Genomic DNA, 57,671 nt, shown 5'->3' on the forward strand with positions numbered 1-57,671 from the left:
CCTTTCTTGTTTTGTGGGGTTTTTGTTTTGTTCTCCTCTTCTGTTTTTTTTTCCAAGGGCGGGGGGGTGGGTTGGTCCCCCAGTCTGGGCGTGGTGGGGCAACCCCCCCACCCCCATGCTCATGCCCCTTCCGTCTGCCGGGCCTCTTCCGTCTGCTGGGCCGCCTTGTCGATGGCCGCGAGCGACTTCCGCACCTGGTTACGATCCGTCGTGTACCAGAAGTCGGGCAGTGACGCCTTCAGGTAGCTGCCGTAGCGGGCGGTGGCCAGCCGCTGGTCCAGTACGGCCACCACACCGCGGTCCCCCGAGGCGCGTACGAGACGGCCGGCGCCCTGGGCCATGAGCAGGGCCGCGTGGGTGGCGGCGACGGCCATGAAGCCATTGCCTCCCGCGTCCTCCACGGCCTTCTGGCGGGCACTCATCAGGGGATCGTCCGGCCGTGGGAAGGGAATCTTGTCCATGACGACGAGCTGGCAGCTGGGGCCGGGTACATCGACGCCCTGCCAGAGGGACAGGGTGCCGAAGAGGCACGTCCTGGGGTCGGCCGCGAAGTTCTTGATCAGTTCGCCGAGCGTCTCCTCGCCCTGCAGCAGGATCGGGAACTCGGGGATACGGACGCGCAGTTCCTCCGCCGCCAGCTGGGCCGCCCGCATCGACGAGAACAGGCCCAGCGTCCGCCCGCCCGCGGCCTGGATCAGCTCGGTCAGCTCGTCCAGCATGTCGGCGCGGTCACCGTCGCGCGCCGGGCGTGCCAGGTGCTTGGCGACGTACAGGATGCCCTGCTTGGGGTAGTCGAACGGCGACCCGACGTCGACACCCTTCCACTGCGGCAGATCCTCGCCCTCCACGCCCTCGGGCCCCAGACCCAGCGAGGCCCCCACGCCGTTGAAGTCGCCGCCGAGCTTCAGGGTCGCCGAGGTGAGGACCACCGACCGGTCCGTGAAGAGCTTCTCCCTGAGCAGGCCCGAGACGGACATGGGGGCCACACGCAGGGAGGCTCCGAAGCGGTCGTGGCGCTCGTACCAGACGACATCCCACTCGGAGCCGTTGCTGATCCGCTCGGCCACGTCGTGCACGCTCTCCACGGAGGCGAGCGCCTGCTTGCGGACCGCGTCCTCGTCCTGCACGGACTTGTCGCGTGTGCTGCCGAGGGCCGAGATCACTGTACGGGCGGCGTCGCGCAGCGCCATCAAGACGTATCCGAGGTCCTCCGGGATCTCCTCCAGGCGGCCGGGCAGGGCCAGCTCCATCAGCCGTTCGAAGCCCTCGGCCGCGGTCTGGAGCTGGTCGGCGGCCTTTTCGTTGACGAGCTTCGCGGCGCGGCGCACGGCCCGGTTGACCTGCCCCGGAGTGAGCTCGCCGGTGGCCACACCCGTCACCCGGGAGACCAGCTCGTGCGCCTCGTCGACGATCAGCACCTCGTGCTGCGGCAGCACCGGCGCTCCCTCGATGGCGTCGATCGCGAGCAGCGCGTGGTTGGTGACGACGACTTCGGACAGCTTGGCCCGTTCGCGCGCCATCTCGGCGAAGCACTCGGCTCCGTACGCGCACTTGGACGCACCGAGACACTCACGGGAGGACACCGAGACCTGGGACCAGGCGCGGTCGGAGACGCCCGGAGTGAGGTCGTCGCGGTCGCCGGTCTCGGTCTCCTGCGACCAGTCCCGCAGCCGGAGCAGGTCCTGCCCCAGCTTGCTGGTGGGCGCGGCCGCCTCGAACTGGTCGAACAGGCCCTCCTCCTCGTCCTGGGGCGCACCCTCGTGCAGACGGTGCAGGCACAGGTAGTTCGACCGGCCCTTGAGCATCGCGAACTCGGGGCGGCGGCGCAGCAGGGGGTGCAGCGCCTCGACGGTGCGCGGCAGGTCCCGCTCGACGAGCTGGCGCTGCAGCGCCAGGGTGGCCGTCGCCACGACGACCCGGTCCCCGTGCGCGAGCGCGGGCACCAGATAGCCCAGCGACTTTCCGGTGCCGGTGCCGGCCTGCACCAGCAGGTGTGAGCCGTCGTCGATGGCCTCCTCGACGGCTTGGGCCATGGTCACCTGGCCGGGGCGCTCCGTACCGCCGACGGCGGTGACGGCAGCATGCAGGAGTTCGGGGAGTGAGGGCTTCGTCATAGCGCGACCACCCTACGGCCCCACACTGACACGTGGGCCGCCATGGCAGGGATGAGGGGTGTGATCAGGACGGTCTTCTGGTGCATGGGAGGCCTACAGAAGGTCGCGCAGGGAACGGTCACGGACCATGAGGGCGGCTCGTTTGTCGGGCAGGTCGACCTCGGCGGAGAACCGGAATCCGGCACTCAGGAACGCGGCGACGGAGGGGATGTTGCGGAGGTCGGGTTCCGCGATGACACGGGCGCAGGAGGGCCGCTTGTCCAGGACCAGGTCGGCCAGGGCTCGGAGCAGGGCGGTTCCCAGGCCGCGCCCACGGTCGGCGACCCCACCGATGACGAGATGGACACCCGTGTCGTGCGGGCGGGCGGGGTAGTGGCGGGCCAGGGGGTCGAGATCGGCGCGGTAGACCTCCCAGTAGCTCATCGGTGTGCCGTCCAGCAGACCGAGACACGGAACGCTGCGTCCGTCCCCGTCCAGCTGGCGGCGCAGATGCCGCTCTGTCACGGACGGTGGTCCGGCGAGTCGCCAGAAGGCGGCCACGGCGGGGTCGTTCATCCAGCGGCTGATCAGCGGGAGATCCCGCTCGACGCGAACGGGGACGAGGTGCAGGACGCCCACCGGGGTGGCGGTCGGCCCCCAGTCGGCGAGGCGGTCGAGCAGGTCGCGGGCCGTGGGGTCACCGGCCGTGGCGGCGTCGGCCGCGAACTCTCCGGCCGCGCGTGTCTCCGCGCGGCCCTCTCCCCCCTGCCCCCCGTCTTCGACCAGTCCCCCACCGTGCTTCCCGGCCTCCTCCGCCAGGAACGCGACGAACTCGTCGGGCAGGCGCAGGTCCAGAGTGTCCTCGGTGTCGTCTGGGGTCGCGGTTGCGGCGGTCTGAGACCGGTCTGCGGTGTCGGCGTCGGCGCTCGCGTCGGTGGGAGGCACGGCGACGCTCCTCTCAGGAGGGGGGTGGGTCATGGTCCTCAGGTGCGAAGGGGATTGGCGATGGTGACGTAGACGGACTGGGTGTCGACCGGGCCGACGAGTTCGTCGAGGCCGTGCAGCCGGGTCAGCAGGTTGGCCTTGCAGCGCAGGACCGGTGAGTCGAGGAGCAGGGCGGGCAGGGAGGTGCGCAGCCGGGCGGGCCCGGTGGCGGCACGGATCAGGAAGCGGCGGAAGGCGGCGAGCAGCAGCCGTTCGTCCGCGAGGCGCTGGGAGCCGAAGGCGCCGATGAGCCCGAACACGTTGTTGACGGCGAGGTAGTACGCGAAGCGTTCGTCGGTGACCTCGTCGGAGACGAACGTGTCGCTGAGCTCACCGATGCCGGGCAACCGGGCGTCGAGTTCGGCTCGGCGGGACGCGCGGAAGTAGTAGCCCTGGTTGTCGCGGTAGCGGCCGCCCCTGGGCCAGCCCTCGGCGTCCAGCAGGAGCAGGGTGTTCTGCTGGTGGGCCTCCAGGGCGATACCGGCCTCGCTGTCGAGCCACAGCACAGGGCGCACGACCTGTTCCAGGTAGCGCAGGAACCACTCGGCGGCGACGGCCTGGCGGGGGCGGCCGGTGCGGCCGGCGAGACGGATGATGACGTCGCCGAGCCTGGAGCACGGGCGTGGGCCGGCCGGAGACCGGCGACCGGGGGCCGGAGACGGACGGGGGCCGGCCGGGGACGGGCGTGGGGCGACGAGGCCGGCGACGCAGGACACGTCGTCCGCCGGGTCGAACGGGTTGTGCCGGATCACCACGTCCAGGCCGGGCACGGACCGGCCGTCCGGTCCGGTGACCGCGAGCCAGGCCGGGTCGCGGACGATGTCGAAGCCGGGGTGGGCCTGTCGCCACTGCCTGGCCAGGCCGGTGCGCAGGAGGCGGTGGACCTCGACTCCGCGGTGGAGTTCCTTGCGGAGGTTCTCACGACGGGAGTTGGTGATGCGCAGGCCCAGCGACAGCTTGAGCATCGCGGGGGCGCCGGAACGGTAGACGGTGCGCACGGAGGACGTGGGGTGCCAGGGAGGGCCGAGCGGGCCGAGGTGCTGGAGGAGCCCCGCGTCCAGCAGCGCCTCGGTGTCCGGGCGGTGCTGGATCTCGCGCAGCTGCCAGGGGTGCACCGGCAGGGCGGCGTGCCCCTCGGGCAGGGGCAGCCCGGGGCCGGCCAGCCGTGCGGTCAGCTGCTCGGCGGGAACGAGGCGGCCGCGCTCCGTCCATGCCGAGTCGGCCGCCAGGGCGGACGGGGCGACCGCGATCCAGTGCAGCGGGAAGGACCCACGCGACTCCGGCGAGTAGAGCCGCGCCTCCCCTTCGGAGAGCCCTTCACGGCTCTTGGGGGTGGGGTGCAGGGGGTGGCCGAGCACGAGTGCCTGTTCGGCGGTGAGGAAGAGGTCGCGTGTGCCGGTGGCAACGTCGGGGTTGTCGGGACCATCGGGATCGTCGCGCCGGTCGCTGATGAACACAGCGGTGCGCCGGAGCGAGTCGGTGACCCGGCCGACGAGGTCGGCCCCTTCCCGGTGGCCGGGAGCGGCCTCCCTGGCCAGCAGGGCTGCCAAAGTCGCCGCGTCGACCGGGGGCGCGGTGTCGGGGGCACCGGCCAGGCGGGGAGGACCGAAGCGGTGCCAGCCCGTGGGGGACCAGTAGGAGACGGGAGCGAGAAGGGCCGTGCCGGTGGCGGGAAAGGGGATGCGGAGGGTGGCGTCGTCGGGGGCCGGGGCATCGTGTTCCCGTGCCCAGCAGCGCAGCAGGTTCTCGACGGCGGCGGCCTGGGCCGCGGTGTGGGGGTCGGGGTGGTCGAGCGGATCGTCGGTGGCGGCGCGCGGCCGTTCGTCTTCCTGTCCGCCGCCCTTCTGCGGGGGGACCTGGGGGGCGGCTTCGGCGCCTCGCGCGTGGGGGCGGGTGCGGGCGTCGGGCAGGGGGTTCGCGTTCACGGGCTCCTCGTGAGGTTGTCGCGGATGGCTGCGCGAGGGGGTCATGCCGGTGCGTCGTGCGTCACCGTGCTCCGCCTCCATCCCGCTCGCCTTCTCCGCGGGCCACCGCCCGCACGGCGTCCGTGAGGCGGTCGAGTACGGCGTCGGCCTGTTCGTCCGTGAGGGTCAGCGGTGGGAGGAGGCGTACGACGCTGGCGTGCCGACCGCCCAGTTCCACGATCAGCCCTCGTCGCAGGCACTCCCGCTGGACCGCGGAGGCCAGTTCCGGTGCGGGTGTGCGGTCCGTCGTGCCCTCCGGGTCCACCAGTTCGACGCCGATCATCAGGCCCCGGCCGCGGACGTCTCCGACGCAAGCGAACTCGTCGGTCAGGGAGCCGAGTTGGGTGAGCATGCGGGTGCCCAGGGTCTCCGCGTGCTCGGCGAGGCGGTTCTCGCGGACGTGGGCGAGGGTGGCCGTGCCGGCGGCCATCGCGAGCTGGTTGCCGCGGAAGGTGCCCGCGTGGTCGCCGGGGCGCCAGACGTCGAGGTCGTCGCGGTAGACGACGACGGCCAGCGGGAGGCTGCCCCCGATGGCCTTGGACAGGACCATGACGTCCGGCACGACGCCGCTGTGCTCCACCGCCCAGAAGCGGCCGGTGCGGCCCACCCCCGTCTGGACCTCGTCCGCGATCAGCGGGATGGAGCGGGCGGCCGTGATCTCCCGCATGCGGCGCATCCAGCTGTCCGGTGCGGGGATCACGCCGCCCTCGCCCTGGACCGGTTCGAGGATCATCCCGGCGGGCCGCGGCACGCCGGACCCGGTGTCGTCGAGGAGGGACTCGGTCCAGCGGGCCGCGAGTTCGGCGCCCCGCTCGCCGCCGACACCGAACGGGCAGCGGTAGTCCTGGGGGTAGGGCAGGCGCGCGACCCGTACGTCGGCGGCTCCCCCGGATGCTTCGAGCGCGCCCTTGGTCATTCCGTGGTAGGCGCCGGTGAAGGCCAGCATTCCGGTACGGCCGGTCGCGGTGTGCACCAGTTTGAAGGCCGCCTCGACCGCGTCCGTGCCGGCCGGACCGCAGAACTGCACCCGCGCGCGGTCGGCGAGCCCGGACGGCAGGGTGCGGAACAGCTCGGTGGTGAAGGCGTCCTTGACGGGGGTGGCCAGATCGAGGACGTGCAGCGGGGCGCCCGAGTCGAGCACCCTGCGGATCGCCTCCAGCACGACCGGGTGGTTGTGGCCGAGGGCGAGGGCGCCCGCGCCGGAGAGGCAGTCGAGGTAGCGGCGCCCGTCGGCACCCTCGATCGTCAGTCCGCGGGCCCGTACGGGAACGATCGGCAGGGCGCGCGCATAGGTGCGCGCCGCGGACTCACGCGCCGACTGCCGCCGCAGGATCCCCTCGTGCGTCGCGCGCGCCCCCTCGGCAGCACACCCCACGGACTCGGTCACAGCCACGACGGTTCCTCCGCTCCCCAGAGGCGAGTTGGCGAGGGCCGGCGACACCGGCAGGCCCCCTCACGTACCAACGACGCGGGCCGCGAGGGGAAGCGGGTAAGCCGAAGATCCACTCCGTGATGGAACCGTTGCCGTTCCCCCGGATGTCCCCCACAGCGACCGCATAGTGTGTGGTGCCGTTCAGCGGCGCCGCGCCGATCGCGGCCGGCCGGCGCCGGCGGGTCCGTGCCGGGAGAGAGCACATCGGCGGATCCGCACCAAGCCGGCGGGCGGTGGCGTACGAAGACAAGGACGTACGCGACCGTACGCGGCCGCTCCGGCGGCACAGAGTTGTCACACGCCCAGGGGGAGTTCAGACCATGCGACCCATACGCCCGTTCCTCGCCGCTCGTCGAGTCAGGGACGGGCGCCGCAGAGGCTTCCCCGCGCTCGCCGCCGCCGGTCTCGCCACGGCTCTCGCGCTGACCGCCACCGCCTGCGGCCCGGAGGACGACGGGGCGAACGCGCAGGCGTCCGCGTCCCAGGGCTCCTCCGACGGCGACGGCAGGATCCGGATCCCGGACGACATCAGGGACAAGCTCAAAGAGCACGGGATCGACATCGACAAGTGGAAGAACGGCGCCTGGAAGAACTGGGACAAGGACGACTGGCTGCGCGAGGCCGAGGACTTCGTCAACCCGATCATCAAGGACCTGTGGGACCCGGACCGGATGCGGGAGGCCCGGGAGCCGGAGAAGGAGGTCGACGAGAACGACCTCTCCGGTGACCAGGGCGTCACCGACCCGACGCCGGAGGCCGTGAAGGCGCGGGCCGTGCCGGCCGGCTACCACGACAACGTGCCCGAGGCGGGCAAGGTGTTCTTCGACGGGCCCCAGGGCACGATGGTCTGCTCGGCGACGGTCGTCGAGGACCCGGCCAACCCCGGCAAGTCGAACCTCGTGTGGACCGCGGGCCACTGTGTGCACGCCGGCAAGTCGGGCGGCTGGTACCGCAACATCGCCTTCGTGCCGTCGTACAACGACAGCGCGAAGAAGGCGGCCGAGCTGGCGACCGCCACCAAGGAGGAGGTCGCTCCCTACGGCGTCTGGTGGGGCGACGGGGCGCGGACCTCGGACCAGTGGATCGCGCAGGGCGGGAAGACGGGCGGCGACGGCGCGCCGTACGACTTCGCGGTCATCCATGTGACGCCGGAGGACGGTGGCGACGGCAAGTCGCTGGAGGAGACGGTCGGTTCGGCACTTCCGGTGGACTTCGACGCGCCCGCGGTTCCGCAGGTGAGGAGCATCACGGCGACGGGGTACCCGGCGGCGGCGCCGTTCGACGGCGAGACGATGTACCAGTGCACGGACAAGCCGGGGCGGCTGTCGCTGCTGAAGTCCGACCCGACGATGTACCGCATCGGCTGCACCATGACCGGCGGGTCGTCGGGGGGCGGCTGGGTGGCGGCCGGCTCGGACGGCAGGCCCGCGCTCGTCTCCAACACCTCGATCGGTCCGGTGAGCGGCGGGTGGCTGGCGGGGCCGCGGTTGGGTGAGGAGGCCCAGAGCGTGTACGAGAGCGTGAGCCGGGAGTTCGCCGGGCAGTGACGGCTCGGTGAGCGGTGCCGTCGGCTGACGTGGCGTTGGTTTCGCCGCCCGCCGCCCCTGCCCGTCCCATCCTGTCCCTGGGGGCTGCGCCCCCAGACCCCGCTTATCGGCCTTCGGCCTCGTCCTCAAACGCCGGACGGACTGAAAGACCAAGCCCCGGCCGGGGGAAAATCAGCCCCTTGGGGGCACCTCATCCCAGCGGTAGCTGGGGGAGTTTGAGGAGCGGGGTCCGGGGCGGAACCCCGGGGATGGGACGGGTAGGGGCGGCGAGGGAGAGAAAAGCCAGGTGGGCGGCAGTCAGGCGGAGGGTGGGAAGAAGGCCCGCCCCTTACCCAGGGGCGGGCCTTCACCGTTGTGCGGTACCGCGCGTCAGGCCAGCGACGCCGGAGCGTACGGTGCCAGCTCCGCCGCCAGTTCCTCGTGGACCCGGGCCTTGAGCAGGGTGCCCTCCGGGGTGTGCTCCTCGGAGATCACCTCGCCCTCGGTGTGGGCGCGGGCGATCAGCTTGCCCAGCGTGTACGGCACGAGCGCCTCGATCTCGACCGAGGGACGGGGCAGCTCGTGGTCGATGAGCGCGAGCAGCTCGTCGATGCCCTTGCCCGTGCGGGCCGAGACAGCGATGGCCCGCTTCTCGATCCGCAGCAGCCGCTGGAGCGTCAGCGGGTCGGCCGCGTCCGCCTTGTTGATCACGACGATCTCCGGCACGTCGGTGGCTCCGACGTCCCTGATCACCTCGCGCACGGCGGCGAGCTGCTCCTCCGGCATCGGGTGCGATCCGTCGACCACGTGCAGGATCAGGTCGGAGTCGCCGACCTCCTCCATCGTGGAGCGGAACGCCTCGACCAGGTGGTGCGGCAGGTGGCGTACGAAGCCGACGGTGTCCGCCAGCGTGTAGTGCCGCCCGCCCGGGGTCTCGGCCCGGCGCACGGTCGGGTCGAGGGTCGCGAACAGCGCGTTCTCGACCAGGACGCCCGCGCCCGTGAGGCGGTTGAGCAGGGAGGACTTGCCCGCGTTGGTGTAGCCGGCGATGGCGACCGAGGGCATCTTGTGGCGCTTGCGCACCTGGCGCTGGATGTCGCGGCCGGTCTTCATCTCCGCGATCTCCCGGCGCATCTTCGCCATCTTCTCGCGGATGCGGCGCCGGTCCGTCTCGATCTTGGTCTCACCGGGACCACGGGTGGCGAGCCCGCCGCCCTTGCCGCCGCCCATCTGCCGGGACAGCGACTGACCCCAGCCTCGCAGCCTCGGCAGCATGTACTGCATCTGCGCGAGCGCGACCTGCGCCTTGCCCTCGCGGGACTTGGCGTGCTGGGCGAAGATGTCGAGGATCAGGGCCGTACGGTCGATGACCTTGACCTTGACGACGTCTTCGAGGTGGATGAGCTGGCCGGGGCTGAGCTCACCGTCGCAGATGACGGTGTCGGCGCCGGTCTCCAGGACGATGTCCCGCAGCTCCTCGGCCTTGCCGGAGCCGATGTACGTGGCCGCGTCCGGCTTGTCGCGGCGCTGGATCACGCCGTCGAGCACCAGGGCGCCCGCGGTCTCGGCCAGGGCGGCCAGCTCGGCCAGCGAGTTCTCCGCGTCCTGCACCGTTCCCGATGTCCAGACGCCGACGAGGACGACGCGCTCCAGGCGGAGCTGGCGGTACTCGACCTCGGTGACGTCCTCGAGCTCGGTGGAGAGGCCCACGACGCGGCGCAGGGCCGCGCGGTCGGAGCGGTCGAACTGGTCGCCGTCCCTTTCTCCGTCGATCTCGTGGCTCCAGGCGACGTCCTCTTCCATCAGGGCATCGGCCCGAAGACCTTCGGTGTAGTTCTGCGCGAGGGCGCGCTGCGCGGCCTGGGAAGGGGAAGAAGAGGAGGTCATTGGATCCTTACGTTGATGGGATGCGGATGCGGCGACGGGCTGTGCTTCCTCCGCCGCTTCCGACGGGCCTGTTCCGTCATGGGGAACAACGTCCGGGTACCCCCGGAGATTCCCGTGGACCGCCCCGAGGAGCCGGGCCGCGCCGCTGACGGAGAAGATGGTCGCACGACACGGCTCGTCTCGTCACTTGGGTTATTCCCGGCTCGTCGCCCCGGTTACTCCCGGCTCGTCACCCGGCTTGTTCCCAAGTTCGCCGCCCGGCACCATCCGGGCTCCTCACCTGGTCATTTGTCCGCGGGTTCCGGCTTCCAGCCCGGGTGGCCCGGCATCGGCGGGGTCTTCTTGCCGTAGAGCCAGGCGCGGAAGAACCCGCTCAGGTCGCGTCCGGCGGTGCGGGAGGCGAGTTCCTGGAAGTCGTCCGTGCCGGCGACCCCGTCGCGGTGGACGGTCACCCAGGTGCGCTCCAGGCGGTCGAAGGCCGGGCGGCCGATCTCCTGTCGCAGGGCGTAGAGGAAGAGTGCTGCTCCGTCGTAGACGACGGGGCGGAAGATGCCGGTCTTCTGGCCGGGACCGGGTGCCTTGGGTTCCGCCGGCGGGCCCCCGGCGGACCGCCAGCGGTCGGAGGCGCCGTAGGCGGCCTTCATACGGGTCTGCAGGGACCGGCCGGCCTTCTCCTCGGCGTACAGGGCCTCGTACCAGGTGGCGTGTCCTTCGTTGAGCCACAGGTCGGACCAGGTGCGCGGGCTGACGCTGTTGCCGAACCACTGGTGGGCCAGCTCGTGCACCATGATCGACTCGACGTACCACTTGGGGTACTCCGGACGGGTGAAAAGCTCTCTCTCGAACAGGGAGAGGGTCTGTGTCTCCAGCTCGAAGCCGGTCCGGGCGTCGGCGATCAGCATGCCGTACGTCTCGAAGGGGTACGCGCCGACCTTCCGTTCCATCCAGCGGATCTGGGCGGGGGTCTTCCTTAGCCAGGGGCCCAGCGTGCCCCGGTCCTTCGCGGGGACGACGTCGCGCAGGGGCAGGCCGTGCGGTCCGGTGCGGCGCAGGACGGTGGAGCGGCCGATGGACACCTGGGTGAGTTCGGTCGCCATGGGGTGCGCGGTGCGGTACGTCCAGGTGGTGGCCCCGGGGGCGCGGCGCACGCTCACCGGCAGGCCGTTGGCCACGGCCGTGTGGCCCCGGGGCGCGGTGACCCGGATGGTGAACAGGGCCTTGTCCGAGGGGTGGTCGTTGCAGGGGAACACCAGGTGGGCGGCGTCGGCCTGGTTGGCCATCGCGAGGCCGTCCGCTGTGCGCACCCAGCCGCCCTCCTTGCCCTCGGCGTACGTGGGGTCACTGGTGTGGCGCACGGTGATCCGCAGGGGGCGGTTCACGGGGAGCGGCGTCCTTGGGGTGAGGACGAGGTCCTCGCCGGCGCCGGTGAAGGCCGCGGGCGCGCCGTTGACCTCCACGGACCGGACCGTTCCGTGCGCGAAGTCGAGGTTGACGTGCTCCAGGGGCGCGGTCGTCCGGGCGTCGATGGTGGTGACGGCCGTGAGCGGTTGGCGGTTGGTTCCGGGGTAGGTGAAGGCGAGGTCGTACGACCGGACGTCGTACCCGGGGTTGCCGAGGTGGGGGAAGAGGCGGTCGCCCACGCCGAGGGGCACGGCCGGCGAGGGGACGCCCGCGGCGATCAGGCAGACGGAGACGGCGGGGGTGAGCAGCGCGGCCTTGGCACGACGGGCTCTGACACGGGCGGTGAGCGGCATGAACCACCGCTACCAGCGCTCCTGCCGCCCTACGGCGACGGCGCGCGGCGGGCCCACTCGAACGGCGGTCCGCTCGAACGGCGGGCCTCTCCCCGCCGCCGCTACTGCGTGGCCGAAGCCTGGTGCTGGGTGCGGCCCACGTCGTAGACGCCCGCCACGTTCCGCATCGCGCGCATCAGCGCGGGGAGGTGGGCGGCGTCCGGGAGCTGGAGGGTGTACGTGTGGCGGACGCGCTGCTGGGCCGGGGGTTCGACGGTGGCGGAGATGATCCCGACGCCCTCCAGGGCGATGGCCTCGGTGAGGTCGGCCAGGAGGTGGGGCCGCTGGAAGGATTCGGCGACCAGCGTGACCCGGCACTCGGTGGTGTCGCCCCAGCGCACACCGACCTCCGCGCGCCCCGCGCTCTTCATCCGCTCCACTCCGGCGCACTCCACGCGGTGGACGGTGACCACTCCCCCGCGTACGGCGAAGCCGGTGACCTCGTCGGGCGGTACGGGCGTACAGCAGCCGGCGAGCCGTACGCTCGCGCCGGGCTGGTCCACGGCGACGCTGGAGGAGGCCGAGCGGGCGGCGGGCGTGTCGGGGGCCGGCCGGGCGGAGGGGGCGTCACCGGCGGGACGGCCCTCGGCGGCGTTGCTCTCACCGCCCGCCTCGTCGGCGGACGACGGGTGGGTGGCGAGCCAGCGCTGGATGGCGATGCGCGCGGCGGGCGTGTGGGCGTGCTCCAGCCACTCCCGGGAGGGCTCGGAGGCCGGGTCCTGGCCCATGAGCAGCTGGACGGTGTCGCCGTCCTTCAGGACCGTACTCAGTGTCGCCAGGCGTCCGTTGACGCGGGCCCCGATGCAGGCGTGGGCGTCCTCGCCGTACTGGGCGTACGCGGCGTCCACGCAGCTCGCGCCCTCCGGGAGACCCAGCGTGCCCCCGTCGGGCCGGAAGACGGTGATCTCGCGGTCCTGGGCGAGGTCCTCGCGCAGCGTGGACCAGAAGATGTCGGTGTCCGGGGCGGCCTCCTGCCAGTCGAGGAGCCGGGACAGCCAGCCGGGTCGGGTCGGGTCGACGCGCTCGCCGTCGCTGTCGGACTGCTCCTCCGCGGGAGAGGCATAGGGATTGCCCAGCGCGATGACCCCGGCCTCGGCGACCTTGTGCATCTGGTGCGTGCGGATGAGGACTTCGGCGACCTCGCCGTCCGCGCGCGCGACCGCCGTGTGCAGCGACTGGTAGAGGTTGAACTTCGGTACGGCGATGAAGTCCTTGAACTCCGAGACGACCGGCGTGAGGCAGGTGTGCAGTTCGCCGAGGACCGCGTAGCAGTCGGCGTCCTCGTTGACGAGGACGAGGAGACGCCCGAAGTCGGCGCCGCGCAGGGGACCGCGCTTGCGCGAGACGCGGTGCACGGAGAGGAAGTGCCGTGGGCGGATGACGACTTCGGCCTGGATGCCGGCCTCGCGCAGCACTCCGCGCACCTCTTCGGCGATCTCGGCGAGCGGGTCGCCCCCGTGTGCCGCGTTGTCGGCGATCAGCTCGCGGGTGTGCTCGTACTCCTCGGGGTGGAGGATCGAGAAGACCAGGTCCTCGAGTTCGGTCTTGAGCGCCTGGACGCCGAGCCGTTCGGCGAGCGGGATCAGCACGTCCCTGGTCACCTTGGCGATGCGCTCCTGTTTCTCGGGGCGCATCACGCCCAGGGTGCGCATGTTGTGGAGCCGGTCGGCCAGTTTGATCGACATCACGCGGACGTCGTTGCCGGTGGCGACGAGCATCTTGCGGAAGGTCTCGGGTTCGGCGGCGGCCCCGTAGTCGACCTTCTCCAGCTTGGTGACGCCGTCGACGAGGTAGCGGACCTCCTCGCCGAACTCCGTGCCGACCTGATCAAGCGTCACATCGGTGTCCTCGACGGTGTCGTGGAGGAGGGAGGCCGTCAAGGTCGTGGTCTCCGCGCCGAGTTCGGCGAGGATCAGCGTCACGGCGAGCGGGTGCGTGATGTAGGGCTCACCGCTCTTGCGCATCTGGCCGCGGTGCGAGGACTCGGCCAACACGTAGGCACGGCGCAGGGGTTCGAGGTCGGCGTCCGGGTGATGGGCGCGGTGGGCCTCGACCACATGGCTGATGGCGTCGGGGAGCCGGTCCCGGGTCGCGGGGCCGAGCAGCGCGGCGCGGCCGAGTCGGCGCAGGTCGATGCGGGGGCGGCCCTTCCTGCGGTGGGCCGGTGGCCCCGCCTGCTCGTGCGTGCTCCCCCGCTCGCGCGCACCCGGGTGTGGGGAAGGGGGCGTCACAGGGGCGGGCGTGAGAGGGTTCGTGGCCTCCGCACTCATGGGCACCTCCGGCAGCGTCGACCGGCGGACGGACACCCCTTGGCGTACGGCGGCTCGGGGTGCGGCGTGGTTTCCCCGTCCGTGCCGGTGCTTGATGCTATCGAGCCCACCACGTGCGACTGACCGCCTCCCGCCGAGCGTGAAACGGATCACCCATTCGAGCGACGATTCGGAGGTTTACGATTTCGAGCCACAGGTAGGGCAGTTGCCGTGGAATCGAACCTGTGCGCACCGCCGAGGGTGCGGCATCGCAGCCCCAGAGGCACCCAGCACTGCGATCCCCAGCCTGACCGCACCTCAACTCGCGTCTGTTTCCAGCCAGTCGGCGTCGATCTCGCCTTCGGCGACGATCACCGCGGGGCCTGTCATCTCGATCTCGCCGTCGGGGCGCTCGGTGATGACGAGCGTTCCGCCGGGGACGTCGACGGTGTACGTGGCCGGGGTGCCCGTGACGGCCGGGTCGGCGCCGTCGCGGCGGGCGGCCGCCACGGCGACGGCGCACGCGCCCGTGCCGCACGAGCGGGTCTCGCCGGAGCCTCGTTCGTGGACGCGCATCGCGACGTGGGCCGGGCCGCGGTCGACCACGAACTCGACGTTGACCCCGTCGGGGTAGGCGGAGGCCGGGCGATACGGCGGCGCGCTGTACAGGTCGCCGGCGTCCGCGAGGTCGTCGACGAAGGCCACGGCGTGCGGGTTGCCCATGTTCACGTTGCGCGCGGGCCAGCTGCGCTCGCCGACGCTCACGGTGACGTCCCCTTCGGGGAGTCGCGCCCTGCCCATGCCGACGGTGACGTCACCGTCCTTGGCGATGTGCACGGTCTTCACGCCCGCGCGCGTGGCGATCGCGAGGTCTCCCTCGGTCACGTGTCCGGCGCGCTGGAGGTAGCGCGCGAAGACCCGTACCCCGTTGCCGCACATCTCCGCGACCGAGCCGTCGCCGTTGCGGTAGTCCATGAACCACTCCGCCTCGGCCGCCATCGCCTTCGCCTCGGGGTGGGCGGCGGACCGCACGACGTGCAGCAGGCCGTCCCCGCCCAGCCCCGCGCGCCGGTCGCACAGGGCGGCCACGGATGCCGGGGGCAGGTCGATGGCGTTGTCCGGGTCCGGGATGATCACGAAGTCGTTCTCGGTCCCGTGGCCCTTGAGGAAGGCGATCCGCGTGCTCATTCCTCGATCGTACGGGAGCGCTCCGCTGGGGAGGCCGATGGGAGAGTGCGGGGCCGTGGTTCTGCAGGGCCGTGGCTCAGTGCGGGGCCGTTGGTGCTGGTCGCGCGGTTCCCCGCGCCCCTTAACGGGGCGCGGTCAGCGGAGGCGGGCGACTCGCCAGACGGCCAGGGCCACCACCGCGAGCACGATCACCGCGTAGCCGAGGACCACCCGCCAGTCGGGGCGGCGTCCGGATCCGCGCTGCGGCAGTCCGGGAAAGGTGGAGCCGACGCGGCGGGCGGCCATCATGCCCCAGCCGGCGGCGCACGAGCAGATCAGCAGACCGAGCATGGCGACCACGGCGCCGCCGTCGCCGAACTCGAAGGCGAGCGGGAAGGCGAACATCAGCGAGCCCAGCGCGGCCAGGGCGACGATGGGGGCGAGCTGCCAGATCCGCAGCCGGCGCTGGGGCCGGAGCTCGACCTCGACCTCGGGGCCGGCGGACATCTCCTCCGGTTCCGGTCCGTCGTCGGTCACGCCGCCCGGAGCCTGCTCGTCCGGGCCGTCCGAGCTGAGGGAATCCCCGTCCGGGCTCAAGCGGTACGCCTCCAGGGCCTGCTGTTCCCCGTTCTCCGCGGTCTCGTACTCCGCGCCTTGCGCGGTGTTGCGAGGGCCGGCCTCCATCGCCACGCGCCCTCCCAACTAGGACTCCACTTGGTCGATCGAAGCTCGATGATGGCACGCTCCCGGAGGCCCGGATGGCGGCCGGTGCGTCCCGATGCCAGGACGTGATCAGGCTGTAACCGGTCGTTCGACGAACGAGAGGGCGAGCTCCGGAAGTTCCGCGCGATCGGCGACTCCTCCCTTGAGCCAATGCACCCTGGGGTCCCGCCTGAACCATGAATCCTGGCGGCGCGCGAAGCGTTTGGTGGCACGCACGGTCTCGGCGCGCGCTTCGTCCTCGGTGCACTCGCCGGACAGGGCGGCGAGTACCTGCTGGTAGCCGAGCGCGCGTGACGCCGTACGCCCCTCGCGCAACCCCTGCGCCTCCAGTGCACGCACCTCGTCGACGAGCCCGGCGTCCCACATGCGGTCGACCCGGCGTGCGATGCGCTCGTCGAGTTCGGGGCGGCAGACGTCGACACCGATCTGGATCGTGTCGTAGACCGAGTCGTGGCCCGGGAGGTTGGCGGTGAAGGGCTTGCCCGTGATCTCGATGACCTCCAGGGCCCGGACGATACGGCGGCCGTTGCTGGGCAGGATCGCGTGGGCCGCCTCGGGATCGGCGGCGGCCAGGCGGGCGTGCAGGGCGCCGGAGCCGCGCAGGGTGAGCTCCTCCTCCAGGCGGGCGCGGACCTCGGGGTCGGTGCCGGGGAACTCCAGGTTGTCGACGGCCCCGCGGACGTACAGCCCGGAGCCGCCCACCAGGATGGGCCAGCGGCCCTCGGCGAGCAGGGCGTCGATGCGCGCGCGGGCGAGCCGCTGGTACTCGGCGACGCTGGCCGTGACCGTCACGTCCCAGATGTCCAGGAGGTGATGGGGGATGCCGCCGCGCTCCTCGGGCGTCAGCTTGGCGGTGCCGATGTCCATCCCCCGGTACAGCTGCATCGAGTCGGCGTTGACGATCTCTCCGCCCAGGCGCTGGGCGAGGAAGACGCCGAGATCGGACTTTCCCGCGGCGGTGGGTCCGACGACGGCGATGACACGGGGGACGGGGGATGCGCTACTCACCGCCCCAGTCTCGCAAACGTCGGGGCCCGCCCTCGAACGAGTTACGTGACGCCACGAGGAGGGGGTCGTTGCCTGTTGCGAGGTTCGGACCGCCGGTCGCGAGTACCGGTGACCCGGGCGACGCAATCGGACGCACCGGGCGACGCGGGATTTCGCCCGCACGAGTAACGTTGGAGTGGATATGGGCGTTTTTGCACGATTTTTGCGGAGGTCGAAGGCTGCGGAGGAGGCGTCAACCGCCGACACACGGGTCGACACGACGGCGGGGACCCAGGCCGCTGGCGCGGAGGGGGCCGACGAGGCGAAGGGGTCGAACGAGACCACGGCGCCCGAGGCCAAGACCGAGGCGGGCGCGGCCAAGGCGGGCGAGGCCGAGGCGGAGGTGTCCGCGTCGGAGGAGTCCGGCGCGGGTGACGACGTGGAGATCCCGCAGCAGCAGACCGTCGAGAAGGCCGCGGACAACGAGGCCGGCGAGGGCGCCCGCACGTAACGGCCCACTGCGGGAAGGCGAACCATGGGTCTCCTGGATAACGTGAAGTCCAGACTCGCCCCGGCCAAGGACAAGGTCTCGAACTTCGCGCACAAGCACGAGGGAAGGATCGACCAGTTCGAACGCGGCCTCGACAAGGCCGCGAACGCGGTCGACAAGAGGACCAAGGGCAAGTACAGCGACCGGATCCACTCGGGCACGGACAGGGCGAAGGGCGCCATGGACCGACTCGCGCAGAAGGGAAGCGGCGACGCCACACCCAAGCCGGACATGCCACCACCGCCTCCGGCCTCCTGAGCGACACGACACGGTGGACGGCCGCGGAACCCTGTGGTTCCCGGCCGTCCACCGTGTCGCTACGACCAGGTCGCCACGAGATATCCCACCCCGTACGGTGCCGCGTCGTAGAGGAGTGAGCCTTCCAGGTCCGTGTGCTCGGCCGCGCCGGCGAGGATCTGCCAGGGGGCGCGGCCGGAGGCCTTGAGTTCGCGGGCCAGGGTGGTGTCCAGGGCCTTGAGGGCCGGCACGTCAGCCGAGCCGAGCGCGCGGGCGACCTCGGCGTCGAACCCGGCGGCCCGCTCGTCGAGGTAGCCGGGGGCCTTGAGGGTGCGGCACGCGCTGGCGTCGCCCATGACCAGCAGGGCGATCCGCTGGTCCGGCGCCGCGATCTCCCGTCCCACCTGGACGCACCGCTCGGGCTCCAGTGGTTCGCCCACGCCGAGGCCCTCGACGGGTACGTCCGCCCAGTCGGCGCGCGCCAGCAGCCAGGCGCCCACGGCCAGGGAGGGCGGCAGCTCACGTTCCGGGACCGGTGGGTGCCGCTCGCTGCGGCCCAGCCGCACGTCGACCTCCACACCGAAGCCGCGGAACGAGCCCGGTGTCCCCTGAGGGTGCGGTCCTCGTCCCGTCCCGCCGGCCGGGCCGACCACCACCAGCCGGTCGGGGCGTGCCGCGGCGAGCACCGCGAGCGCGTCGGCGCACGCGGCCCGCGCGGCGTCCATCTCGGGCGCGGCCCCCGCGGCGACCTCGGGCACGAGCAGCGGCGGACAGGGGCAGACGGCGGCGGCGACAAGCATGATCGGCAGGGTAACGCCGCCGACGGACCGGACGTCACTCCTGTCACCGCCGACGGACCGGACGTCACTCCTGTCACCGCCGACAGACCGGACGTCACCCTGTCACCGCCGACGGGACGCGGTGGGGCGGGACCTCAGTCGCAGCCGCAGCCGCCCGTCGCCACAGGCAGCGGCTCGGGCGCACCGATCTTCGGCAGGCCGAGCATCACGCCCGCCGGCTTGGCGGTCTCGGCCGTGTTGCGCTTCTCCCAGGCGTCGCCCGCACGGGTGCGGCGTACGCCGAGAACGGCGCCCTCGGCGAGGAGGTGGTGCGGGGCCGCGTACGTGACCCGGACCGTGACCACGTCGCCGGGGCGGACCTCCTGGTCGGGCTTGGTGAAGTGGACCAGCCGGTTGTCGGGGGCGCGGCCGGAGAGGCGGTGGGTGGTGCCGTCCTTGCGGCCCTCGCCCTCGGCGACCATCAGCTCCAGGGTGCGGCCGACCTGCTTCTTGTTCTCCTCCCAGGAGATCTCCTCCTGGAGGGCGACGAGGCGCTCGTAGCGGGCCTGGACGACCTCCTTGGGGATCTGGTTCTCCATGGTGGCGGCGGGGGTGCCGGGCCGCTTGGAGTACTGGAAGGTGAACGCCTGGGCGAACCGCGCCTCGCGCACCACGTGCAGCGTCTGCTCGAAGTCCTCCTCGGTCTCGCCGGGGAAGCCCACGATGATGTCGGTCGTGATCGCGGCGTGCGGGATGGCGGCGCGGACCTTCTCGATGATCCCCAGGTAGCGCTCCTGGCGGTAGGAGCGGCGCATCGCCTTGAGGACGGGGTCCGAGCCGGACTGGAGCGGCATGTGCAGCTGCGGCATCACGTTCGGCGTCTCGGCCATGGCGGCGATCACGTCGTCGGTGAAGTCGCGGGGGTGCGGTGAGGTGAAGCGGACTCGCTCCAGGCCCTCGATCCGGCCGCAGGCCCGCAGCAGCTTGCTGAAGGCCTCGCGATCGCCGATGTCGGAGCCGTACGCGTTGACGTTCTGCCCGAGGAGCGTGATCTCGGAGACGCCCTCGCCGACCAGGGCCTCGATCTCGGCGAGGATGTCGCCGGTCCGGCGGTCCTTCTCCTTGCCGCGCAGGGCCGGCACGATGCAGAAGGTGCAGGTGTTGTTGCAGCCGACGGAGATGGAGACCCAGGCCGCGTAGGCGCTCTCACGGCGGGTCGGCAGCGTCGAGGGGAAGGCCTCCAGCGACTCGGCGATCTCGACCTGCGCCTCCTCCTGGACGCGGGCGCGCTCCAGCAGGACGGGCAGCTTGCCGATGTTGTGCGTGCCGAAGACGACGTCCACCCAGGGCGCCCTCTTCACGATGGTGTCGCGGTCCTTCTGCGCCAGGCAGCCGCCGACCGCGATCTGCATGCCGGGCCGCCTGGCCTTCTTCGGGGCGAGGTGGCCGAGGTTGCCGTACAGCTTGTTGTCGGCGTTCTCGCGGACGGCGCAGGTGTTGAAGACGACGACGTCCGCGTCACCGTCCGATCCCTCGGGTGCGCGCACGTAGCCGGCGTCCTCCAGGAGGCCGGACAAACGCTCGGAGTCGTGGACGTTCATCTGACACCCGTAGGTGCGTACTTCATACGTCTTGGATGATCGAACGTCCACTGCCGGGCTCCGGTCGCTGCTGCTGGTCATGGGTCAAGGGTAGGCGGTCCGAACAGGGGCCTGTCCCCGCCCGAAAGCCCGGTCGCGGGCGCGGGCGCCGGTCCACGGCGCGGCGAGCGACCATCCAACCGCGCCGGCCAGGCGCACCTCCTGGCACTACACCAGGCAGCCCACCAGGCAACCCCCGAGTCCGCCGCCCCCGCGCATCGCCGCCGAGGCATACCGAACCTGCATAGACATGACAGGACCGGACGGGGACCGAGACCCCGTCAAGAACGCCCTCAGCTGGCCACGCGCCGGATGCGCCCGCTGTACCGCTTCTCCAGCTCCAGGTTGCCCTCGAAGCCGCCGGGCACGTTGGCCGAGACGTACACCGGCGGGCGTTCACCGGTGGCGAGCAGCTGTGCGGCGGCCTCGGCGACGGCCATCTGGACCAGCATCACGCCGGTCAGGGTGGACAGCGCGCAGACGGCGCCGCCGCCGGGGAGTTCGAGGAGCGCGTCGCCGCGCGGGGCGGCGTTGTCCAGGACCACGTCGGCGATGTCGGCGAGCTTGCGGCCGCTGGGGTGGGAGGCCGGGACGGCGCGCGTGTGGGTCAGCGAGGTGACGGCCAGGACGCGGTGCCCCTGGTCCTTGGCGTGCAGGGCCATCTCGACGATCACGTTGTTGACGCCGGAGTTGGACACGATGACGAACAGGTCCTCGGCGTGGGGCGCGGCGAGGTCGTAGAGCCGGGTGGCCACTCCGGACCTGCGCTCCAGCAGGGGGTCGTCCAGAGCGCTCGGGTCGTCCCCGCCGTAGAGGACGAGGTCGGCCATGGACAGCCGGTTGGTCGGCACGAGGCCGCCGGCGCGGCCCGCGACCTCCAGCACGATGGCCTGGGAGTGGCCCGTGCCGAAGGCCTGGACGACCCCACCCGAGCGCACGCAGCCGGCGATCAGCTCCGCGGCCCGGCGCACCTCGTCGCGGGCGGACTCGGTGATGCGGTCGAGAACGGCCAGACTCGCGCGCGCGAAGCCCTCGGCGCTGACGGAGTCCACAGAGTCCACGGTCACGCGACACTCCCCACCGGTGGATTGAACCACCTCAACTACAACTCTCGGTGAATCAATAAATCACACGCGTCACGCCGAGAGCAACGGAGCGAAGCCTCCGGCCGTTCTCCGGTACTGAATTTCAATCTGCCGCCTTGATGGTGGCTGGTACATTCTTGACTGTCAGCACCGTGCACGACGCACCACTCAGCGCCAAGGAGACCGGGTACCGCATGCCCCCGACGGACGTCACCACCCTGATCCGTACCGAGCTGCCCCGCCTGGCCGGTTCCCTGCGGAAGGTGGGCGAACTGATCCTGGAGGATCCGGCCGCCGTCACCCATGTCTCGGCCGCCGAACTGGGCCGCCGCACCGGCACCTCGCAGGCCACGGTCACCCGGTTCTGCCGCGCCATAGGGCTCGACTCCTACCAGCATCTGCTGATCGAGCTGGCCCAGGAGCGCGGCCGCGGCGAGGTCTCCGAGTGGGGCACCGCCGAGATCGGCCCCGACATCCACCCCGACGACGATCTCGAACGGGTCGTCCAGGTCGTCGGCAGCGCGGACCTGCGCGCGGTGCAGCAGACGATCGACCGGATCGACCTCGACGCCCTGGAGCGCGCGGCACAGGCCATGGCCCGCGCCCGCCGCATCGACGTGTACGGCGTGGGGGGCAGTGGCGCGGTGGCGCAGGAGACCGAGACGCGGCTCTTCCGCATCGGCTGCGCGGTGCGCGGCTGGACCGAGGTGCACGCCGCGGCCACCTCCGCCGCGCTGCTCACCCCGGCCGACGTCGCCATCGGCATCTCGCAGTCGGGCGCCACGCGGGAGACGATCGAGCCGTTCGAGCTGGCCAAGGAGCGGGGCGCGACGACCGTCGCCCTCACGGCCGACTCCCGCTCGCCGCTCGCCCGGGTCGCCGACATCCGCCTCATCTCGTCCTCGTCCCAGACCAGCTTCCCCGCGAGCATCGTCGGCGCCCGGCACTCGGTGCTGGTGCTCATCGACTGCCTGTACGTACGGGTCGCACAGCTGTCGTACCAGCGCGCGAGCGCCTCGCTGGCCCTGACCGACCACATCGCCGGACAGCACGCGGTGAAGTCCCGCCGCAGCCGCCCCTGACGAGTGCTCCGCCGCAGCCGCCCCGCCCGCGCGGGGCGGCTTTTCCCTGCCCGGAACTGCATGGATGAACCACCAATTTGGCGAGCGGATGGTTGTTTGAACCACCTTTCGGTGCCAGGATGAGGCTCCGCCGAGCCTTCGTAGGAGACCCATGCGCGTCACCTCAGTCGAGTCGACCGAGTTGTTCGTCGGCACCCCCGAGCAGCCGCACCAGGTGCTGGTGGCCGAGGTGGCCCACGAGCCGGGACGCACGGTCCGCCTCACCGCGAGCGGCCCCGGCAGCGTGCGCGGGGCACAGGAGACGACGGCCACCGTGGGCGACGACGGCACCGTGCGCGCCGAGATACCCATGGCCGGCGACCTCGTCCCCGGCGAGCGGCACCACGTCACCGTCACCGCCGAGGACACCGGCGATCCGGAGCGGCGGGCCCGGGGCAGCGGGGAGTTCGTGGTCGCCGAACCCGGCTGGACCATGTTCATGGTCAGCCACTTCCACTACGACCCCGTCTGGTGGAACACCCAGGGCGCGTACACGGAGACCTGGGACGTCGCGGACGACCCGGCCACCAGCGGTCTCCCGGCCCGCACCTTCGACTCGCGCGGCCAGTCCGGCATGAGCCTGGTCCGCGCCCACTGCGACCTCGCGCGACGCGACCCGGCGTACACCTTCGTGCTCGCGGAGGTCGACTACCTCAAGCCCTACTGGGACGCCTTCCCCGAGGAGCGGGCCTTCCTGCGCCAGCTGCTGCGCACCGGCCGCGTCGAGATCATGGGCGGCACCTACAACGAGCCCAACACCAACCTGACCGGCGCCGAGGCGACCATCCGCAACGCCGTGTACGGGGACGGCTTCCAGCGGGCGATCCTCGGGGCCTCGCCGGAAACCGCCTGGCAGCTGGACGCGTTCGGGCACGACCCGCAGTTCCCGGGGCTCATGGCGGACGCGGGGCTGACCTCCAGTTCGTGGGCGCGCGGGCCGTTCCACCAGTGGGGGCCCACCCTCTCCGTGTTCGGGGAGAAGCCGCGGGACCCGAACAGGATGCAGTTCCCCGCCGAGTTCAGCTGGATCGCCCCCTCCGGGCGCGGCCTGCTGACCGCCTACATGGTCAACCACTACGGTGCCGGCTGGGCCATCGACAACGCCCCCACCCTGCCGGAGGCCGAGGCCGCCGCGTACCGGCTGTTCCAGGGCCTCAAGCAGGTCGCCCTCACCCGCAACGTGCTGCTGCCGGTCGGCGGGGACTACGCGCCGCCGTGCCGCTGGGTGATGGACATCCACCGGGACTGGAACGCCCGCTACGTCTGGCCGCGCTTCATCAGCGCCGTACCGCGCGACTTCTTCGCCGCCGTACGGGCCGAGCTCGACGCCGAGGGGCGCAAGGCCTCGCCGCAGACGCGGGACATGAACCCGGTCTACACGGGCAAGGACGTCTCGTACATCGACACCAAGCAGGCCCAGCGGCACGGCGAGGCACTGCTCGCCGACGCGGAGGCCTGGGCGACGCTCGCCTCGCTCGTCACGGGACACCCCTATCCGGACGCCGCGCTCGACAAGGCGTGGCGGCAGCTGATCTACGGCGCCCACCACGACGCCATCACCGGCTCCGAGTCCGACCAGGTCTACATCGACCTGCTCACCGGCTGGCGGGAGTTGTACGACCTCGCCGAGACCGTGCACGCCGATGCCGCGCAGGCCCTCGCCGACCGCGTCACCCCGTTGCCCGGCGGCACGCCCGACCTCGTCGTCCTCAACTCCGCGACCTGGTCGCGCCGCGACGTCGTGACCGTCGAGGACCGCGGCTTGGTCCCCCTCGACGACTCCACCGGCCTGCCCCTGCCCGCCGTGCGCGACGACGACGGCCACCTCCACGTCGTCGCCCCGGACGTGCCCGGCGTCGGCCTCAAGGCGCTCCCCCTGGCGGAGGGTTCGGTGTCCGGGTGGACGGCGGGCGACGGTACGACGATCCGCAACGCGTTCTACGAGGTGACCGTCGACCCGGAGCGCGGCGGCACCGTCAGCAGCCTGCGCTCGCTGAAGGACGGCGGGCGGGAGCTGCTGCGCCCCGGCGACGTCGGCAACGAGCTCGTCGTCCAGGAGGAGTACCCGCGGCATCCGCGCTTCGGCGAGGGGCCGTGGCATCTGACCCCGACCGGCACCACCGTGGCGCGCAGCCGCGAGGCGACAGCTTCCGTGCGGGTGTCGCACTCTCCGGCCGGGTCCCGCATCACCGTCACCGGCGACCTCGGCGTGTTCCGGTACACCCAGCGGCTGTGCCTGTGGGAGGGCGTCGACCGCCTCGACGTGACGACGACCATCGACGGGTACGACGGTGCCGACCGGCTGATCCGGGTGCGGTGGCCGTCCTCCGTGCAGGGCGGGCTGCCGGTGCACGAGGTGGCCGACGCGGTCATCGGGCGCGGGTTCGGGTTCGTGGAGGTGGACAGCGAGCGGTTCCCGTGGACGCTCGACAACCCGGCCAACACGTGGTTCGGGCTCGGGTCCACCGCGCGGGTCGCCGTCCACGACGACTCCGGGACGCTCCTCGGGCACCGCTCCATCGGGGTCGCCGAGCTGGTGTACGCGAACTGGGACGAGGCCGGAGAGCTCGGCACCCCGCTCGCGGCGGCCCTCGTGCGCGCCGGGGTCACGGCGACCTCGACCATCGCCGGGGGCCAGCGCTACGGCGACCTGGAGGTCGACTCCAACCTCCCCGACATCCGTATCGCCGTCGGCGCGCCCGAGCGCAACTCCCTGGTCGCCGAGGCCCTCGGCTGGGACCCGGCGGCCGGGCGCGAGCTCAGGCGGCAGCTGGCCGAACGGGGCGTGGCGGCCGTGTGGGTCGCCCCGCGTGCCTCGCTGCGCGAGGAGTGGGTGCCCGGCGCCGACCTGCGCGACCTGGAGCGGCTGCCGCTACTGGTGGTGGCGGGCGCCAGGCCCGAGGACGACGCCAAGGCGGTCGACGCGCTGATCGCCGACCTCGACGACGCGACGGTCACGGCCACGGCGGCGGGCGGCGGCGAGGCGCTGCCGCCGGGCGACGCCTGGGACGGGCGGAGCCTCGCCGTCCTCAACCGGGGCACGCCCGGCTGCGTGGTCACGGCCTCCGGCGACCTCTACATGTCCCTGATGCGCTCCTGCACCGGCTGGCCGTCGGGCATCTGGGTCGACCCGCCGCGCCGCACGGCACCGGACGGCTCGGGGTTCCAGCTCCAGCGCTGGTCGCACACCTTCGAGTACGCCGTCGTCGCGGGCGAGGGCGACTGGCGGGAGCTGGGGCTGCCCGCGCGCGGACACGAGTTCAACCACCGGCTCACCGCACGACTGCGCACCGGCGGCGAGGACGCGCTGCTGCCTCGGACGGCCACCCTGCTGGGTCTCGAGCCCGCCGGTGAGGTCGTCCTCGACGCCCTGAAGCCCGTTGGCTCGCCGCTCGCCCGGGGCGGTGCGACGCCCGCCGATCCGGCGAACGGTGTCGTCGTACGGATGCACGAGGTGAACGGACGCCCGGTACGGGCGCGCATCGACGGACCGCGCGTCCGCGGACCACGAGCATGGACGGCGGCCACCCGCGCCGACGTCCTGGAGACGCCCGGGGAACCCCTCCCCCTGTCCCCGGGCCCGGGTGGCGGCCTCGAAACCGACCTGACCGGCTTCGAGGTCGCCACCGTCCTGGCCACACCGGACCGCGCGCGGCGCTCCGACGGCCCCGGTGTCGCCGCCCACGAACCCGCCCAGCCCGTCCACACCCGCTACTGGCTGCACAACTCCGGCCCCGCCCCGCGCGGCAACCTGCCCGTGGCGGTGTACCTTTCGCCGACGGCGCTCACCGTGGCCGACGGCCTGCCGGTCACCGCGACGGTCCGCGTGAGCTCGGAGCTCACGGACGCACCGGTGTCCGGGACGGTGGGGTTCTCGGCGCCCCCCGGCTGGTCGGCGGAGCCCTCCGAACTGCCCTACTCCCTGGCCCCCGGCGGGTTCACCCTCGCCGAGGTGACCGTCACGCCCCCGCCCGGTGCCGCGCCCGGCCGGCACTGGCTCGCCGCACGTCTCGCGTACGGCGGCCAGAGGTACGAGGACGTGGTCGCGCTCGACGTGCCCGGTGCCGTACCGGAGGGCGAGCCGGACGGGCGTACCGGGCCCACCCTCGTGACCGGGCTCGGCGCCGAGCGCGTCACCGTGCGCGGAGGCGAACGCGTCAGGGTCCCGGTCACCGTACGGAACACCACGCGGGGGCCGGTCAACGGAACAGTGTGGGCGGTGTCGTCTTGGGGCACGTGGCCGGGTGTGGCCCCGGGCTGCCAGGGGTTCACCGTGGCCGCCGGGGAGCGGGCCGAGTGCGTGATCGAGGTGGACGGCGCGGGGGTGCCGCCGGGGTCCTACTGGCTGATGGCGAAGGTGGCGTGGCACGGCAACGTCGCCTACACCGAGACCGTCGTGCTGGAGGTGACCCCGTGACCGGCCCCGCGTCGCCGCACGCCCACACGCGTCCGCGCACGGTCCCTCCCGAGGACACCGCCGCCCTCGTCCACGGAGAACCCATCCCGCGGTCCCGGGTGGACGCCTTCCTGAGGATCGTCCCTCCACGCGACCGCGAGACCCGTCCCGACGCCTTCGCGAGGGCCGAGCGGCAGCGGCGGCGGTGGGCGACGCAGGTGGTGGTCGCGGACGAGCTGGCCCGCCGCGCCTGCCTGGCCCGCGGGCTGCGGCCACCGGAGGAGGTGTCGCCGCCCCGGGTGCTGTGCGTGGCGGAGACGGACGTCGCCGACCTCGGCAGCATCGTCGCCGCGGTGCTCGCCCACTCGCCCGCCGCGCGCGCCCTGCTGAACCTGTTCGAGGAGGAGCAGAAGATCCCTGAAACAGCCGTCCAGGACTACTACGACCGCAACCGCGACCGTTTCCTCACCCCGGAGGCCCTGCGACGAGGCATCGATCCCTTCGCCGACCCCACACCGGCCGACGTCCTCCCGTACGACCGTGCCCGCGAACACATCGAACGGGAGCTACGCCGCTCGGCGGCCCACCGAGCCTTCTTCTCCTGGCTCGACCAGGCCCGCACCCACGTCACCTACACCCCCGGCCACGAACACCCCGCCGACCCCTCCCACCCGGACCACGAACACCGCCACTGACCCTGACGTGTCCGTCGTTCGAGGGGCGGCGGGCCGTGCGCGGCCGCCCTGGACGTACGGCGCCCCCCAGGGGCGAAGCAAACTCCAGGCGTACGGCAGCCCGGGACGGAACCCCAGGTGGGGTGGCCTGTCCTGGGACAGAGCCCCCGCGTACGGCGACCAGAGGGGAGGCCAGGAGTGCGGCAGTCCAGGGACAGAACTCCGGCACACGGCACCCCGAGGCCCAGGACCCGGCCGCCCAGGGGGAAGCCCCGGCGTGTGGCGAACCTGGGCCACCTCCAGAGGGCGGCGGGACGAGACAGGCGCCCCGGAACGGCCGGGGCCCGGGACGTCCCAGGTTGCGGCAGGGCGAGGCAGGCGCACCCGGAGCGGCCGGCGCGAAGCCCCAGGGGCTGCGGCCCCTCGCGGAGCCCAGGGTGCATCAGCAGGAGGCAGGGTCCCGGGGACGGTCCGCGGCCGGGGCGAAGCCCCAGAGCGCTGCGGCCCACGCGGAGTCCAGGGATCGGGGCCCCGGGGGGCGGAGCCCCCTGGGCCGGGGTCGAAGGGGCGGAGCCCCTGGGGATGGGACGGGTAGGGGCGGCGGGGGCGCAAAACCCCACCCCGCGCCGCTCACCGCACGGCCGGAACCGAAACGCAACACGGAACCCCATTGACCTCCGATGAATTCTGGTCCACCTTTTCATCAATCGGAGTCGAAGTTGGTGAATTGAACCAGCAGCGAGCGCAGCAACCTGGCCGCAGGAGGGCAACAACCATGCGTGCAAGAAGACTCACCGGATCCCTGACCTGTCTCGTCGTCCTGTCACTGACAGCCGTCGGCTGCGGCCTGTCGGGCGGCGGCGGCTCCGGAGACGGAGAAGCCACCGTCGGCAACTGCAAGGTCGACAAGGACAACGTCGGCTCCGGCAAGCTCTCCGGCGACATCAAGGGCAAGATCACCTTCCAGACCACCAACCTGAAGAAAGACTTCGGCGGTTTCTTCAACGGCGTGATCAAGGACTTCGAGAAGGCGCACCCCGGCACCTCGGTCAAGTGGATCGACGACCCGGGCGACAACACGTTCACCCAGCGCAACGTCGCCGACGCCCAGGCCTGCACCCTCCCGGACGTCATCAACCTCAACGCCCCGACCGCGATACCCCTCACCAAGTCCGGGTTCCTGCTCAACCTCAGTGCCAAGGACCCCTCCGCCGCCAAGCCCTTCGTCAAGACGTTCTGGGACGCCAGCGCCATGAAGGACGCCAAGGGCGCCTCGGTGCACACCGTCCTCCCCTGGTACACCGGTGGCGTCCTGCTGACGTACAACACCGACATGCTGAAGAAGGCCGGCATCGACCCGGCGAAGCCGCCGACGACCCTCTTCGGGCTGTTCGCCGACTACGAGAAGGTCGCCAAGGCGGGCAAGGGCAAGTTCTACGCGACGATGGCCAACCCGGTATGGCGGATTCCGGCCGACTGGGACCAGATGGACATCAAGACCCTGTCCGAGGACGGCAAGACCGCCACCTTCGCCGACGACCCGAGGACCACCGAGTGGGTCGCCTGGATGGCGAAGCTGTACAAGGGAGGGGCCATGCCGAAGGACTCGCTGTCCTCGAACAACGACCCCTCCACTCCGTACAGCGAGGGCAAGGTCGCCTACGGTTCGACGAACCCGAGCTTCGTGCGGTTCGTGAAGCAGAACAGTCCCTCGGTCTACGCGAAGACCGGTGTCGGACAACAGCCCTACGACGCGCTCGGCCACGCGAGCACCGGCGCCCCGCAGTACATCGGGGTCGCCTCGACCAGCAAGAACGCCGCCACGGCCCTCGCGTTCGCCAAGTTCCTCACCAACGCCGAGAACCAGACGGCCTGGTGCAAGGACCCGAACGTCGTGATCTTCCCGACCACCTCGGCCTCGCTGAACGACCCGTTCTTCCAGAACGCCTCCGGGAACGACCCCTTCTCCCAGGCCCGTAAGCTCGTCGCCGATCAGCTCAAGACCGCCGACCCCAACCAGACCAGCCTCTCCCCGGCGGTGCAGAACGCCATCGTCTCCCAGGTGCAGCTGGCCATGCAGGGCAAGAAGAGCCCCGAGCAGGCGGTGAAGGACGCCCAGGCCAAGGCGAACGAGCTGCTGAAGCAGGGCGGCTGACTGTGGTGACCGATACCGCGAAGCCGGTGTCCGTGCCCGGCGCGGGGCGCACAGCCCCCGCGCCGGGCACGGCCCCGTCCCGCATACGCCGACTGGGCCGTGCCCTGCGCCCCGGCCCCGCCCCCGGCGCCAACGGCGCCGCGCTGTACCGCCGCTGGTGGCTGCCATGGCTGTGGACCGCGCCCGCCGTCATCTGCGCCGCGGTCTTCGGCGTGTTCCCCTTCCTCAACACGCTGCTGCTGTCCTTCACCGACGCCAAGCCGCTCGGCGGCGCCGCGAGCTTCGTCGGGTGGTCCAACTACACGCGGATGCTGGACGACCCCGACTTCTGGCTGGCGACCCGCAACAGCCTGCTGTACGCGGTGATCGTGGTGCCGCTGATGGTGCTGCTGCCGCTGATGCTCGCCGTCCTGGTGGAGAAGAAGCTGCCCGGCATCGGGTTCTTCCGGTCGGCCTTCTACACCCCGGTGCTCGCCTCCAGCGTGGTCGTGGGTCTGAGCTGGCAGTGGCTGCTGGCGGACGAGGGCCTGATCAACACATGGCTGGAGAAGGCCCATCTGATCAAGGACGCCATCCCGTTCCTGTCCGACTCGTGGCTGATCCTGTTCTCCGCGATGGGCCTGACCCTGTGGAAGGGCCTCGGCTGGTACATGATCTTCTACCTGGCCGCTCTCGGGAACGTCCCCCGGGAGCTGCACGAGGCGGCGGCCATGGACGGGGCCGGCGCGGTCCGGCGCTTCTGGCACATCACGGTGCCGGGCGTGCGGCAGGCCATGATGCTCGTCGGCACCCTCACCGGCATCGGCTCCCTGCGGGTGTTCACCGAGATCTACATGCTCGGCAGCTACACCGGGGGCCCCGGCGGCGCCGACCGCACCCTGCCCTTCTACATCCGCGACGTCGGCCTGGACCCGATGACCGGCAACGCCGGTTACGGCTCGGCGGTCAGCGTGGCCCTGTTCCTGCTGACGCTGGGGCTGACCCTGCTGGCGCAGCGCCTGACGAAGGAGGACGAGTCGTGACGACGTTTGCCGTGACGCAGGAGGACGAGTCATGACGGCCGTCGCCGTGACGAAGCGCCGGCGCCTGATGCCCCGCTGGCGGGACTACGGCCGCCCCCGGGAGCTGGTCGTCCGCTACCTGCTGCTGCTCTTCGTGCTCGCCATCACCGTCGGACCGCTGGTCTGGCAGTTCCTGGCGTCGCTGAAGGGCACCAGCGAGGACGTCTTCGGGGCGAACGCCTCGCTCCTGCCGCACGACCCGACCCTGCGGGCCTACCGGGCGGTCTTCGACCAGGTGCCGGTGGCCACGTACATCCGGAACAGCGTGATCGTGGTGATCCTGTCGGTCACCAGTCAGCTGCTGTTCTCCACCACGGCCGGCTACATGCTCTCCAAGCCCGCCTGGAAGGGCCGCAGGACGGTCTGGGTGCTGCTGGCCGCCTCCATGATGTTCCCCTTCGAGTCGATCATGGTGTCGCTGTTCCTGAGCATCCGTGACCTCGGCCTGGTCGACAACCTGGTGGGCGTGTGGCTGCCCGGGTTCGTCGGCGCCATCAACGTCCTGCTGATGCGCGGCGCGTTCCTGGCGGTGCCACGCGAGGTCGAGGACTCGGCGATGATCGACGGCGCGAACGAGTGGCAGCGCTTCCGGCATCTGTACCTGCCGTCCGCGTGGGGCGCGATCATGGTGGTCGTCATCAACACCTTCATCAGCGCCTGGGACGACTTCCTCTGGCCGCTGATCGTGCTGCGCTCGGAACAGAACATGACGCTGACGCTGGGCCTCGCACGGCTGCAGAGCTCGTCGTTCGGCTACGACCAGCGGATCGTCATGGCCGGGTCGGTGATCTCCGTGGTGCCGGTGCTGGTGCTGTTCATCATCACGCAACGGTGGTTCTACAAGGGTGTCGCCGCGGGTGCCGTGAAGTTCTGACCGTCCGGTCCGCCGTCCCCGCCGGTCCGCAGCACGACGGGTACGGCCGTCCGGGCGGCCCGCGACGACTCGGCGACCCGGATCTCCAGGGTGCCGGGCAGCACGGCCGTCTCCAGATCGGCGCCGACCTGCGCGAGCTGGTCGGCGCCGAGGGGGAGGGCGACCGTACGGCGCTCCCCCGGCGCCAGCTCGACGCCGAGGAAGGCCCGCAGTTCGAGGACGCGCGGCCACACCGGCGTCAGCAGACGGCGGATGTAGAGCTGGGCGACGGTACGGCCCCGGCGCCGCCCCGTGTTGGTGATGTCGACCTCCACGGTGTGCCCGGCGAGGCGCGGCGGGCCGTACGCGAAGGTCGTGTACGTCAGCCCGTGCCCGAAGGAGTAGAGCGGCTCGGCGCTCTCGTCGACGTACGCCCGGTACCCGGTGTCCTTGTGGTTGTAGTGGACCGGCAGCTGGCTCACCGAACGCGGCACGGAGACCGGGAGCCGTCCGCCGGGTTCCGCGTGCCCGAACAGCACCTCGGCGATCGCGTCGCCGCCCCACGGGCCGGGGTACCAGGCGGTGAGCAGGGCCGCCGCACGGTCCGCCGCCTCGGGGACGGCGTGCGGGCGCCCCTGGACCAGGACGACCACGGTGGGTGTGCCGGTGGCGGTGACGGCGTCCAGGAGCGTGTGCTGGGCGCCGCCGAGCCGTAGTCCGGCGAGGTCCACGCCCTCTCCGCAGGTCATCTCGGAGACCGCCGAGCGCGCGGCTCCGTTCGCGGCGAAGTCCGTGTCCGGCGTACGGGCGCTGCTGCCGCCCAGCACCAGCACGGCCAGGTCGGCGGCGCTCGCCGCGGCGACGGCCTCGGGGACGCCCGAGAGGTCGTCGCCGGTGAGGGCGCAGCCGCGGGCGTGCCGGATCACGAGTCCCGGCGGGGCGAGGCGGCGCAGTCCGTCGAGGACGCTGCTGCCCGTGCCGGGGCGCTGCGGGGCGGTGTAGTCCCCGAGCTGGTGGACGGTCGTGTCGGCGTGCGGGCCGAGGACGGCGATGCGCGTGACCGCGGGCCGGACCGGCAGCACCTCGCCGTCGTCGTGCAGAAGAGTGACGGCACCCCGGGCGAGGGCGGTGCTCAGGGCGCGGCCACGGTCGGCGGCGGGCGCGGGCGCCGCCCGGTCGGCGCTGTACGGCCGGTCGAAGAGCCCGAGGCGGAACTTCAGGCTCAGCACACGGGCGACGGCGGCGTCCAGGACGTCCTCGCCCACCAGGCCTCGCTCGACCGCCTCCTGAAGGTGCGTGAAGCCCTCGTCCCACAGGCTCAGGTCCACACCCGCGCTCAGCGCGAGGGCGCCCGCGGACAACGCGTCGCCGGTGATCCGGGCCAGCATGTCCACAGCGAGCCCGTCGGCCATGACGAGGCCCTCGAATCCCCAGCGTTCGCGCAGCAGTCCGCGCAGCAGGGCGCGATTGCCGGAGCAGGGCAGGCCGTCGACCTCGTTGTACGCGGCCATCACGGCGGCGGCGCCGGCCCGGACTCCGGCGCGGGCGGCCGGGAGGTGGATCTCGTGCAGTTCCCGGAGCCCGAGTTCCGACTCGGCGGAGTTGCGGCCGCCGACCGTGGCGCCCTGCCCGGCGAAGTGCTTGAGCACGACGGCGGCCTTGTCGTCGGCGAAGAGGCCGTCCCGTCTGTCCCCGGCCTCCCCCTGCATGCCCCGCACCAGCGCCTCCGTCAGCCGGGCGGCCAGGTACGGGTCCTCGGCGAAACACTCCTCGGTACGGCCCCAGCGGGGGTCGCGGGCGATGTCCAGCGCGGAGACGAGGGCCACGTGGCCGCCACGGGCGCGCAGTTCGGCCGCGGCGTGGGCGGCGGCGCGCTCGTACAGCCCGGGGTCCCAGGTGGCGCCGACGGCCAGGTTGACGGGGAGGACGGTGCCGTCGAGGGCCATGTGACCGTGCGGGACCTCCTCGACGAAGAGGGCCGGGATGCCCAGCCGGCTGGATGCCACGACGTGACGCTGCACCAGGTCGGCGAGGGCCGCGCCGTGTGCCGCACCCGCTCCGGTGGCGTGGTCGACTCCGGACCAGGCGTCGGCGCGGAACAGCCCGTACAGGGCGCCGAGCCCCGCGAAGCGCTCGGTCTCCGCGTACAGGGCCTCGGTGAGCTCGAACTCGCCGTCGGGCGTGCGGCGGTAGGCGTCCCAGCCGTACATGCGCTGGTTGAGCTGGCCGGCCTTCTCGCGCAGGGTCATGCGGGAGAGGAGGTCGCGGACGCGGATGCCGACGGGAGCCGCGGGGTCGCGGTAGGGCAGGCGGGCTTCCTGCCGGGTGTCGCTCATCGGCCGCGGCCACCGTGGGCGAGCCGGGCGAGGGCCACGGCACCACCGCAGCCGTCCGCCACCCGGTCGAGCGTCAGGCCGAGAGCCTGGAGTCTGCCGGTCAGCGGTGCTGTCAGGGGGCCGTCGGGGCCGAGCAGGCCGCCGGTGGCGACGATCCGTTCGCCGGGCCGGGGGTCCAGCGCGCGGACGGTTTCCGTCAGCAGTTCCGCCGCCCGGTCGAGGATCTCCGCGGCGACGGCGTCCTCGCGCCGGGCCGCTTCGGCCACCAGGGGCGCGAGCCGGGCGAGCCGGATCGGCGGCTGCGCCATCACGCTGGGCAGCAGGTGCATGCGGAAGGCCTCGCGCCGCTCCCGGGACCACTCGTGCGCGGCGGCGTCCTCCTTGTCGTGGGGCGTCTTCTGCGGCTCGCACGGCAGGACCTCCTCGGGCAGCCCCAGCGCGCGCCCGACCGCGGCGGCCAGCAGCGTGGGCCGGCCGCGTCCGTCGGCCATGCGCAGGGCGGCCCGCGCCGCGCCGCGGCCGATCCAGAAGCCGCTGCCGTCGTCGCCGAGGAGCCAGCCGTCGCCGTCGACGGTGGCGGCGCATTGACGGCCGGAGATCCGGGCGGCGACCGCGCCGGTGCCCGCCACCAGGGCGAGGCCGTCGGCCGGGGCGCCGGGCGCGGAGGCGAACGCGGCCTCGATGTCGCTGCAGAGGGTGACCGGCTCGGTGGCGATGCCCAGGCCGCTCAGCGCGGCGGTCAGGGCGGCCAGCGCGTTGAGCTGCCCGGGTTCGTCCGGGGAGGCCCCGGTGGCGCCCGCGAAACCGCCGGCCACGGCCACGATCCTGCCGCGCGCCTCCTTCGGTACCGCCCGGCCGACGGCCTCGGCAAGGTGCTCGGTGAGCTGCGGCACGGGGACGGTCAGGGCGTTGCCGGGGCCCGCGACGCCCTCGCCCAGCTGGCGCCCGTCCCCGGCGGTCGCCAGGACGGCGCGGACGCGTGTGCCGCCCGCGTCCAGACCGACCACGAGATCCTGGTTCAATTCATTGTTCATCGGCGACCATGGTGGTTGATACATTCGTGGAGGACAAGACCCAACCCCCGGTCGGCGCACGCCGCGCGAACGCTTCGAGGAGGACCCCATCAGTACTCCGCCCGCGCCCGCACCACTCCGGTTCGGCGTCAACTACACCCCGCGTCGCGGCTGGTTCCACTCCTGGCACGACTTCGACGAGGCGCACGCCCGCGAGGACCTGGCGCAGATAGCCGGTCTGGGCCTGGACCACGTCCGGGTGTTCCACCTCTGGCCGCTCCTGCAGCCCAACCGCACGCTGATCCGCGCCGCGGCCGTCGACCAGCTGGTCCGGCTCGTCGACCTGGCCGCCGAGGCGGGCCTCGACGTCATGGTGGACGGCGTGCAGGGCCACCTGTCGAGCTTCGACTTCTACCCGGAGTGGACGCGCAGCTGGCACCACCGCAACGTGTTCGCCGATCCCGACGCCGTCGAGGCCCAGGCGCAGCTGCTGAAGGTTCTCGGCCGCGCCCTCGCCGGCCGCCCGAACCTCATCGGCCTCCAACTCGGCAACGAGCTCAACAACCTGGTCGAGCACAACCCGGTGACGTCCGAGCAGGTGGACCAGTACCTCGACACCCTCCTGGCCGCCGCCCGGGACGGCCTCTCGGGCGGCGCGCCCGGCCGTCTGGTCACGCACTCCGCGTACGACGCGGCCTGGTACGGCGACGACCACCCGTTCACCCCGGAGGCCTCCGCCCGCAAGGGCGACCTGACCACGGTCCACCCCTGGGTCTTCTCCGCGAACTGCGCCGGCCGCTACGGACCCCGCTCCCCGCAGGTGCGGCATCTCGCCGAGTACGGCGTGGAGCTCGCCAAGGCGTACGCCGTGGACGTGGACCGGCCGGTCTGGGTCCAGGAGACGGGCGCGCCCGAGCCGCACATCCCCGCGGCCGACGCCCCCGACTTCGCCCGCGCGACCGTGCTGAACGCGGCCGGGTGCACCGGACTGTGGGGCGTGACGTGGTGGTGCTCCCACGACGTGGACCGCTCCCTGGCCGACTACCCGGAACTGGAGTACACCCTCGGCCTGTTCGACTCCTCCGGCCAGGCCAAGCCGATCGCCAAGGCCCTCGCCGACACGGTCGCCGAACTGCGCGCCGCGCCGTCCGCCCCCGAGCCCCGCGCGACCGCCCTGGTCCTGGACTGCGCCCCGGGCACACGCTCCGCCTCCGGTCCGGGCGGCGCGTACTTCGAGACGTGGATGCGCCTGCGCGTCGAAGGCACCCGCCCGGCCGTGGTCCTCGCCGAGCGCGCGGAGGACACCGGGTACCTGGCGGCCAGAGGGATCACGGAGCTCGTGCGGGCCGAAGGAGAGTGAACGGACGGTGGCGGGGGCAAGCCGGGCGTTCTCACGCGCCCGCGAGCGCCTCCGCCACCGCCCCGCGACTTCACGAGCCCGTGACCGTGAGCGCTTCCGCTACCGCCCGCGAGCTCACGCCCGTGACCGTGAGCGCCTCCGCCTCCACCCCGCGAGCTCACGCGCCCGTGACCGTGAGCGCCTCCGCATCCACCCCGCGAGCTCACGCGCCCGTGACCGTGAGCGCCTCCGCATCCACCCCGCGAGCTCACGCGCCCGTGACCGTGAGCGCCTCCGCATCCACCCCGCGAGCTCACGCCCCCGTGAGCGCCTCCGCCACCGCGCGGAGGTTCACGCGCCCCCGCCCGTAGGAGCAGACGCCTTCCTCGTCCCCCGGCTCCGGCAGTCCCGTCGCCACCCGCACCGCGTCCGGCCGCCCGGCCAGCAGCGCGTCACGGAGCCGGACCTGCCAGGGGTACAGGCCGGCGTCGTACGTGGCGACCACCAGCGGCGCTCCCTCGGCGCTCCGCAGCACCTCGGCCACGAGCCCGGCCGGATCGGCGGGATCGTCGGTGACCGCCGTTCCCGTGGCCGTGGGGTCGAGGTCTCGCACCTCGGTCAGCAGGTCCTCACCGCCCCAGTTGAGCGCGGGGTGCGGTGGCGGGAACAGGTCGACGACATGCGCGCCCCGTACGGGCCCCGGCAGAGCCCGGCCGCGTACCGCCCGGCGCGCCGCCTCCAGCCCCGCGCCGGCGTCCCACGCACCGGTCACCGCACCCGTGGTGTACCGCTCGGCCAGCCGCCGGACCCGCGCCGCGGCCTCCAGTACCCGCTCCGCCGGCAACTCGCCCTCCCCCAACGCCTGCAGCACCGCGTCCCGGCAGGCGAGGGACACGTCCAGATCGGCCACCGCGACGATGACCTGGTCGGCCCCGGCGGCGAGCGCGAGCCGCGCCCCGGCCGCCTCGCCGTACCGGTCCGAGATCGCCTTCATCTCCAGGGCGTCGCTGACGAGGACGCCGTCGAACCCGAGGTCGCCGCGGAGCAGTTCGCCGAGGATGCGCGGGCTGAGGGTGGCGGGCCGCTCGGGGTCCAGCGCCGGGTAGACCACGTGGGCGCTCATGAGCATCGGTACGCCCGCGGCGACGGCCGCCCGGAACGGCTCGATGTCGTGGGCGAGTTCGTCGTACGGGCGGGGGTCGACGGCCATGTCGTGGTGGCTGTCGGTCTCGGTCCCGCCGTGCCCGGGGAAGTGCTTGGCACACGAGGCGACGCCGCGCGCCTCGGTGGCGCTGATCCAGGCGCGCAGCTGCCGGGCGACCAGCGCGGGGTCGGCTCCGAAGGAGCGGGTGCGCACGATCGGGTTGCGCGACTGGTGCTGGAGGTCGGCGACGGGGGCGTACGAGGCGGTGATGCCGAGGGAGACCAGGTGCCCGGCGAGCGCGTCGGCGCAGCGCGCGGTCAGCTCGGTGTCGTCGACCACGCCGAGCGCGAAGTTGCCGGGGACCTCGGGTGCGCCCGCGTCCACCAGGTGCCCGATGCCGCCGCCCTCGTTGTCGATGGCCACGAGCAGATCGGGGCGCAGTCGCCGCAACTGCTCGGTGAGGCTCCGGAGCTGGTCGGCGTCGCGCACGTTGCGGGTGAAGAGGATGACTCCGCCGAGTCCGCGGTCGATGAGCCGCTTCAGGGGGTCGGGGACGGTCGTTGAGCCCCCGAACCCGGCGACGAGGCAGCGGTGGGCGGCCTCTTCCAGGTCGGCCGGCAGGTCCGGACGGTCGGGCACGTGCTCGGGGTGGGCCACGTCGGGATCCTCTGCTTGCTATGGCGCGGAACTCGGATGATATGAGCCACCAACTCGACACTACAAGGTGAATCATTCAACCGAAAAGTGCCGCTGCCCGCGCTCCGCCTCTACCCTTTCCACCCTTGCCCCCGCAGCACCCCGGACACGTCCGGCGCCCGATAGTGCTCCCCCTTGAGGACCTTGCCGTCCTCCCGGCGGGCGACAGTGCCGTCCGGGCCCAGCTTGGTCATGTTGGAGCGGTGGATCTCGGCGATCACCGCGTCGAGGTCGATCCCGTGCACGAGGGCGGTGCCGTACGCCACGTACACGACGTCCGCGAGTTCGTGCGCCAGCCGGTCGAGCGGGCCCGCCACGGCCACCTCCGCGGCCTCGGCGGCCTCCTCGGCGAGCAACCGGCCCCGGTGGGCGGCGAGTTCCGGTGACACCTCCGTCGGCTCGGTGCGGGTGTCGAGCCCGAAGGCGCGGTGGAACTCACGGACGAGACCGGCGGGAGAGGGGTGCATCCGGCGACTTTACCGGTGCTCGGCCGACTCCTGGTTCTGCGCGGATCTCCCAACTCGCCGGTAGCAGGGGGCCGGTGTGTGGCAGGGTGATCCGACCCCATACCCTCGCTTGAGTCTTCAAGCTCGGCCGGCGCACATCTCGGCCCGCTCCGCCCTGCCTCCGCGGCCGGGCGAACGCCCGCGCCCGCCCGTCGTCCCCACGACCAGGACAAGCACGACCAGAAACGTTGAGGACCCCACCGTGACCACTCCCCCCACCCCTCCGTCGCACCGGGCGAAGTCCAAGGTGACCCGGCGCACCATGATCGGCGCCGCGGGCGCGATCACGGCCGCGGCCGTGATCACACCGACCGTGATGGCGACGACGAACGACTCCGACGACGCCTCCGTCGACACCGCCGACACCAAGGCCGGCACGACCTCGGAGACGTTCCCCGCGACCCGCGCCAAGTCGGCCACCGGCGAGGCCCCCGTCGAGGCGTCGTTCCCCATCGGCTACGTCGGTGTGCGCGTCGAAGGCACGTCCGACATGTCCGGCGGCGGCATCCGGCTCACCGACGCGGACGGCGGCCAGGGCGCCTGGCAGAAGTTCAGCACCAGCGGCTGCTCGGAGACCAACGGCGGCGCCCTGCTGATCTCCACCGACAAGGCGTCCGGCTACGAGCTGAAGGCGCCCGACGGGGCGACCGAACTGCGCTCGGTGGCCCTCGACACCCAGGAAGGACCGGGACGCAAGGTAGCCGTCCCCTCCGACCGGACCCGCGTGCGGGGTGTCGCCTACCTGTCGCGGCCGGCGTGGGGCGCGGACGAGAAGCTGCGCTTCAAGCCGGACGGCACGGAGAACACGCCGACCGCGTACTACCCGTTCCAGACCATCACGGTCCACCACACCGCCACGGTCAACGACGACCCGGACCCGGCGGCCACCGTGCGCGCGATCTACCAGATGCACGCCATCACCAACGACTGGGGCGACATCGGCTACCACTTCCTCATCGACGAGGCGGGCAACATCTACGAGGGCCGCTACTCCGGTGACGACGGCATCCCCGCGCACGACAAGGACGGCAACCTGGTCACCGGCTTCCACGCCGTCGGCTACAACATCGGCAACCTCGGCATCGCCCTGCTCGGCACCCTGACGGACCGGCCCCCGACGGACGCCGCCCGCGAGTCGCTGACCCGCCTGATCCGCGTGCTGACGCGCTTCCACGGCGTCGACCCGAAGGCCACCGTCACGTACAGGAACCCGGTCAACGGCAACGTGAAGGAGGTCCCGGAGATCACCGGTCACCGGGACTGGTTCGACACGGAGTGCCCGGGTCAGACGATGTACGACGAACTCGACCGACTCCGCGACGCGGCGGCCGGCAGCTGATCCGAGCCAGCGTTCCCCGCGCCCCTCAGGGGCGCGGGGCTGTATCGATATGCGGCTCCGCCGCGATGGGGGTCGCCCCGCTCATGGAGGTCCCCCCGCTCATGGGGTCCCCCCGCTCGAGCGAAGCCGAGAGTGGGGGAGAAGCCGAGAGTGGGGGAGCGACCAGCCACAACGCGCCCGCAGCTTCGGCACCGAACCTCGGTGAACCTCGGCACCCGGGCGGAGCCCAACCCTTGGCCGCAACGCGGCGACCTGGCAGGATCGCGCGCATGTTTCCGGCACTCCACCGCATCGGCGCCCACCGCGTGCTGCTGGCCTCGACGGCCGGGCTCGTGGTCCTCGGGCTGCTGGCGTGGTGGCTGTGGCCGCGCGAGGAGCCGCCCACCGGCACGATCACGATCAGCACCGGGTCGGCCAGCGGCGTCTACCAGGACTACGGCGAGCGGCTGCGCAACGCCGTCTCCAAGGACATGCCCGGCCTGAAGGTCGAGCTGAAGACGAGCGACGGCTCCCAGCAGAACGTCACCCGCGTGGCCACCGGACAGGCCGACTTCGCCATCGCCGCGGCCGACGCGGTGGAGACGTACCGGTCGGCCGACCCGAAGCGTTTCGAGCGACTGCGGGGACTGGCCCGGCTGTACGACGACTACGTCCAGATCGTCGTCCCGCACTCGTCGACCATCGAGAAGATCCAGGACCTCGAGGGCAAACGCGTGGGCGTCGGCCCGGACGACTCCGGCGTGCGGCTGATCGCCCAGCGGGTGCTCCACGCCGCCGGCCTGGACCTCGAGAAGGACATCGAGCCGGAGAGCGACACGATAGGGACGGCCCCGAAGCGGCTGCGGGAGGGGAAGATCGACGCCTTCTTCTGGTCGGGCGGCCTGCCGACCCAGGGGCTGGTCGACCTCGCCGAGGTGTACGACTTCCGGTTCATCCCGATCAGCAGCCGTACCGTCTCCGACCTGCACGCCCAGGGGGAGGCCTACCGCTACTACCGGTCCTCGGTGATGCCGGCCGACGCCTACCCGTCCGTCCAGAACGGCCAGCCGGTGCAGACGCTGACCGTGGCGAACCTCCTCATCACGCGCGACGACCTGGACCCCCGCCTCACCGAGTGGCTCACCCGCACGGTCATCAACAGCCGCGACCGGATCGGCTCGCACGTCCACGCGGCCCAGCTCGTCGACCTGCGCACGGCCATCTACACCAACCCCCTGCCCCTCCACGACGGCGCCCGCCGCTACTACGGCTCGGTCAAGCCGTAGGGGGCGTCCGTCGAGCGTTCAGCTGGTCGGGCCCGTCCTCGGGACCGTGACGGTCACCTTCAGGCCGTGGGGCTCGTGGTGGGCGTACTCGATGGAGCCGCCGCCCGCCGCGAGGAGGGCGCGGGTGATGGACAGGCCCAGTCCGGAGCCCTTGATGTTCTGGTGGCCCGGGCTGCGCCAGAAGCGGTCGCCGATGCGGGCCAGCTCCTCGTCGCCGAGGCCGGGTCCACCGTCGGCGACGACGACCGAGGAGACCGCGCCGTTGGAGGCGACCTCCACCTCCACGCTCTCCCCCTCGGGTGTGAACTTCAGCGCGTTGTCGATCACCGCGTCCAGCGCGCTGGACAGGGCGACGGGGTCCGCCCAGGCGGTGGTGGGCGGGCAGGTACCGGTCAGCCGCACGCCCTTGCTCTCGGCGACCGGCTCCCACGCCGCCACCCGCTCGGCGGTCAGCTCGCCGATGTCGGTGAGCCCGAGGTCCGCCTCGGCGTGCTCGGCCAGCGCCAGGTCCAGCAGGTCGTCGAGGACCTGGGCGAGGCGTTTGCCCTCGGTGCGGACGGAGGCGATCTCCTCGTTGCCCTCGGGGAGTTCGAGCGCGAGCAGGTCGATGCGCAGCAGCAGCGCGGCGAGGGGGTTGCGCAACTGGTGCGAGGCGTCGGCGACGAAGGCGCGCTGCTGCTCCAGGACGTCCTCGACGTTGTCGGCCATCTCGTTGAACGAGCGGGCCAGTCGCCTGAGCTCCGGCGGTCCGCCGGCGACGGCGACCCGCGACTTCAGGCGCCCGGAAGCGATGGCGTGGGTGGTGGTGTCCAGGACGCTCACGGGCTTGAGGACCCAGCCCGACAGACGCAGCGCGGCCCCGACGGCGAGGAGCATCGCGGCGAGAAGGCCCGCGGCGATGACCAGCCAGCCGCGCAGGATCTCGGACCGCATCTTCCCGGTGGGCGAGTCGGTGACGACCACGGCGACGACGTCCCCGTCCCGGATGACCGGGGACGCCACGACGAGCCGGTGCCGCTGCCAGGGCCACACCTGCTCCGGGTCGTGGCTGCGGCGGCCCAGCCTGGCCTCGTCGAAAGCGTCGCGGCCCTCACCCCGGTTGGGCACGTACCAGTTCCGCGGCGCGTTGACCGTGGGCTCCGCGTAGCGGTCGAAGACGCCCGCCCGGATGCCGTACACCTCCTCGTAGCGGTCGATCTCCTTCTGCAGGGTCTCGTAGCGCTCGTCGGCGACGTCGATCCGCGAGCCCGAGGGGCGTTCGGTGACCCACTGTGCGAGCGCCGCGAACCGCGCGGTGTCGTCGATGCGGTCGACGACCACCTTCTGCTGCTCCGCGGCCGCCAGGCTCACCCCCAGCGGGATGCCGAGCGCGAGCAGCACGGCGGCCATGAGGACGATGAGCAGCGGGAGAAGACGAGTGCGCACGCGGGCACGCTATGACGCGGGGGCGACGAGCCGGTACCCGACTCCGCGCACTGTCTCGATCAGAGCGGGCATGCGCAGTTTGGACCGCAGGGACGCCACGTGCACCTCCAGGGTGCGCCCGGTCCCCTCCCAACTGGTGCGCCACACCTCGCTGATGATCTGCTCCCGGCGGAAGACCACCCCGGGGCGCTGGGCGAGCAGCGCGAGCAGGTCGAACTCCTTGCGCGTCAACTGCACGACGGAGCCGTCCACGCTGACCTGACGGGTCGGCAACTCGATGCGCACGGAGCCGAGATGGAGCGCGCCGTCGCCCGCTCCCGACGCGTCGTCAGGAACACGGCGCCGGCTCACGGCGTGGATGCGGGCGAGCAACTCCCCGGTGTCGTACGGCTTGACGACGTAGTCGTCGGCCCCGAGGTTCAGTCCGTGGATCCGGGACCGTACGTCGGAGCGGGCGGTGACCATGATCACCGGGATGCCCGTGCGCTTGCGGATCTTGCCGCAGACCTCGTAGCCGTCCTGGTCGGGCAGGCCGAGGTCGAGCAGCACGACACCGAACCCGGCCCCCTCGGGGACCAGGGCCTGGAGCGCCTCCTCACCGCTGCGGGCGTGCGTGACGGCGAAGCCGTGCCGCGCCAGCACCGCGGACAGGGCGGCCGCGACGTGGTTGTCGTCCTCGACGAGGAGCAGTCTCATTCCGGCCCCCTCCTGTGCGTTCTCCTGTGCTTCGGCCGTGCGTGCTCCATGGCAGTCACGCCGATGACGAAGGACCGCGTCAAGTGCGGCGCCCATGGCGTTACGCAGCCGGTACGCTGCCGGGGCAGGCCGCTACAGGGAGTACCGGTCTGCTATCGGATCGTTATGCTCAATTCTCGCTCAGATGTAATGACGCTGGTCGGGGCGTGTCACTACTGTCCTCCGCAACCGAGGAGGACGGAGCCATAGAGCGATGACCGAAGTACCGGTGGCCAAGGACGCCGTGGCCGGGACGAACGACCTGGTAGTCCTGAAGAGCGTCAACAAGCACTTCGGCGCGTTGCACGTGCTCCAGGACATCGATCTGACCATCGCCCGGGGCGAGGTCGTCGTGGTGATCGGGCCCTCCGGGTCCGGCAAGTCCACCCTGTGCCGCACCATCAACCGCCTGGAGAGCATCGACGACGGCTCGATCCTGATAGACGGCAAGCCGCTGCCCGCGGAGGGCAGGGAACTCGCCCGGCTGCGTGCCGACGTCGGCATGGTGTTCCAGTCCTTCAACCTCTTCGCGCACAAGACGGTGCTCGAGAACGTGACGCTGGGACAGCTCAAGGTCCGCAAGACCGACAAGAAGAAGGCCGAGGAGAAGGCGCGCGCCCTGCTCGACCGGGTCGGCGTGGGCACGCAGGCGGACAAGTACCCGGCGCAGCTCTCGGGCGGACAGCAGCAGCGCGTCGCGATCGCCCGGGCGCTGGCGATGGACCCGAAGGTCATGCTCTTCGACGAGCCGACCTCGGCCCTCGACCCGGAGATGATCAACGAGGTCCTGGAAGTCATGCAGCAGCTCGCCCGCGACGGCATGACGATGGTCGTCGTCACCCACGAGATGGGCTTCGCCCGCTCGGCCGCCAACCGGGTGGTCTTCATGGCCGACGGCCGCATCGTCGAAGAGGCCGCGCCGGACCAGTTCTTCAGCAACCCGCGCAGCGACCGGGCCAAGGACTTCCTGTCGAAGATCCTGCACCACTGAGCACCATCACTGAGCACCACCACGGGGCCCGCCTTCAGGGCACGGCCCGACGGACCACGTCACCAGCGTCCCTGTCACCCGTATCCGACGGCCCGCGTCCTGCTTTCCGCACCGACGGCCCGCATCTCTTCACCACGCAAAGGATGGCTCCATGAAGCTCCGCAAGGTCACCGCCGCCTCGGCCACCGTGTTCGCCCTCGCCCTGACCGTCACCGCGTGCGGCGGCAGTGACAGCGGCGACAGCGGCAACGGCGGCGGCAAGAAGATCACCGTCGGCATCAAGTACGACCAGCCGGGCATCGGCCTGAAGGAGCCCGACGGCTCGTTCTCCGGCTTCGACGTCGACGTCGCCACCTACGTGGCCAAGGAACTCGGTTACAAGGAAGGCGACATCGAGTTCAAGGAGACGCCGAGCGCCGACCGCGAGAACGCGCTCAAGCGCGGTGACGTCGACTTCATCGCCGCGTCGTACTCGATCAACGACGAGCGCAAGAAGCAGGTCGACTTCGCCGGCCCGTACCTGCTGGCCCACCAGGACCTGCTGGTCCGCGCCGACGAGAGCGGCATCAAGGAGGGCACCGACCTCAACGGCAAGAAGCTGTGCTCCGTCACCGGCTCGACCTCGGCGCAGAACGTCAAGAACGAGATCGCCCCGAAGGCCCAGCTGCAGGAGGTCGGCACGTACTCCGAGTGCCTCGACGGACTCGCGAGCGGCGCCGTGGACGCGCTGACCACCGACGACTCGATCCTCGCCGGCTACGCGGCGCAGGAGCAGTACAAGGGCAAGTTCAAGCTGACCGGCCTGAAGCTGAGCAACGAGAACTACGGCATCGGTGTCAAGAAGGGCGACACCGAGATGGTCGACAAGATCAACAAGGCCCTGGAGAAGATGGTCAGCGACGGGTCCTGGGAGAAGGCCGTCAAGGACAACTTCGGCTCGACCTACAAGAACGAGCCCGCCCCGAAGATCGGCAACGTCGTCCAGTAAGGCAGGAATCGGCGGTGGGCCGCTCGGCGGACCGGCCCACCGCCGCCCTCGGCACACGCGGAAGCGCGGGAGATCGTGTTCGACTTTCTTGAAGGCTATGACGTCCTAGGGGCGTTCTGGACGACAGTGCAACTGACACTGCTCTCGGCCGTCGGCTCCCTGGTCTGGGGCACGATCCTGGCCGGTATGCGAGTCAGCCCCGTACCGCTGATGCGCGGTTTCGGTACCGCCTACGTCAACATCGTGCGGAACATCCCGCTGACCGTCATCATCGTGTTCACCTCACTCGGCCTCGCCAACATCTTCGGCGTCACCATGGGAGCGGCCGACGACTTCGACACGAAGTTCTTCCGGCTCGCTGTCCTGGGTCTGACGGCCTACACGGCGTGCTTCGTGTGCGAGGCCCTGCGCTCCGGCATCAACACGGTGCCCGTCGGCCAGGCGGAGGCGGCCCGCGCCATCGGGTTGAGCTTCACCCAGGTGCTGACCCTCATAGTGCTGCCGCAGGCGTTCCGCACGGTGATCGGTCCCCTGGCCAACGTCCTGATCGCGTTGACCAAGAACACAACGGTCGCGGCCGCCATCGGTGTGGCGGAAGCCGCGCTGTTGATGAAGGAAATGATCGAGAACGAGGCGCAGCTCCTCCCCATCACCGCGATCTTCGCCCTGGGCTTCGTGGTGCTGACGCTGCCGACCGGTCTCCTCCTCGGCTGGCTGAGCAAGCGACTGGCGGTGAAGCGATGAGCTCCGTTCTCTACGACACTCCGGGCCCCCGCGCCAAGCAGCGCAACATCCTCTACACGGTGGTGTTCGCCGTCCTGCTGGCGCTCATGCTCTGGTGGGCCTGGCAGACCATGTCCGACAAGGGCCAGCTCGAATGGGCCAAGTGGAAGCCGTTCACCGAGTCGCAGGCGTGGACGACGTACCTGCTGCCCGGCCTCGGCAACACGCTCAAGGCGGCGGCCCTGTCGATGGTGATAGCCCTGCCGCTGGGCGCGATCTTCGGCATAGCCCGTCTGTCGGACCACCGGTGGGTGCGTGTCCCGGCCGGCGCGATCGTCGAGTTCTTCCGCGCCATCCCGGTGCTGATCCTGATGGTCTTCGCCAACCAGTTCTACTCGGACTACTCGGACTTCAGCAGTGATGTCCGGCCTCTGTACGCGGTGGTCACCGGCCTCGTCCTCTACAACGCCTCGGTGCTCGCTGAGATCGTCCGCGCGGGCATCCTGTCGCTCCCCAAGGGCCAGACGGAGGCCGCTCAGGCGATCGGTCTGCGCAAGACGCAGGTCATGACGTCGATCCTGCTGCCGCAGGCCGTGACCGCGATGCTGCCGGCGATCGTCAGCCAGCTCGTCGTGATCGTGAAGGACACGGCACTCGGCGGCGCCATGCTGAACTTCACCGAGCTGCTCAACGCCCGCAAGACGCTGGCGGCGAACTTCGCGAACGTCATCCCCAGCTTCATCGTCGTGGCGGTCATCTTCATCGTCCTCAACTTCATTCTGACCAGCTTCGCCTCGTGGCTGGAGAACAGGCTGCGGCGCGGCAAGAAGTCGACCGGGGCGGTTCTTCCGACGGCGGCGGTCGAGGGCACGGCGGCGACCGGCGCGGGAGGCGGCGTCGGTTTCGGTGGCGGGTCGGCCGGCGGCGGCGCGACTTAGCCACCTGAAGGGCCCGGACGCGCCGAACAACTGACGACAAGTGAACATTCGGAGGCAGTGGCCCGCGCGCCACTGCCTCCGTCGCTTGACGCAAACACCGGCAGTGGGTTGCATACGTTCTGTGATCGTGCACCCCGCTCCATCTGGATGTTCCCGAAAGTTCCGCAGGACACCGCTCCAGGCAGGGGGCACCGCGCCGTGGACCCGGTGATCATCGTGGGAGCGGGGCCCGTCGGGCTCACGCTCGCCCTCGCGCTCGCGCGCCAGGAGGTCCCGTCCGTGGTCCTCGACGAGGGCCCCGGCAAGGACGAACAGCGCCTCGCGCGCACGGTCGTCCTGCGGGAGGACACGACCGCGCTCCTGACGCGGCTGACCGGGTTTCCGCTGGCCCAGGCCGGACTCGCCTGGTCCGGGTGGCGTTCCGTGCGCCGCCGTCAGGTGATGCGCAACGTCCGCTTCGACGGCGCGTCCGGCGAGGCCGGGGCCGCGGGCTTGGAGCGTGCTGCCACGGAGGACGTTACGGAGACGTCCGCGGGACCCGCCCCGCTGCATCTCGCCCAGCACGTGCTGACGGGCGCGCTGCGTGACGCCATCGCCGAGGAGCGGCTGGTCAAGGTGGCCGTGGAGAGCCGCCTGGACTCCATCGAGCAGGAGCCGTCGGGCATCACCGCGCACACCCGCGGCCCCAAGGGCACCTGGTGGCGGGGCAGCTACCTCATCGGCTGCGACGGCCCCCGCTCCACCGTGCGCAAGCTCCAGGACATCCGCTTCCCCGGACGTACAGCCGTGGAGCGGCACGCCGTGGCGGCACTGCGGACGGAACTTCCGTGGTCCAAAGAAGCGTTGCTGCACCGCGCGCCGCCGTGGCGGACGTCCGGGCCCTCGGCCGGGGAGATCACCGCCCGTCCCCTCCCCGACGGCGTGTGGCGCCTGGACTGGCTGCTGCCGCCCGGCAAGGACCTGGTCACACCGGACCTGCTGGTGGCACGCATCCGGGAGACCCTCGCGGGCTGGAACTCGGGTTCCACGCCTCCGTACGACCTGCTGGACACCGGAGTCCACACCGTCCACCACCGCCTCGCCCGCCGCTGGCGGGCCGGCCGGGTCTTCCTCGCCGGGGACGCCGCACACCTGCTGGGCGCGCTCGGCACCCAGGGCCTCGACGAGGGGCTGCGGGACGCCGACAACCTCGCCTGGAAGCTGGCGCTGGCCTGGCACCACGGCCCCCACGAGGCGCTGCTCGACAGCTACCAGACGGAGCGACGCGGGATCGTCGCCGCCCGGCTGCGCGCCGCCGACCAGGCACTGCCCCTGCTGCGCGGCGGCAAGGGGCTGCGGTCGTACGTCCCCGGCTCGTCCCGCGGCCACGACGCGCTGCTCACGGACGGCCATCTGGGACGCGGCCCGCTGGGCGCGCCCGGGACGTACGCCGATTCACCGCTCGCGCCTCCCCACGCCGAGTCGGAGACGGCCGTCGGCACGGCCCCGGGTGCGCAGGTCGTCGACGTGCGGGTGACCGCCGAGGACGGCACCTTCGTCCAGCTGCGGGACCGGCTCGGGCGCGGGGCGATGCTGGTCGTGCTGATCGCACCGGGCACGGGGGTGTGGGCCCGCAAGCACTGGGTGAGCGCCGGGATCATGCCTCGGCTGGCGGCCGCGGTGACCGCGCTGCCGCGCCCCGCTGAACTGCTGGTCGCCGAGAGCTACCCGGGCGCCGCCGCGCACACGGTCCTGCTGGTCCGCCCCGACGGCCATCTGGTCACCGCGTTGAGCGGGGTGCGCCCGGCGGACCTGTACGCGGCGGCGGAGGCGACGCTGGGCGGATCTAATGTCTCGGACGGGCCGGGCGGCTCGGACGGCTCAGGCGGCTCAGGCGGCTCAGGCGGCTCGGGGAATTCGAAAGCGGGGGCGGGAGCGTCCGGTGCGCCGGACTCACCGTCACCGTGAGGTCCACGGAGTGACTGTGAGTTGACCCGTCTCCGCGACCATGGTGTACTCCGGATCGTGACCGACACCTGTGTGCACCTGTGGCGGAGGGTCCATATGGACCTCGTCCGCTACGCGGGCTGCGTGTGTCATCCGTCCTGCTGAATTCGCATCTCTTTCTCCTTCTCCGCGCGCCCGCTCTCGGTCCGCGCGCCCCCTCGCGAACGCTCATCAGCTTCTCAGGACGGTACCTGTGTCTGTTTCCCGCACCGCGCCCTCCCCGGCCCCTGCCTCCCCCGTTTCCCCCGTCTCCGCCCCGACCCAGGCGGACCTGCTCGACTTCGCGCGCCGTACGGCCGCCGACGCCGGGCTGATCGCCTCCCTCCCCCTCGACCCCGAAGGCCGCACCTGGGTACGTCTCGACGGCCCCGGCGGCAGCGAGGCCTGGCTGATCGGCTGGCCACCCGGCACCGGGACGGGCTGGCACGACCACGCCGACTCCGTGGGCGCCTTCGTCACCGCGTCCGGTGAGCTGACGGAGAACTCGCTCGCCGCCCGGCTGCCCACCGACGGCTGGAAGACCCTGGAACTCGACGAAGACGTGGACCGCGTACGGCAGTTGCCGGCAGGCAAGGGCCGGGCGTTCGGCCGCCACCACGTGCACGAGGTGCTCAACGAGTCCACCGAGCAGCACGCGATCTCCGTCCACGCCTACTACCCGCCCCTCCCCCGGATCCGCCGCTACAGCCGCACGGGTCCGGTGCTCCGCCTGGAGCAGGTCGAGCGCCCGGAGGACTGGCAGTGAGCACCACCGAGGGCGACCCCACCGTCGAACGCCCTCTAGGGATCGACGAGTTGCTGGAGCGTGTCCGCGAAGGGCTCGACCGCGTCGAACCGAAGGACGCGTACGAAGCCGCCCAGGCGGGCACGGCTCTCCTGGTCGACATCCGCTACGCCGCCCTGCGCGACCGCGACGGCCTCATCCCCGGCGCCCTGGTCATCGAACGCAACGAACTGGAGTGGCGCCTCGACCCGCAGGGCAGCCACCGCGCCTCCGAGGCCACGAGCCACGACCTCCGCATCGTGGTCATCTGCAACGAGGGCTACGCCTCCAGCCTCGCCGCCGCGTCCCTGCGGCACCTGGGACTGCACCGGGCGACCGACCTTGCGGGCGGCTTCCAGGCCTGGAGGGCGGCTGGGTTGCCGGTGGCGTCCCAGGAGCCGCGGTGACGGCGGGTAAGAGCTTCAGTCGACGGCCGGCGGGAGCTGAAGTTGACGGTTGATGGGGGCTGAAGCCGGCGGCTGTCGGCGGCTGGTCAGAACCCGTCGTCTCCCAGCCCCTCCGGGTCCTCCCCCTCTTCCTTCAGTGCCTGCCGCACCACCCGGAGGGCCATGCCCTCGGGATAGCCCTTGCGGGCGAGCATGCCGGCCAGGCGCCGCAGGCGTTTGTCGCGGTCCAGGCCACGCGTGGAACGCAGCTTGCGGGCGACGAGTTCGCGCGCCGTGGCCTCCTCCTGCTCGGAGTCGAGCTGGGCGACGGCCTCGTCGATGAGCGTCGAGTCCACCCCCTTCGTCCGCAGCTCCCGGGCGAGGGCCCGCCGGGCCAGCCCCCGGCCGTGGTGCCGGGACTCCACCCAGGCGTCCGCGAACGCGCTGTCATTGATCAGGCCGACCTCCTCGAACCGTGACAACACCTCGTCCGCCACGTCCTCGGGGATCTCCCGCTTGCGCAACGCGTCCGCGAGTTGCTTCCGCGTGCGCGGGGTCCCGGTGAGCAGGCGCAGACAGATCGCCCGCGCCCGCTCAGCCGGGTCCCCTGGGGACTCCCTCTTCTCGGCCCTCGACGAGAAAGGGGAGCCTCCGTCCTGTGAGGCCCCGGACGACCCGCCGCTGCCACGTGCGCGCCGCCCACGGCCACGCCTGCCGCCCGGGTCATCGCCAACGCCCAGTCGGCCCCCGCCACGAGGACGATCGTCGCCATGGCCGGTAGCGCCGTCCGACCAGCTCGTGTGCCCGTCCGACCAGCCGTCGCCGGCCGGCTCCTCGCCGTACCGCTTGGCTTCGGTGACGTCTCCGTCACCCCTGAGCCCCTCGTCCTCAGGGGTAAGCGGACAGGTGTACTCGTCCCAGTCCGTTCGCCGAGTCAAGGATCAGCTCTTGGCGGTCGCGGCCTTGGACTTGGGGGCCTTGGCCGCCGCAGCGGGTGCCGTCTTGGCGGCCTCGTCCGCGGCGGTGGCGGTCGCCGCGTCCGCGCCCGGCTCGGCGGCGGGCTCCTCCGGCCGCACCCCCACGCCCAGCTTCTCCTTGATCTTCTTCTCGATCTCGTTGGCGAGGTCGGGGTTGTCCTTCAGGAAGTTGCGCGCGTTCTCCTTGCCCTGGCCGAGCTGGTCGCCCTCGTACGTGTACCAGGCGCCGGCCTTGCGGACGAAGCCGTGCTCCACGCCCATGTCGATCAGGCCGCCCTCGCGGCTGATGCCCTGGCCGTAGAGGATGTCGAACTCGGCCTGCTTGAAGGGCGGCGCGACCTTGTTCTTGACGACCTTGCAGCGGGTGCGGTTGCCGACCGCCTCCGTGCCGTCCTTCAAGGTCTCGATGCGGCGGATGTCGATGCGCACCGAGGCGTAGAACTTCAGCGCCCGGCCACCGGTCGTGGTCTCCGGGGAACCGAACATCACGCCGATCTTCTCGCGGAGCTGGTTGATGAAGATCGCGGTCGTCTTGGACTGGTTGAGCGCGCTGGTGATCTTCCGCAGGGCCTGGCTCATCAGACGGGCCTGCAGACCCACGTGGCTGTCGCCCATCTCGCCCTCGATCTCCGCGCGCGGGACGAGCGCGGCGACGGAGTCGATGACGATGAGGTCGAGTGCGCCGGAGCGGACCAGCATGTCCACGATCTCCAGCGCCTGCTCGCCGTTGTCCGGCTGGGACAGGATCAGGTTGTCGATGTCGACGCCGAGCTTCTTCGCGTACTCGGGGTCGAGGGCGTGCTCCGCGTCCACGAAGGCGACCTGGCCGCCGGCCTTCTGAGCGTTCGCCACCGCGTGCAGGGTCAGGGTCGTCTTACCGGAGGACTCCGGGCCGTAGATCTCCACGACACGGCCGCGGGGCAGACCACCCACGCCGAGGGCCACGTCGAGGGCGGTGGACCCGGTCGAGATGACCTCGATGGGCTCCTTCGACCGCTCGCCCATGCGCATGACCGCGCCCTTGCCGAATTGCCGTTCAATCTGTGCGAGCGCGGCGTCGAGCGCCTTCTCGCGGTCGGTTCCTGCCATGGGTTCCACCCGATTTGCTTGAGTCGATCGCTTCACGTGAAAGACGCTAACGCCTGCCACTGACAATGGGCCCCGACGCCCGTCCCGCCTGTGGATAACTCGGGTACATCTCCGCGAAAACCCTGCCGAAATCCCCGCCGGGGTTCCCACCGGAGACCCCATAAGAACGGATGTTCGATTTCCGTGTCAAGCGCAGCGGAAGCGCCGTTCCCCGGCTGCGGCCCGGCTGCCGCTCCAGCTACTGCTCCGCTTTCGGCTGCCCCTCCAGCTACTGCTCCGGTTGCGGCTCCCGTCCCGGCGACTGCTCCGCTCGCGGCTCCCGCTCCCGCTCCCGCCTCGGCTCGAGCAACCGGCGCAGGCGGGCAAGGGCGTTGCCCGGAGTCCGCTTGCGGTGGCCGTGCACACGGGGGTCGTCCGTGACGTCGTACCGCTTCACGTAGGCCCCGAGGAACGCCTGCAGGGTGGCGACCGCCGGGATGGCGATCAAAGCGCCCACGGCGCCGAGAAGCGCGGTGCCCGCGATGACCGACCCGAAGGCGACCGCCGGGTGGACGTCGACGGTCTTGGCGGTCAGCTTGGGCTGCAGCACGTAGTTCTCGAACTGCTGGTAGATCACGACGAAGATCAGCACCCACAGCGCGTACCACGGGTTGACCGTGAAGGCGATCAGCATCGGCAGGGCACCCGCGAGGTAGGTGCCGATGGTGGGGATGAACTGGGAGACCATGCCGACCCAGACGGCGAGCACGGGGGCGTAGTTCACCCCGAGGTACTCCAGCAGGACGTAGTGGGCCATCCCGGAGATCAGCGCCATCAGGCCGCGCGAGTACAGATAGCCACCGGTCTTGTCGACCGCGATCTCCCAGGCGCGCAGCACCTCGGCCTGCTTCGCTGGCGGCAGCACGGAGCACAGGGCGCGCCGCAGCCGGGGGCCGTCGGCGGCGAAGTAGAACGAGAACAGCGCGATCGTCAGCAACTGGAAGAGGCCGCCGAGGACCTGCGCGGAGACGTCCAGGACACCGGTGGCGCTGTTCTGCACGTACCTCTTGAGCCAGTCGGAGCGGAGGAGGCCCTCCTGTATGTCCACCCGCTTCAGCTCGGTGTGGAAGGTCGTGTTGACCCAGCTGATGACGGAGTCGAGGTACTCGGGGAGGCCCTCGATCATCTTGATGATCTGGCCCGCGAGCATCGAGCCGAGGAGCGTGACGAACCCGGCCGCCGCGATCAGCGTGCCGAAGAAGACGAGGAAGGTGGCGAAGCCCCTGCGCAGTCCCTTCGAGGCCATCCAGCTGACCGCGGGCTCGATGGCGAGCGCGAGGAAGAACGCGATGAGGATGTTGATCAGCAGCCCGATGAGCTGGTGGAACGCCCAGTTGCCCAGCTGGAACACGGCGACGAGCGAGAGCGCCAGCACCATGGCGCGCGGCAGCCAGCGCGGCATGCGTGCCCGCGCCGCGTCATCACCCGACGGGGGGCGGGTGGGCGGCGTGGTGCCGGGCGGGGATGCCTGCTGGTCGACCTGCGCGGTCTCGTCCGCGCGAGCGGCGGTCTCGTCTGTGGAAGCCACGGAGCAAGTCTCGCTCACGCCGCCGACAATCGGTCCCCGCCTCCGGAACCCCGTGACGGTGCTCGTTGCCCGCCCGCACACTTTCGGGCGGGTTCAGCGCCGTTCGTCCGGAACGTCCATGGTCGCGCACACCACGCGCCACACGTCCCTGGCCTCCCAGCCGGCGTCGAGCGCCTCGTGCACGGTCCGTCCGCCCAGTTCGGACATCACGTGGTCGCGCGCGAACGTGTCGGCGTACCCCTCGCCGAAGTGATCCGCCATCCGCTGCCAGAAGACCGTCAACCGCATGACTCCAGTATCCCGCCCCAGGGGGTGGGCCGAGCCGGGACGGCCTGCCGAGACCGCTTTCCGCTCTACGGTCTAACGCATGGCCGAAACCGGAGCATCCCCACTCCCCCCGACGCCCCCGACGCCCCCGGCGCACAGCCCGCTCGCCCGCGCCGAACAGTTCGTCTGGCTCACCGCGCGCGTGCTGGAGCAGCGCCGCTTCGCCTACCACTTCCTCGGTGGGAGCGCCGACGCGGTGGAGACCGCGCTGACCGCCTACCGCAACGACGACGAGGGGTACGGCCACGCGCTCGAACCCGATCTGCGCGGGCCGGTGAGCCAGCCGCTGCACACCGGGCACGCGCTGCGCGTCCTGGACTCGATCGGGCGCTGCGGCGGACAGCGGGCGGAACGCGTGTGCCGCTATCTGACGTCCGTGTCGACCCCGGACGGCGCCCTCCCGGCGGTCCATCCCGTGCAGCGGGGCTATCCGACGGCCCCCTTCATCACCGTCGTGGACGACCCGCCCAGCGATCTCCTGGCGACCGGCCCCGTGGTGGGCCTGCTGCACCACAACGAGGTGTGGCACGCGTGGCTGTTCCGGGCCACCGACTTCTGCTGGCAGGTGGTCGAGTCCCTGGAGAAGTCGCATCCGTACGAGATCGAGGCGGCCGTGGCGTTCCTGGACTCGGCGCCCGACCGCTCGCGCGCGGAGGCGGCCGCCGACCGGCTCGGCCGCATGGTCCGCGAGCACCGCCTGGCGGCGCTGGACCCGGACCACCTGGAGACGTACCCGGTGTCGCCCGGCTACGCGCCGGGCGAGCACCACTTCCCGCACGACTTCGCACGCGCTCCGGGCTCCCTCGCGCGCCTGTGGTTCACCGACGAGGAGATGACCCGCTCGCTGGACTTCCTGGTGAGCGAGCAGCAGGAGGACGGCGGCTGGCCCGTCCGGTGGCGCCAGTGGGCCCCGACCACCGCCCTGGAGAGCCGTCCGATCGTCACGATCGAGGCCTTGCGCACGCTCGACGCGTACGGGCGGCTGTGACCTGTCGGAGGGCTTCAAGGCCCGCACGCGCACGCCTGCGCACGCGTGCGGGCCGGCTCCGCCTCTCACCCCGCCAGCGCCCGCACTCCTGCCGTCACCGCCACGGCGGCGCCGACGACGACCAGGAACGGGGCGCGCGCCATCAGCGCCAGCGCGGCAGCGGCGAGCCCCGCGGCCTTCGCGTCCAGCACGAGGAGACGCCCGTCGGCGAACGTCTGCTGAGCCGTGAGGGCCGCGAGAAGCGCCACGGGCAGCAAGGCCGACAGGCGCCGGACGAACGGCCGTTCGAGGACGCCCTCGGGGACGAGGAGACCGATGAGCTTGACGGCGTAGCAGCCGACCGCCGTCACGCCGATCGCGATCCAGATGTTCACTGGTGCGGCCCCCGCACGTCGTCGGCGGCCGCACCGCGCCGCCCATGGGCCCACAGGACGGCCGGCGCGGCGAGCGCGGCCACGAGCACCGGCACCCCGGCGGGCAGTACGGGCAGCAAACCCAGTCCCAGGATCACCGCGAGGCCCGCCACGACCCGCTCGGTGCCGCCTTTCAGCATCGGCGCGAGCAACGCCAGGAAGACGGCGGGCCCGGCCGCGTCCAGCCCCCACGCCTCGGTGTCGCCGATGGCCTCGGCACCGGCCGCGCCGAGCAGGGTGGTGAGGTTCCACAGCACATAGAGGCTCAGCCCGGTGACGGCGAAGCCCACACGAACTGCGCGCCGCGTGGGCTGGGCGAGCGCGACCGCGGCGGTCTCGTCGATGACCCACTGGGCCGCGAAGGGCCGCACCGCGCGGGGGAGGGCCAGCAACTGCGAGAGCCGCAACCCGTAGAAGGCGTTGCGCACGCCCAGGAAGAAGGCACCCGCGGCCGCCGTGAACGGACTGCCCCCGGCCGCGAGCGCCCCCACGAGCGCGAACTGGGACGCCCCGGTGAACACCAGGAGGCTGAGCGCACAGGTCTGCGCCAGCGTGAGTCCGCTTCCTGCCGAGGTCACCCCGAAGGCGAACCCGGACAGTCCGACCGCGACCCCGACCCCGAGGGCGTCCCTGACGACGGCCGCGTCCGGCTTTCCTCCACTGTCACCGCGTATCTCCGCGGAAGCTGTCTGTTCTGCCACGTTCCGGACGATAGGAAAACGCGCCCTCACCGGTCTTGTACGTTCTTGCGCTCCCTCTGGTACGCCCCTGGCGGCACCCCCACGATCCGGCTGAAGTGCCGGTTGAGGTGCGGCTGATCGGTGAAGCCCACGGTGACGGCGGCCTCCGCGGGAGCGACTCCGGCATCCAGCAGCCGCCGCGCCCGCCGCACCCGCGCATCGGTCAACCACGCGTGCGGCGGCATGCCGTACACCTCCCGGAACGCCCTCAGCAGCGCGAACGGGCTCGTCCCCAGATCACCGGCGAGCCGCTCCAGCGTCGGAGGGTCGGCCATCCGCTCCTCCAGTACGGCACGCGCGCGTGCCGCCTTCCCGGCACCCGCGGTGTGCACGGCGCGCTGGGGCAACGGCCCGCCGTTGAGGCGCAGCAACCGGGTCACGACGACCCTCAGCAAGGTGTCGGCGGCCAGCGCGTTGCCCTCCTCCGCGGCCCTCAGGACCTCGTGTACCAGCCCGGCGGCGTACGGATCCTCGAACACCGGACTGCTGAAGCCCGGCGTCCCCCGGATCGCGGTGGTCTCGGCGGCGATCTCCGCCACGAGCTCCGGCGCCGGATAGACCGCGCCGTACCGCCACCCCTCGGGCCCGTCCGCGCGACCCGTGTGCGGTGTGTCGGGATTGACCAGCGCCAGCGCTCCGGGGCCCGCGTACCGGTCGGCTCCGCCGTGATGGAAGACCTCGACTCCGTCGGCGATCGCCGCGATCACGAAGTTCTCATGGGTGTGCCGCACGAACCGCTTCTCGACGTACCGGGCCCTCAGCAGATCGACGCCGGGCAACTCGCGGTACCGCCAGTGCCGTGCCCGTTCGGATCGTGCCATGGTCCCCATTCTCACCAAGGTGTGGCCGAGCGGCGGGTGAGTTTGGTCCACGGTGTTCCGCCAGTGGTCGAACGCAGGCCCCTCGTGGCTGGGCGCGCAGTACCCCGCGCCCCTGAAACCCCTGGTCAGCGCCACTGTCAGTGGGCGGGTGCACCATGGGCACATGGTCCGTTCCGCACTCGACGCCTTCTCCCCCGCGACCCGCGGCTGGTTCACGGGGGCCTTTCCCGCGCCCACCGCGGCCCAGTCCGGAGCCTGGCGGGCGATCGCCGAGGGCTCGGACGTGCTGGTCGTCGCCCCCACCGGCTCCGGCAAGACGCTCGCCGCCTTCCTGGCCGCCCTCGACCAGCTGGCCTCCGCGCCACCCCCCGCCGACCCGAGGAAGCGCTGCCGCGTCCTGTACGTGTCCCCACTCAAGGCGCTCGCCGTCGACGTGGAGCGCAACCTCCGCAGCCCCCTGACCGGCATCCGCCAGGAAGCCGTCCGCCTGGGCCTGCCCGAGCCCGAGGTCAAGGTCGGCATCCGGTCCGGCGACACCCCAGCCGCCGAGCGCCGCGCCCTGTCCACCCGCCCCCCGGACATCCTGATCACCACTCCTGAGTCACTGTTCCTGATGCTCACCTCGGCCACGCGCGAGGCTCTGACCGGCATCGAGACGGTGATCCTCGACGAGGTGCACGCGGTGGCGGGCACCAAGCGCGGCGCACACCTGGCGCTCTCCCTGGAGCGCCTGGACGAGCTCCTGCCGAAGCCGGCCCGCCGCATCGGCCTCTCCGCGACAGTCAGGCCGGTCGACGAGGTCGCCCGCTACCTGTCCCCG

48 protein-coding genes (1 of these 48 cut by a window edge) are annotated in these 57,671 nt (G+C 71.8%); 22 read left to right on the forward strand and 26 right to left on the reverse strand.

The genetic code is table 11. The annotated features are described in order from the left end of the window. Positions 1-119 precede the first annotated feature (119 nt). The 4 genes from ACZ49J_RS26870 to ACZ49J_RS26885 all read right to left on the reverse strand — a co-directional run bounded on the left by ACZ49J_RS26870 (position 120) and on the right by ACZ49J_RS26885 (position 6,434). Complete coding sequence (locus ACZ49J_RS26870) at positions 120-2,114, reverse strand: ATP-dependent DNA helicase (RefSeq protein WP_467451966.1); 1,995 nt, start codon at positions 2,112-2,114, stop codon at positions 120-122. A 93-nt stretch (positions 2,115-2,207) separates the two neighbouring features. Beyond that, positions 2,208-3,038, reverse strand: a complete 831-nt coding sequence (locus tag ACZ49J_RS26875; RefSeq protein WP_467451967.1) for a GNAT family N-acetyltransferase — start codon at positions 3,036-3,038, stop codon at positions 2,208-2,210. 38 nt (positions 3,039-3,076) lie between these two features. Then, on the reverse strand, positions 3,077-5,002 hold the full coding sequence (locus tag ACZ49J_RS26880) for an IucA/IucC family protein (RefSeq protein ID WP_467451968.1): 1,926 nt from the start codon (positions 5,000-5,002) through the stop codon (positions 3,077-3,079). Positions 5,003-5,063: 61 nt separating this feature from the next. Beyond that, a complete protein-coding gene (locus tag ACZ49J_RS26885; protein WP_467451969.1) occupies positions 5,064-6,434 on the reverse strand; it encodes a diaminobutyrate--2-oxoglutarate transaminase family protein in 1,371 nt (456 codons plus the stop codon). A gap of 359 nt (positions 6,435-6,793) precedes the next feature. Here ACZ49J_RS26885 and ACZ49J_RS26890 point away from each other — a divergent pair, with 359 nt between their 5' ends. Beyond that, on the forward strand, positions 6,794-8,020 hold the full coding sequence (locus ACZ49J_RS26890; protein WP_467451970.1) for a trypsin-like serine peptidase: 1,227 nt from the start codon (positions 6,794-6,796) through the stop codon (positions 8,018-8,020). 369 nt (positions 8,021-8,389) lie between these two features. Here the strand turns inward: ACZ49J_RS26890 and hflX are convergent, their stop codons facing one another. From hflX to miaA, 6 genes are all read right to left on the reverse strand, one after another. Next, entirely contained in the window at positions 8,390-9,886 is a 1,497-nt protein-coding gene (gene hflX / locus ACZ49J_RS26895; RefSeq protein WP_467451971.1) for a GTPase HflX, read from the reverse strand. Between the two features lie 284 nt (positions 9,887-10,170). Beyond that, a complete protein-coding gene (locus ACZ49J_RS26900; protein WP_467451972.1) occupies positions 10,171-11,640 on the reverse strand; it encodes a M1 family metallopeptidase in 1,470 nt (489 codons plus the stop codon). Between the two features lie 101 nt (positions 11,641-11,741). After that, positions 11,742-13,949 carry a RelA/SpoT family protein gene (locus tag ACZ49J_RS26905; RefSeq protein WP_467451973.1) on the reverse strand — a complete coding sequence of 736 codons (2,208 nt, stop codon included), beginning with the start codon at positions 13,947-13,949 and terminating at the stop codon, positions 11,742-11,744. A gap of 297 nt (positions 13,950-14,246) precedes the next feature. Further along, the gene (gene dapF, locus ACZ49J_RS26910) at positions 14,247-15,116 is read right to left on the reverse strand and encodes a diaminopimelate epimerase (protein WP_467451974.1); all 870 of its coding nucleotides are present in this window, start codon (positions 15,114-15,116) and stop codon (positions 14,247-14,249) included. 135 nt (positions 15,117-15,251) lie between these two features. Further along, positions 15,252-15,779 carry a hypothetical protein gene (locus ACZ49J_RS26915; RefSeq protein ID WP_467452027.1) on the reverse strand — a complete coding sequence of 176 codons (528 nt, stop codon included), beginning with the start codon at positions 15,777-15,779 and terminating at the stop codon, positions 15,252-15,254. A gap of 108 nt (positions 15,780-15,887) precedes the next feature. After that, positions 15,888-16,826 carry a tRNA (adenosine(37)-N6)-dimethylallyltransferase MiaA gene (gene miaA / locus ACZ49J_RS26920; RefSeq protein ID WP_467451975.1) on the reverse strand — a complete coding sequence of 313 codons (939 nt, stop codon included), beginning with the start codon at positions 16,824-16,826 and terminating at the stop codon, positions 15,888-15,890. 181 nt (positions 16,827-17,007) lie between these two features. Between miaA and ACZ49J_RS26925 the strand changes: the two genes are divergently transcribed. Continuing rightward, the gene (locus ACZ49J_RS26925; protein WP_467451976.1) at positions 17,008-17,316 is read left to right on the forward strand and encodes a hypothetical protein; all 309 of its coding nucleotides are present in this window, start codon (positions 17,008-17,010) and stop codon (positions 17,314-17,316) included. A 24-nt stretch (positions 17,317-17,340) separates the two neighbouring features. After that, complete coding sequence (locus ACZ49J_RS26930) at positions 17,341-17,613, forward strand: antitoxin (protein ID WP_467451977.1); 273 nt, start codon at positions 17,341-17,343, stop codon at positions 17,611-17,613. A gap of 59 nt (positions 17,614-17,672) precedes the next feature. On the opposite strand, the gene ACZ49J_RS26935 is transcribed toward ACZ49J_RS26930, so the two are convergent. From ACZ49J_RS26935 to ACZ49J_RS26945, 3 genes are all read right to left on the reverse strand, one after another. Continuing rightward, positions 17,673-18,392, reverse strand: coding sequence for a class III extradiol dioxygenase subunit B-like domain-containing protein (locus ACZ49J_RS26935; RefSeq protein ID WP_467451978.1), 720 nt, complete (start codon positions 18,390-18,392; stop codon positions 17,673-17,675). A gap of 134 nt (positions 18,393-18,526) precedes the next feature. Next, positions 18,527-20,053, reverse strand: a complete 1,527-nt coding sequence (miaB, locus tag ACZ49J_RS26940; RefSeq protein ID WP_467451979.1) for a tRNA (N6-isopentenyl adenosine(37)-C2)-methylthiotransferase MiaB — start codon at positions 20,051-20,053, stop codon at positions 18,527-18,529. Positions 20,054-20,304: 251 nt separating this feature from the next. Continuing rightward, positions 20,305-21,078: a sugar isomerase domain-containing protein gene (locus ACZ49J_RS26945; RefSeq protein WP_467451980.1), complete on the reverse strand. Its 774-nt coding sequence runs from the start codon at positions 21,076-21,078 to the stop codon at positions 20,305-20,307. A gap of 212 nt (positions 21,079-21,290) precedes the next feature. On the opposite strand from ACZ49J_RS26945, the gene ACZ49J_RS26950 reads away from it, so the two are divergent. The 6 genes from ACZ49J_RS26950 to ACZ49J_RS26975 all read left to right on the forward strand — a co-directional run bounded on the left by ACZ49J_RS26950 (position 21,291) and on the right by ACZ49J_RS26975 (position 31,377). Then, a complete protein-coding gene (locus ACZ49J_RS26950; RefSeq protein ID WP_467452028.1) occupies positions 21,291-22,178 on the forward strand; it encodes a MurR/RpiR family transcriptional regulator in 888 nt (295 codons plus the stop codon). Positions 22,179-22,329: 151 nt separating this feature from the next. Next, positions 22,330-26,634, forward strand: a complete 4,305-nt coding sequence (locus ACZ49J_RS26955; RefSeq protein ID WP_467451981.1) for a glycoside hydrolase family 38 N-terminal domain-containing protein — start codon at positions 22,330-22,332, stop codon at positions 26,632-26,634. After that, complete coding sequence (locus ACZ49J_RS26960) at positions 26,631-27,308, forward strand: peptidyl-prolyl cis-trans isomerase (protein WP_467451982.1); 678 nt, start codon at positions 26,631-26,633, stop codon at positions 27,306-27,308. The genes ACZ49J_RS26955 and ACZ49J_RS26960 overlap by 4 nt, the downstream gene beginning before the upstream one ends. A 754-nt stretch (positions 27,309-28,062) precedes the next feature. Beyond that, positions 28,063-29,442 (forward strand): extracellular solute-binding protein, encoded by a 1,380-nt coding sequence (locus tag ACZ49J_RS26965; RefSeq protein ID WP_467451983.1) that lies wholly within the window; start codon positions 28,063-28,065, stop codon positions 29,440-29,442. Between the two features lie 5 nt (positions 29,443-29,447). Further along, the gene (locus ACZ49J_RS26970; RefSeq protein WP_467451984.1) at positions 29,448-30,464 is read left to right on the forward strand and encodes a carbohydrate ABC transporter permease; all 1,017 of its coding nucleotides are present in this window, start codon (positions 29,448-29,450) and stop codon (positions 30,462-30,464) included. A gap of 31 nt (positions 30,465-30,495) precedes the next feature. Then, positions 30,496-31,377 (forward strand): carbohydrate ABC transporter permease, encoded by an 882-nt coding sequence (locus ACZ49J_RS26975; protein ID WP_467451985.1) that lies wholly within the window; start codon positions 30,496-30,498, stop codon positions 31,375-31,377. Here ACZ49J_RS26975 and ACZ49J_RS26980 read toward each other — a convergent pair. Both ACZ49J_RS26980 and ACZ49J_RS26985 read right to left on the reverse strand, forming a co-directional pair. Beyond that, positions 31,341-33,692 (reverse strand): glycoside hydrolase family 3 N-terminal domain-containing protein, encoded by a 2,352-nt coding sequence (locus ACZ49J_RS26980; RefSeq protein ID WP_467451986.1) that lies wholly within the window; start codon positions 33,690-33,692, stop codon positions 31,341-31,343. The two genes, ACZ49J_RS26975 and ACZ49J_RS26980, sit on opposite strands and share 37 nt — an antisense overlap. Further along, complete coding sequence (locus ACZ49J_RS26985) at positions 33,689-34,726, reverse strand: N-acetylglucosamine kinase (protein WP_467451987.1); 1,038 nt, start codon at positions 34,724-34,726, stop codon at positions 33,689-33,691. The genes ACZ49J_RS26980 and ACZ49J_RS26985 overlap by 4 nt, the downstream gene beginning before the upstream one ends. A gap of 88 nt (positions 34,727-34,814) precedes the next feature. Here ACZ49J_RS26985 and ACZ49J_RS26990 point away from each other — a divergent pair, with 88 nt between their 5' ends. Continuing rightward, a complete protein-coding gene (locus ACZ49J_RS26990; RefSeq protein WP_467452029.1) occupies positions 34,815-36,065 on the forward strand; it encodes a glycoside hydrolase 5 family protein in 1,251 nt (416 codons plus the stop codon). A 292-nt stretch (positions 36,066-36,357) separates the two neighbouring features. Here ACZ49J_RS26990 and nagZ read toward each other — a convergent pair whose 3' ends face one another. Together nagZ and ACZ49J_RS27000 are read right to left on the reverse strand one after the other, a co-directional pair. Beyond that, positions 36,358-37,845, reverse strand: a complete 1,488-nt coding sequence (nagZ, locus tag ACZ49J_RS26995) for a beta-N-acetylhexosaminidase (protein WP_467451988.1) — start codon at positions 37,843-37,845, stop codon at positions 36,358-36,360. A gap of 110 nt (positions 37,846-37,955) precedes the next feature. Beyond that, the gene (locus ACZ49J_RS27000) at positions 37,956-38,351 is read right to left on the reverse strand and encodes a pyrophosphohydrolase domain-containing protein (protein ID WP_467451989.1); all 396 of its coding nucleotides are present in this window, start codon (positions 38,349-38,351) and stop codon (positions 37,956-37,958) included. Between the two features lie 241 nt (positions 38,352-38,592). On the opposite strand from ACZ49J_RS27000, the gene ACZ49J_RS27005 reads away from it, so the two are divergent. Beyond that, positions 38,593-39,729 carry a peptidoglycan recognition protein family protein gene (locus tag ACZ49J_RS27005; RefSeq protein ID WP_467451990.1) on the forward strand — a complete coding sequence of 379 codons (1,137 nt, stop codon included), beginning with the start codon at positions 38,593-38,595 and terminating at the stop codon, positions 39,727-39,729. A 269-nt stretch (positions 39,730-39,998) separates the two neighbouring features. Further along, positions 39,999-40,994, forward strand: coding sequence for a TAXI family TRAP transporter solute-binding subunit (locus tag ACZ49J_RS27010; protein WP_467451991.1), 996 nt, complete (start codon positions 39,999-40,001; stop codon positions 40,992-40,994). 18 nt (positions 40,995-41,012) lie between these two features. Here ACZ49J_RS27010 and ACZ49J_RS27015 read toward each other — a convergent pair whose 3' ends face one another. Next, entirely contained in the window at positions 41,013-42,419 is a 1,407-nt protein-coding gene (locus ACZ49J_RS27015; protein WP_467451992.1) for a sensor histidine kinase, read from the reverse strand. 9 nt (positions 42,420-42,428) lie between these two features. Further along, positions 42,429-43,115: a response regulator transcription factor gene (locus tag ACZ49J_RS27020; RefSeq protein ID WP_467451993.1), complete on the reverse strand. Its 687-nt coding sequence runs from the start codon at positions 43,113-43,115 to the stop codon at positions 42,429-42,431. A gap of 253 nt (positions 43,116-43,368) precedes the next feature. Between ACZ49J_RS27020 and ACZ49J_RS27025 the strand changes: the two genes are divergently transcribed. The 8 genes from ACZ49J_RS27025 (at position 43,369) to ACZ49J_RS27060 (ending at position 49,950) form a co-directional block, all read left to right on the forward strand. Then, the gene (locus tag ACZ49J_RS27025) at positions 43,369-44,145 is read left to right on the forward strand and encodes an amino acid ABC transporter ATP-binding protein (protein ID WP_467451994.1); all 777 of its coding nucleotides are present in this window, start codon (positions 43,369-43,371) and stop codon (positions 44,143-44,145) included. Between the two features lie 151 nt (positions 44,146-44,296). After that, the gene (locus ACZ49J_RS27030; RefSeq protein WP_467451995.1) at positions 44,297-45,133 is read left to right on the forward strand and encodes a glutamate ABC transporter substrate-binding protein; all 837 of its coding nucleotides are present in this window, start codon (positions 44,297-44,299) and stop codon (positions 45,131-45,133) included. Between the two features lie 75 nt (positions 45,134-45,208). Continuing rightward, positions 45,209-45,877, forward strand: coding sequence for an amino acid ABC transporter permease (locus ACZ49J_RS27035; RefSeq protein ID WP_467451996.1), 669 nt, complete (start codon positions 45,209-45,211; stop codon positions 45,875-45,877). Then, positions 45,874-46,794, forward strand: coding sequence for an amino acid ABC transporter permease (locus ACZ49J_RS27040; protein ID WP_467451997.1), 921 nt, complete (start codon positions 45,874-45,876; stop codon positions 46,792-46,794). The genes ACZ49J_RS27035 and ACZ49J_RS27040 overlap by 4 nt, the downstream gene beginning before the upstream one ends. Before the next feature lie 198 nt (positions 46,795-46,992). Further along, on the forward strand, positions 46,993-48,741 hold the full coding sequence (locus ACZ49J_RS27045; protein WP_467451998.1) for an FAD-dependent monooxygenase: 1,749 nt from the start codon (positions 46,993-46,995) through the stop codon (positions 48,739-48,741). Between the two features lie 72 nt (positions 48,742-48,813). Further along, the gene (locus tag ACZ49J_RS27050; RefSeq protein ID WP_398973100.1) at positions 48,814-48,885 is read left to right on the forward strand and encodes a putative leader peptide; all 72 of its coding nucleotides are present in this window, start codon (positions 48,814-48,816) and stop codon (positions 48,883-48,885) included. Positions 48,886-48,973: 88 nt separating this feature from the next. Continuing rightward, entirely contained in the window at positions 48,974-49,525 is a 552-nt protein-coding gene (locus tag ACZ49J_RS27055) for a cupin domain-containing protein (RefSeq protein ID WP_467451999.1), read from the forward strand. Further along, entirely contained in the window at positions 49,522-49,950 is a 429-nt protein-coding gene (locus ACZ49J_RS27060) for a rhodanese-like domain-containing protein (protein WP_467452000.1), read from the forward strand. Before ACZ49J_RS27055 ends, ACZ49J_RS27060 begins: the two co-directional genes overlap by 4 nt. A gap of 86 nt (positions 49,951-50,036) precedes the next feature. On the opposite strand, the gene recX is transcribed toward ACZ49J_RS27060, so the two are convergent. The 4 genes from recX to ACZ49J_RS27080 form a co-directional block, all read right to left on the reverse strand. Next, a complete protein-coding gene (gene recX / locus ACZ49J_RS27065) occupies positions 50,037-50,867 on the reverse strand; it encodes a recombination regulator RecX (protein WP_467452001.1) in 831 nt (276 codons plus the stop codon). Between the two features lie 3 nt (positions 50,868-50,870). Further along, complete coding sequence (gene recA / locus ACZ49J_RS27070; RefSeq protein ID WP_467452002.1) at positions 50,871-51,995, reverse strand: recombinase RecA; 1,125 nt, start codon at positions 51,993-51,995, stop codon at positions 50,871-50,873. Positions 51,996-52,263: 268 nt separating this feature from the next. After that, positions 52,264-53,562 (reverse strand): AI-2E family transporter, encoded by a 1,299-nt coding sequence (locus tag ACZ49J_RS27075; RefSeq protein WP_467452003.1) that lies wholly within the window; start codon positions 53,560-53,562, stop codon positions 52,264-52,266. Between the two features lie 93 nt (positions 53,563-53,655). Continuing rightward, complete coding sequence (locus tag ACZ49J_RS27080) at positions 53,656-53,850, reverse strand: DUF3046 domain-containing protein (protein WP_467452004.1); 195 nt, start codon at positions 53,848-53,850, stop codon at positions 53,656-53,658. Between the two features lie 79 nt (positions 53,851-53,929). Here ACZ49J_RS27080 and ACZ49J_RS27085 point away from each other — a divergent pair, with 79 nt between their 5' ends. Then, on the forward strand, positions 53,930-54,877 hold the full coding sequence (locus tag ACZ49J_RS27085) for a hypothetical protein (protein WP_467452005.1): 948 nt from the start codon (positions 53,930-53,932) through the stop codon (positions 54,875-54,877). A gap of 65 nt (positions 54,878-54,942) precedes the next feature. On the opposite strand, the gene ACZ49J_RS27090 is transcribed toward ACZ49J_RS27085, so the two are convergent. Genes ACZ49J_RS27090 through ACZ49J_RS27100 form a run of 3 tightly spaced genes read right to left on the reverse strand, consistent with a single transcriptional unit; the run spans position 54,943 to position 56,851 of the window. After that, positions 54,943-55,251: an AzlD domain-containing protein gene (locus ACZ49J_RS27090; RefSeq protein WP_467452006.1), complete on the reverse strand. Its 309-nt coding sequence runs from the start codon at positions 55,249-55,251 to the stop codon at positions 54,943-54,945. Continuing rightward, positions 55,248-55,991 (reverse strand): AzlC family ABC transporter permease, encoded by a 744-nt coding sequence (locus tag ACZ49J_RS27095; protein ID WP_467452007.1) that lies wholly within the window; start codon positions 55,989-55,991, stop codon positions 55,248-55,250. Before ACZ49J_RS27095 ends, ACZ49J_RS27090 begins: the two co-directional genes overlap by 4 nt. A 26-nt stretch (positions 55,992-56,017) precedes the next feature. Further along, positions 56,018-56,851, reverse strand: coding sequence for an AraC family transcriptional regulator (locus ACZ49J_RS27100; RefSeq protein WP_467452008.1), 834 nt, complete (start codon positions 56,849-56,851; stop codon positions 56,018-56,020). A gap of 163 nt (positions 56,852-57,014) precedes the next feature. On the opposite strand from ACZ49J_RS27100, the gene ACZ49J_RS27105 reads away from it, so the two are divergent. Continuing rightward, positions 57,015-57,671 carry the 5' end (the start) of an ATP-dependent helicase gene (locus ACZ49J_RS27105; RefSeq protein WP_467452009.1) on the forward strand. The gene runs 4,194 nt beyond the window's last position, so 657 of the gene's 4,851 nt are visible here — the first part of the coding sequence; it begins with the start codon at positions 57,015-57,017; its stop codon lies beyond the right edge, outside the window.

Source organism: Streptomyces sp. NPDC030840, from assembly GCF_055572015.1.

Excerpts from the sequence above, each read along its gene's own strand:
- ACZ49J_RS27025 (WP_467451994.1), top strand. The coding sequence starts at position 43,369 with ATGACCGAAGTACCGGTGGCCAAGGACGCCGTGGCCGGGACGAACGAC.
- ACZ49J_RS26905 (WP_467451973.1), bottom strand. The coding sequence starts at position 13,949 with ATGAGTGCGGAGGCCACGAACCCTCTCACGCCCGCCCCTGTGACGCCC.
- ACZ49J_RS27080 (WP_467452004.1), bottom strand. The coding sequence starts at position 53,850 with ATGCGGTTGACGGTCTTCTGGCAGCGGATGGCGGATCACTTCGGCGAG.
- ACZ49J_RS27020 (WP_467451993.1), bottom strand. The coding sequence starts at position 43,115 with ATGAGACTGCTCCTCGTCGAGGACGACAACCACGTCGCGGCCGCCCTG.
- ACZ49J_RS26935 (WP_467451978.1), bottom strand. The coding sequence starts at position 18,392 with ATGCTTGTCGCCGCCGCCGTCTGCCCCTGTCCGCCGCTGCTCGTGCCC.
- ACZ49J_RS26950 (WP_467452028.1), top strand. The coding sequence starts at position 21,291 with ATGCCCCCGACGGACGTCACCACCCTGATCCGTACCGAGCTGCCCCGC.
- ACZ49J_RS27100 (WP_467452008.1), bottom strand. The coding sequence starts at position 56,851 with ATGGCACGATCCGAACGGGCACGGCACTGGCGGTACCGCGAGTTGCCC.
- miaB (WP_467451979.1), bottom strand. The coding sequence starts at position 20,053 with ATGACCAGCAGCAGCGACCGGAGCCCGGCAGTGGACGTTCGATCATCC.
- ACZ49J_RS26965 (WP_467451983.1), top strand. The coding sequence starts at position 28,063 with ATGCGTGCAAGAAGACTCACCGGATCCCTGACCTGTCTCGTCGTCCTG.
- ACZ49J_RS27040 (WP_467451997.1), top strand. The coding sequence starts at position 45,874 with ATGAGCTCCGTTCTCTACGACACTCCGGGCCCCCGCGCCAAGCAGCGC.
- ACZ49J_RS26870 (WP_467451966.1), bottom strand. The coding sequence starts at position 2,114 with ATGACGAAGCCCTCACTCCCCGAACTCCTGCATGCTGCCGTCACCGCC.
- ACZ49J_RS26975 (WP_467451985.1), top strand. The coding sequence starts at position 30,496 with ATGACGGCCGTCGCCGTGACGAAGCGCCGGCGCCTGATGCCCCGCTGG.
- ACZ49J_RS27030 (WP_467451995.1), top strand. The coding sequence starts at position 44,297 with ATGAAGCTCCGCAAGGTCACCGCCGCCTCGGCCACCGTGTTCGCCCTC.
- hflX (WP_467451971.1), bottom strand. The coding sequence starts at position 9,886 with ATGACCTCCTCTTCTTCCCCTTCCCAGGCCGCGCAGCGCGCCCTCGCG.
- ACZ49J_RS26915 (WP_467452027.1), bottom strand. The coding sequence starts at position 15,779 with ATGGAGGCCGGCCCTCGCAACACCGCGCAAGGCGCGGAGTACGAGACC.
- ACZ49J_RS27085 (WP_467452005.1), top strand. The coding sequence starts at position 53,930 with ATGGCCGAAACCGGAGCATCCCCACTCCCCCCGACGCCCCCGACGCCC.
- ACZ49J_RS26930 (WP_467451977.1), top strand. The coding sequence starts at position 17,341 with ATGGGTCTCCTGGATAACGTGAAGTCCAGACTCGCCCCGGCCAAGGAC.
- ACZ49J_RS27010 (WP_467451991.1), top strand. The coding sequence starts at position 39,999 with ATGTTTCCGGCACTCCACCGCATCGGCGCCCACCGCGTGCTGCTGGCC.
- dapF (WP_467451974.1), bottom strand. The coding sequence starts at position 15,116 with ATGAGCACGCGGATCGCCTTCCTCAAGGGCCACGGGACCGAGAACGAC.
- ACZ49J_RS26985 (WP_467451987.1), bottom strand. The coding sequence starts at position 34,726 with ATGAACAATGAATTGAACCAGGATCTCGTGGTCGGTCTGGACGCGGGC.
- ACZ49J_RS27000 (WP_467451989.1), bottom strand. The coding sequence starts at position 38,351 with ATGCACCCCTCTCCCGCCGGTCTCGTCCGTGAGTTCCACCGCGCCTTC.
- ACZ49J_RS26890 (WP_467451970.1), top strand. The coding sequence starts at position 6,794 with ATGCGACCCATACGCCCGTTCCTCGCCGCTCGTCGAGTCAGGGACGGG.
- ACZ49J_RS26900 (WP_467451972.1), bottom strand. The coding sequence starts at position 11,640 with ATGCCGCTCACCGCCCGTGTCAGAGCCCGTCGTGCCAAGGCCGCGCTG.
- ACZ49J_RS26925 (WP_467451976.1), top strand. The coding sequence starts at position 17,008 with ATGGGCGTTTTTGCACGATTTTTGCGGAGGTCGAAGGCTGCGGAGGAG.
- recA (WP_467452002.1), bottom strand. The coding sequence starts at position 51,995 with ATGGCAGGAACCGACCGCGAGAAGGCGCTCGACGCCGCGCTCGCACAG.
- ACZ49J_RS26980 (WP_467451986.1), bottom strand. The coding sequence starts at position 33,692 with ATGAGCGACACCCGGCAGGAAGCCCGCCTGCCCTACCGCGACCCCGCG.
- ACZ49J_RS26955 (WP_467451981.1), top strand. The coding sequence starts at position 22,330 with ATGCGCGTCACCTCAGTCGAGTCGACCGAGTTGTTCGTCGGCACCCCC.